Annotated in this window: 59 protein-coding genes and 1 riboswitch (2 of these 60 only partly in view); of the genes, 45 read left to right on the top strand and 14 right to left on the bottom strand. The window is 42.5% G+C overall.

From position 1 onward, the window contains the following. The 4 genes from ACIY14_RS02545 to tig form a co-directional block, all read left to right on the top strand. On the top strand, positions 1–814 hold the 3' portion of the coding sequence (locus tag ACIY14_RS02545) for a sensor histidine kinase (protein WP_409001406.1). Its footprint begins 185 nt before the window's first position; only the last 814 of its 999 coding nucleotides appear in the window; the start codon falls outside the window, past its left edge; the stop codon is at positions 812–814. A 10-nt stretch (positions 815–824) separates the two neighbouring features. Beyond that, complete coding sequence (locus ACIY14_RS02540) at positions 825–1,457, top strand: response regulator transcription factor (RefSeq protein ID WP_000698421.1); 633 nt, start codon at positions 825–827, stop codon at positions 1,455–1,457. Continuing rightward, positions 1,458–2,114 (top strand): DNA alkylation repair protein, encoded by a 657-nt coding sequence (locus tag ACIY14_RS02535; protein ID WP_409001405.1) that lies wholly within the window; start codon positions 1,458–1,460, stop codon positions 2,112–2,114. A 90-nt stretch (positions 2,115–2,204) separates the two neighbouring features. Then, complete coding sequence (gene tig, locus ACIY14_RS02530) at positions 2,205–3,488, top strand: trigger factor (RefSeq protein ID WP_409001404.1); 1,284 nt, start codon at positions 2,205–2,207, stop codon at positions 3,486–3,488. 47 nt (positions 3,489–3,535) lie between these two features. Here tig and ACIY14_RS02525 read toward each other — a convergent pair whose 3' ends face one another. The 3 genes from ACIY14_RS02525 to rnhC all read right to left on the bottom strand — a co-directional run bounded on the left by ACIY14_RS02525 (position 3,536) and on the right by rnhC (position 7,530). Continuing rightward, the gene (locus ACIY14_RS02525; RefSeq protein ID WP_409001403.1) at positions 3,536–5,902 is read right to left on the bottom strand and encodes an ATP-dependent RecD-like DNA helicase; all 2,367 of its coding nucleotides are present in this window, start codon (positions 5,900–5,902) and stop codon (positions 3,536–3,538) included. A gap of 128 nt (positions 5,903–6,030) precedes the next feature. Beyond that, positions 6,031–6,645 carry a signal peptidase I gene (gene lepB / locus ACIY14_RS02520; RefSeq protein WP_409001402.1) on the bottom strand — a complete coding sequence of 205 codons (615 nt, stop codon included), beginning with the start codon at positions 6,643–6,645 and terminating at the stop codon, positions 6,031–6,033. A gap of 3 nt (positions 6,646–6,648) precedes the next feature. Beyond that, positions 6,649–7,530: a ribonuclease HIII gene (rnhC, locus tag ACIY14_RS02515; protein WP_409001401.1), complete on the bottom strand. Its 882-nt coding sequence runs from the start codon at positions 7,528–7,530 to the stop codon at positions 6,649–6,651. 86 nt (positions 7,531–7,616) lie between these two features. Between rnhC and zapA the strand changes: the two genes are divergently transcribed. From zapA to ACIY14_RS02485, 6 genes are all read left to right on the top strand, one after another. Next, entirely contained in the window at positions 7,617–7,919 is a 303-nt protein-coding gene (gene zapA, locus ACIY14_RS02510) for a cell division protein ZapA (protein WP_000002028.1), read from the top strand. Next, positions 7,916–8,464 carry a CvpA family protein gene (locus tag ACIY14_RS02505; RefSeq protein ID WP_409001400.1) on the top strand — a complete coding sequence of 183 codons (549 nt, stop codon included), beginning with the start codon at positions 7,916–7,918 and terminating at the stop codon, positions 8,462–8,464. The genes zapA and ACIY14_RS02505 overlap by 4 nt, the downstream gene beginning before the upstream one ends. Positions 8,465–8,564: 100 nt before the next feature. Next, positions 8,565–10,901 carry an endonuclease MutS2 gene (locus ACIY14_RS02500; RefSeq protein ID WP_409001399.1) on the top strand — a complete coding sequence of 779 codons (2,337 nt, stop codon included), beginning with the start codon at positions 8,565–8,567 and terminating at the stop codon, positions 10,899–10,901. A 166-nt stretch (positions 10,902–11,067) separates the two neighbouring features. After that, a riboswitch (glycine riboswitch) is annotated at positions 11,068–11,156 on the top strand. Positions 11,157–11,245: 89 nt separating this feature from the next. Then, entirely contained in the window at positions 11,246–12,568 is a 1,323-nt protein-coding gene (locus ACIY14_RS02495; protein ID WP_409001398.1) for an alanine/glycine:cation symporter family protein, read from the top strand. A gap of 130 nt (positions 12,569–12,698) precedes the next feature. Continuing rightward, a complete protein-coding gene (locus tag ACIY14_RS02490; protein ID WP_409001397.1) occupies positions 12,699–13,247 on the top strand; it encodes a carboxymuconolactone decarboxylase family protein in 549 nt (182 codons plus the stop codon). A gap of 112 nt (positions 13,248–13,359) precedes the next feature. After that, positions 13,360–14,259 carry a TDT family transporter gene (locus ACIY14_RS02485; RefSeq protein ID WP_409001396.1) on the top strand — a complete coding sequence of 300 codons (900 nt, stop codon included), beginning with the start codon at positions 13,360–13,362 and terminating at the stop codon, positions 14,257–14,259. Between the two features lie 23 nt (positions 14,260–14,282). Here the strand turns inward: ACIY14_RS02485 and serS are convergent, their stop codons facing one another. The 3 genes from serS to ACIY14_RS02470 form a co-directional block, all read right to left on the bottom strand. Then, positions 14,283–15,557: a serine--tRNA ligase gene (serS, locus tag ACIY14_RS02480; protein WP_409001395.1), complete on the bottom strand. Its 1,275-nt coding sequence runs from the start codon at positions 15,555–15,557 to the stop codon at positions 14,283–14,285. A 213-nt stretch (positions 15,558–15,770) separates the two neighbouring features. Beyond that, entirely contained in the window at positions 15,771–16,142 is a 372-nt protein-coding gene (locus ACIY14_RS02475; RefSeq protein ID WP_409001394.1) for a DUF956 family protein, read from the bottom strand. Positions 16,143–16,144: 2 nt separating this feature from the next. Continuing rightward, entirely contained in the window at positions 16,145–17,509 is a 1,365-nt protein-coding gene (locus ACIY14_RS02470) for an aspartate kinase (RefSeq protein ID WP_409001393.1), read from the bottom strand. Between the two features lie 282 nt (positions 17,510–17,791). On the opposite strand from ACIY14_RS02470, the gene ACIY14_RS02465 reads away from it, so the two are divergent. From ACIY14_RS02465 to ACIY14_RS02395, 15 genes are all read left to right on the top strand, one after another. Continuing rightward, positions 17,792–18,577, top strand: coding sequence for an enoyl-CoA hydratase (locus tag ACIY14_RS02465; protein ID WP_409001392.1), 786 nt, complete (start codon positions 17,792–17,794; stop codon positions 18,575–18,577). A gap of 90 nt (positions 18,578–18,667) precedes the next feature. Further along, positions 18,668–19,102, top strand: coding sequence for a MarR family winged helix-turn-helix transcriptional regulator (locus ACIY14_RS02460; protein ID WP_000386337.1), 435 nt, complete (start codon positions 18,668–18,670; stop codon positions 19,100–19,102). Continuing rightward, the gene (locus ACIY14_RS02455; protein ID WP_409001391.1) at positions 19,102–20,076 is read left to right on the top strand and encodes a beta-ketoacyl-ACP synthase III; all 975 of its coding nucleotides are present in this window, start codon (positions 19,102–19,104) and stop codon (positions 20,074–20,076) included. Before ACIY14_RS02460 ends, ACIY14_RS02455 begins: the two co-directional genes overlap by 1 nt. 56 nt (positions 20,077–20,132) lie before the next feature. Next, positions 20,133–20,357, top strand: a complete 225-nt coding sequence (locus ACIY14_RS02450; protein ID WP_000257840.1) for an acyl carrier protein — start codon at positions 20,133–20,135, stop codon at positions 20,355–20,357. A 117-nt stretch (positions 20,358–20,474) separates the two neighbouring features. Continuing rightward, positions 20,475–21,449 (top strand): enoyl-[acyl-carrier-protein] reductase FabK, encoded by a 975-nt coding sequence (gene fabK, locus ACIY14_RS02445; protein ID WP_409001390.1) that lies wholly within the window; start codon positions 20,475–20,477, stop codon positions 21,447–21,449. Next, positions 21,442–22,362, top strand: coding sequence for an ACP S-malonyltransferase (gene fabD / locus ACIY14_RS02440; RefSeq protein WP_409001389.1), 921 nt, complete (start codon positions 21,442–21,444; stop codon positions 22,360–22,362). Before fabK ends, fabD begins: the two co-directional genes overlap by 8 nt. Positions 22,363–22,406: 44 nt before the next feature. After that, complete coding sequence (gene fabG / locus ACIY14_RS02435) at positions 22,407–23,138, top strand: 3-oxoacyl-[acyl-carrier-protein] reductase (RefSeq protein ID WP_409001388.1); 732 nt, start codon at positions 22,407–22,409, stop codon at positions 23,136–23,138. Between the two features lie 30 nt (positions 23,139–23,168). Then, entirely contained in the window at positions 23,169–24,404 is a 1,236-nt protein-coding gene (gene fabF / locus ACIY14_RS02430; RefSeq protein ID WP_409001387.1) for a beta-ketoacyl-ACP synthase II, read from the top strand. A 2-nt stretch (positions 24,405–24,406) separates the two neighbouring features. Next, positions 24,407–24,895, top strand: coding sequence for an acetyl-CoA carboxylase biotin carboxyl carrier protein (accB, locus tag ACIY14_RS02425; protein ID WP_409001386.1), 489 nt, complete (start codon positions 24,407–24,409; stop codon positions 24,893–24,895). Next, entirely contained in the window at positions 24,892–25,314 is a 423-nt protein-coding gene (fabZ, locus tag ACIY14_RS02420; protein WP_000565514.1) for a 3-hydroxyacyl-ACP dehydratase FabZ, read from the top strand. Before accB ends, fabZ begins: the two co-directional genes overlap by 4 nt. An 11-nt stretch (positions 25,315–25,325) precedes the next feature. Then, the gene (accC, locus tag ACIY14_RS02415) at positions 25,326–26,693 is read left to right on the top strand and encodes an acetyl-CoA carboxylase biotin carboxylase subunit (protein ID WP_409001385.1); all 1,368 of its coding nucleotides are present in this window, start codon (positions 25,326–25,328) and stop codon (positions 26,691–26,693) included. A gap of 35 nt (positions 26,694–26,728) precedes the next feature. Then, positions 26,729–27,595 carry an acetyl-CoA carboxylase, carboxyltransferase subunit beta gene (gene accD / locus ACIY14_RS02410; RefSeq protein WP_409001384.1) on the top strand — a complete coding sequence of 289 codons (867 nt, stop codon included), beginning with the start codon at positions 26,729–26,731 and terminating at the stop codon, positions 27,593–27,595. Further along, positions 27,592–28,359, top strand: coding sequence for an acetyl-CoA carboxylase carboxyl transferase subunit alpha (locus ACIY14_RS02405; RefSeq protein WP_268714070.1), 768 nt, complete (start codon positions 27,592–27,594; stop codon positions 28,357–28,359). Before accD ends, ACIY14_RS02405 begins: the two co-directional genes overlap by 4 nt. Before the next feature lie 164 nt (positions 28,360–28,523). After that, the gene (briC, locus tag ACIY14_RS02400) at positions 28,524–28,709 is read left to right on the top strand and encodes a biofilm-regulating peptide BriC (protein WP_409001383.1); all 186 of its coding nucleotides are present in this window, start codon (positions 28,524–28,526) and stop codon (positions 28,707–28,709) included. A gap of 18 nt (positions 28,710–28,727) precedes the next feature. Further along, positions 28,728–29,450 carry a lysostaphin resistance A-like protein gene (locus tag ACIY14_RS02395; protein WP_409001382.1) on the top strand — a complete coding sequence of 241 codons (723 nt, stop codon included), beginning with the start codon at positions 28,728–28,730 and terminating at the stop codon, positions 29,448–29,450. A 49-nt stretch (positions 29,451–29,499) separates the two neighbouring features. On the opposite strand, the gene nusB is transcribed toward ACIY14_RS02395, so the two are convergent. From nusB to gatC, 6 genes are all read right to left on the bottom strand, one after another. Next, positions 29,500–29,922: a transcription antitermination factor NusB gene (gene nusB, locus ACIY14_RS02390; RefSeq protein WP_409001381.1), complete on the bottom strand. Its 423-nt coding sequence runs from the start codon at positions 29,920–29,922 to the stop codon at positions 29,500–29,502. Beyond that, the gene (locus tag ACIY14_RS02385; protein WP_000510584.1) at positions 29,915–30,304 is read right to left on the bottom strand and encodes an Asp23/Gls24 family envelope stress response protein; all 390 of its coding nucleotides are present in this window, start codon (positions 30,302–30,304) and stop codon (positions 29,915–29,917) included. The genes nusB and ACIY14_RS02385 overlap by 8 nt, the downstream gene beginning before the upstream one ends. Positions 30,305–30,325: 21 nt before the next feature. Continuing rightward, positions 30,326–30,886, bottom strand: coding sequence for an elongation factor P (gene efp / locus ACIY14_RS02380; protein WP_000568640.1), 561 nt, complete (start codon positions 30,884–30,886; stop codon positions 30,326–30,328). Between the two features lie 128 nt (positions 30,887–31,014). Beyond that, complete coding sequence (gatB, locus tag ACIY14_RS02375; protein WP_409001380.1) at positions 31,015–32,457, bottom strand: Asp-tRNA(Asn)/Glu-tRNA(Gln) amidotransferase subunit GatB; 1,443 nt, start codon at positions 32,455–32,457, stop codon at positions 31,015–31,017. Beyond that, positions 32,457–33,923 (bottom strand): Asp-tRNA(Asn)/Glu-tRNA(Gln) amidotransferase subunit GatA, encoded by a 1,467-nt coding sequence (gene gatA / locus ACIY14_RS02370; RefSeq protein WP_409001379.1) that lies wholly within the window; start codon positions 33,921–33,923, stop codon positions 32,457–32,459. The genes gatB and gatA overlap by 1 nt, the downstream gene beginning before the upstream one ends. Next, entirely contained in the window at positions 33,923–34,225 is a 303-nt protein-coding gene (gatC, locus tag ACIY14_RS02365) for an Asp-tRNA(Asn)/Glu-tRNA(Gln) amidotransferase subunit GatC (protein WP_409001378.1), read from the bottom strand. Before gatC ends, gatA begins: the two co-directional genes overlap by 1 nt. Positions 34,226–34,390: 165 nt before the next feature. On the opposite strand from gatC, the gene ACIY14_RS02360 reads away from it, so the two are divergent. After that, entirely contained in the window at positions 34,391–35,083 is a 693-nt protein-coding gene (locus ACIY14_RS02360; RefSeq protein WP_409001377.1) for a TIGR02206 family membrane protein, read from the top strand. Between the two features lie 143 nt (positions 35,084–35,226). Next, complete coding sequence (locus ACIY14_RS02355; protein WP_409001376.1) at positions 35,227–36,771, top strand: peptide chain release factor 3; 1,545 nt, start codon at positions 35,227–35,229, stop codon at positions 36,769–36,771. A gap of 330 nt (positions 36,772–37,101) precedes the next feature. Here the strand turns inward: ACIY14_RS02355 and ACIY14_RS02350 are convergent, their stop codons facing one another. Further along, entirely contained in the window at positions 37,102–38,055 is a 954-nt protein-coding gene (locus ACIY14_RS02350) for an aromatic acid exporter family protein (RefSeq protein WP_409001375.1), read from the bottom strand. Between the two features lie 49 nt (positions 38,056–38,104). After that, positions 38,105–39,316 (bottom strand): serine/threonine transporter SstT, encoded by a 1,212-nt coding sequence (sstT, locus tag ACIY14_RS02345; protein WP_409001374.1) that lies wholly within the window; start codon positions 39,314–39,316, stop codon positions 38,105–38,107. Between the two features lie 150 nt (positions 39,317–39,466). Between sstT and ACIY14_RS02340 the strand changes: the two genes are divergently transcribed. The 18 genes from ACIY14_RS02340 to fmt form a co-directional block, all read left to right on the top strand. Continuing rightward, positions 39,467–40,027: a mechanosensitive ion channel family protein gene (locus tag ACIY14_RS02340; RefSeq protein WP_001150568.1), complete on the top strand. Its 561-nt coding sequence runs from the start codon at positions 39,467–39,469 to the stop codon at positions 40,025–40,027. 57 nt (positions 40,028–40,084) lie between these two features. After that, entirely contained in the window at positions 40,085–40,993 is a 909-nt protein-coding gene (locus ACIY14_RS02335) for a magnesium transporter CorA family protein (RefSeq protein WP_000899718.1), read from the top strand. 13 nt (positions 40,994–41,006) lie between these two features. Next, positions 41,007–41,534: a YqeG family HAD IIIA-type phosphatase gene (locus ACIY14_RS02330; protein WP_006153778.1), complete on the top strand. Its 528-nt coding sequence runs from the start codon at positions 41,007–41,009 to the stop codon at positions 41,532–41,534. Between the two features lie 2 nt (positions 41,535–41,536). After that, a complete protein-coding gene (gene yqeH / locus ACIY14_RS02325) occupies positions 41,537–42,643 on the top strand; it encodes a ribosome biogenesis GTPase YqeH (protein ID WP_409001373.1) in 1,107 nt (368 codons plus the stop codon). Between the two features lie 213 nt (positions 42,644–42,856). Next, positions 42,857–43,168, top strand: coding sequence for a ribosome assembly RNA-binding protein YhbY (gene yhbY, locus ACIY14_RS02320; protein ID WP_000060171.1), 312 nt, complete (start codon positions 42,857–42,859; stop codon positions 43,166–43,168). Between the two features lie 50 nt (positions 43,169–43,218). Continuing rightward, entirely contained in the window at positions 43,219–43,848 is a 630-nt protein-coding gene (locus tag ACIY14_RS02315; RefSeq protein WP_409001372.1) for a nicotinate-nucleotide adenylyltransferase, read from the top strand. Beyond that, positions 43,848–44,441: a bis(5'-nucleosyl)-tetraphosphatase (symmetrical) YqeK gene (gene yqeK / locus ACIY14_RS02310; RefSeq protein WP_409001371.1), complete on the top strand. Its 594-nt coding sequence runs from the start codon at positions 43,848–43,850 to the stop codon at positions 44,439–44,441. Before ACIY14_RS02315 ends, yqeK begins: the two co-directional genes overlap by 1 nt. Beyond that, the gene (rsfS, locus tag ACIY14_RS02305) at positions 44,442–44,795 is read left to right on the top strand and encodes a ribosome silencing factor (protein WP_001003007.1); all 354 of its coding nucleotides are present in this window, start codon (positions 44,442–44,444) and stop codon (positions 44,793–44,795) included. 321 nt (positions 44,796–45,116) lie between these two features. Then, complete coding sequence (locus ACIY14_RS02300; RefSeq protein ID WP_409001445.1) at positions 45,117–45,857, top strand: class I SAM-dependent DNA methyltransferase; 741 nt, start codon at positions 45,117–45,119, stop codon at positions 45,855–45,857. A 9-nt stretch (positions 45,858–45,866) separates the two neighbouring features. Further along, on the top strand, positions 45,867–46,964 hold the full coding sequence (locus tag ACIY14_RS02295; protein ID WP_409001370.1) for a nucleotidyltransferase: 1,098 nt from the start codon (positions 45,867–45,869) through the stop codon (positions 46,962–46,964). A 132-nt stretch (positions 46,965–47,096) separates the two neighbouring features. Further along, complete coding sequence (locus tag ACIY14_RS02290) at positions 47,097–47,351, top strand: type II toxin-antitoxin system Phd/YefM family antitoxin (RefSeq protein WP_409001444.1); 255 nt, start codon at positions 47,097–47,099, stop codon at positions 47,349–47,351. A gap of 3 nt (positions 47,352–47,354) precedes the next feature. Beyond that, positions 47,355–47,609, top strand: a complete 255-nt coding sequence (locus ACIY14_RS02285) for a Txe/YoeB family addiction module toxin (protein WP_409001369.1) — start codon at positions 47,355–47,357, stop codon at positions 47,607–47,609. A gap of 342 nt (positions 47,610–47,951) precedes the next feature. Then, positions 47,952–50,699 carry an SIR2 family protein gene (locus ACIY14_RS02280; protein ID WP_409001368.1) on the top strand — a complete coding sequence of 916 codons (2,748 nt, stop codon included), beginning with the start codon at positions 47,952–47,954 and terminating at the stop codon, positions 50,697–50,699. A 332-nt stretch (positions 50,700–51,031) separates the two neighbouring features. Next, positions 51,032–52,645, top strand: coding sequence for a ribonuclease Y (locus ACIY14_RS02275; RefSeq protein WP_409001367.1), 1,614 nt, complete (start codon positions 51,032–51,034; stop codon positions 52,643–52,645). 134 nt (positions 52,646–52,779) lie between these two features. Beyond that, a complete protein-coding gene (gene gmk, locus ACIY14_RS02270) occupies positions 52,780–53,406 on the top strand; it encodes a guanylate kinase (RefSeq protein ID WP_000775041.1) in 627 nt (208 codons plus the stop codon). Between the two features lie 24 nt (positions 53,407–53,430). Next, complete coding sequence (gene rpoZ / locus ACIY14_RS02265) at positions 53,431–53,745, top strand: DNA-directed RNA polymerase subunit omega (RefSeq protein WP_096408152.1); 315 nt, start codon at positions 53,431–53,433, stop codon at positions 53,743–53,745. Positions 53,746–53,810: 65 nt separating this feature from the next. Beyond that, complete coding sequence (locus ACIY14_RS02260; protein WP_409001366.1) at positions 53,811–56,207, top strand: primosomal protein N'; 2,397 nt, start codon at positions 53,811–53,813, stop codon at positions 56,205–56,207. Positions 56,208–56,219: 12 nt separating this feature from the next. After that, positions 56,220–56,680: the 5' end (the start) of a methionyl-tRNA formyltransferase gene (gene fmt / locus ACIY14_RS02255; RefSeq protein WP_409001365.1), read on the top strand. Its footprint extends 475 nt past the window's final position; only the first 461 of its 936 coding nucleotides appear in the window; the start codon lies at positions 56,220–56,222; its stop codon lies off the right edge, out of view.

Below are 56,680 nucleotides of genomic sequence, written 5' to 3'. Positions count from 1 at the left end.
CTTTTGGCGCGTGATAGAAGAAGTCTCTCGCAGAAAAATGCAAGTCAATCTCAAGCGACTGCTAGCAGGAAAAGAGGTGGTTGCCTTTACAGATCCAGACTTGGACGCCAGTTTTAAGTCCTTGTCTGGCAAGCTTAACCTCTTGACAGAGGCTGTTCAAAAGGCTGAAAATCAAAGCCTGGTCAAGGAAGAAGCAATCATCGAGAAAGAACGGAAGCGGATAGCACGTGACTTACATGATACAGTTAGTCAGGAGTTGTTTGCAGCCCATATGATTTTATCAGGTGTCAGTCAGCAGGCTTTGAAGCTGGATAGAGAAAAGATGCAGACCCAGTTGCAAAGTGTCGCAGACATCCTTGAAACAGCCCAGAAAGATCTGCGGGTCTTGCTCTTGCATTTGCGCCCAGTGGAGTTGGAAGAGAAGAGTCTAGTTGAGGGGATTCAAATCCTCTTAAAAGAGCTAGAGGATAAGAGCGATCTCAATGTCAGTCTCAAGCAAAATGTGTCTAAATTGCCTAAGAAAATCGAAGAACATATCTTCCGCATTTTGCAGGAATTGATCAGCAATACCCTCCGCCATGCTCAGGCATCTTGCTTAGATGTCTACCTCTATCAGACAGATGTTGAATTGCAGCTGAAGGTGGTGGACAATGGGATTGGCTTCCAGTTAGGGAGTTTAGACGACTTGAGTTATGGACTGCGAAATATCAAGGAGCGGGTTGAGGATATGGCAGGAACGGTTCAACTCTTGACAGCACCTAAGCAAGGACTGGCGGTTGATATCCGTATTCCCTTGCTAGATAAGGAATTATAAAGGAGTAGAGATGAAAATTTTACTGGTAGATGACCATGAAATGGTCCGATTGGGCTTGAAAAGCTACTTTGACCTCCAAGACGATGTAGAAGTTGTGGGCGAGGCGGCCAATGGGTCTCAAGGTATTGAGTTAGCCTTGGAACTCCGTCCAGATGTCATTGTCATGGATATCGTCATGCCTGAGATGAATGGGATTGATGCAACCTTGGCTATTCTCAAAGAATGGCCTGAAGCCAAGATCTTGATCGTGACTTCATACTTGGATAATGAAAAAATCATGCCTGTCTTAAATGCCGGTGCCAAAGGCTATATGCTAAAGACTTCTAGTGCAGACGAGCTACTCCATGCCGTTCGTAAGGTGGCTGCTGGCGAGTTGGCCATTGAACAAGAGGTCAGTAAGAAGGTCGAATACCACCGCAATCATATCGAGCTTCATGAGGACTTGACCGCGCGTGAGCGAGACGTACTTCAACTCATCGCTAAGGGCTACGAAAATCAACGCATTGCAGATGAACTCTTCATCTCTCTCAAGACGGTCAAGACCCATGTGTCCAACATCCTTGCCAAGCTTGAGGTCAGCGATCGCACCCAGGCGGCGGTCTATGCCTTTCAGCACCACTTGGTTGGGCAGGAGGACTTTTAGATGAGTCTTGCAGATTTACTTGAGGAGCTAGAAGCGGCAAAAGATCCGCATAAAGCAGGCCCCATGGAAGCCTATATGCGCCATCAATTTCCCTTTCTAGGCATTGCAGCTCCTGAAAGAAATGCCCTTTATAAAAAATACTTTCCAAGTGCGAAAAAAACAAAGATCATCGATTGGAATTTTGTAGACACTTGCTGGGAAAAGGAGCCTAGAGAATACCAATATGTGGCTGCCAACTATTTGAAAGCTATGCAATCTTATTTGACGGAGAGCGATTTACCTAAGCTTGAGCGTCTGGTCGTGACTAAGTCCTGGTGGGATACGGTAGATATTCTAGACCGAGTAGTAGGAAGTTTGGTGGCTAACCATCCGGAACTTGAAGAAGTGCTTTTAAAATGGAGCCTATTAGACAATATCTGGCTGAGACGAGTCGCTATTGACCACCAGTTGTTAAGAAAAGAGAAAACGAATGTCCAACTGATGGAAAAGATCCTACTAAATAATCTGGACCAGACAGAATTTTTTATCAACAAAGCCATCGGTTGGGCCCTAAGAGACTACTCTAAAACCAATCCCGAATGGGTAGCACGCTTCATCGAAAAAAACAAGGAAAGAATGGCTGAACTTAGTATCAAGGAAGCGAGTAAGTACCTCTAGCACTATTGAAAAGCGCATTCATTACTTGAAAAAAGTCGCTATTATATGGTATAATGGACTGTATTAAAAATTTTAAGGAGAAATGACAGAATGTCTGTATCATTTGAAAACAAAGAAACAAACCGTGGTGTCTTGACTTTCACTATCTCTCAAGACCAAATCAAACCAGAATTGGACCGTGTATTTAACTCAGTAAAGAAAACTCTTAACGTTCCTGGTTTCCGTAAAGGTCACCTTCCACGCCCTATCTTCGACCAAAAATTTGGTGAAGAAGCTCTTTATCAAGATGCAATGAACGCACTTTTGCCAAACGCTTATGAAGCTGCAGTAAAAGAAGCAGGTCTTGAAGTCGTTGCACAACCAAAAATTGACGTAACTTCAATGGAAAAAGGTCAAGACTGGGTTATCACAGCTGAAGTCGTGACAAAACCTGAAGTTAAATTGGGTGACTACAAAAACCTTGAAGTATCAGTAGATGTAGAAAAAGAAGTAACAGACGCTGACGTTGAAGAACGTATCGAACGCGAACGCAACAACTTGGCTGAATTGGTTATCAAAGAAGGCGCTGCTGAAAATGGCGACACTGTTGTTATTGACTTCGTAGGTTCTATCGACGGTGTTGAATTTGATGGTGGAAAAGGTGAAAACTTCTCACTTGGACTTGGATCAGGTCAATTCATCCCTGGTTTCGAAGACCAATTGGTTGGACACTCAGCTGGTGAAACTGTTGATGTTATCGTAACATTCCCAGAAGACTACCAAGCAGAAGATCTTGCAGGTAAAGAAGCTAAATTTGTGACAACTATTCACGAAGTAAAAGCTAAAGAAGTACCAGCTCTTGATGATGAACTTGCAAAAGACATCGACGAAGAAGTGGAAACACTTGCTGAATTGAAAGAAAAATACCGCAAAGAATTGACTGCTACGAAAGAAGAAGCATACAAAGATGCCGTTGAAGGTGCAGCAATCGATAAAGCGGTAGAAAACGCTGAAATCGTAGAACTTCCAGAAGAAATGATCCACGAAGAAGTTCATCGTTCAGTAAATGAATTCCTTGGAAACTTGCAACGTCAAGGGATCAACCCTGACATGTACTTCCAAATCACTGGAACTACTCAAGAAGACCTTCACAAACAATACGAAGCAGAAGCTGAGTCACGTACGAAGACTAACCTTGTTATCGAAGCAGTTGCCAAAGCTGAAGGATTTGACGCTTCAGAAGATGAAATCCAAAAAGAAATCGAGCAATTGGCTGCAGATTATAACATGGAAGTTGCACAAGTACAAAACTTGCTTTCAGCTGACATGTTGAAACACGATATCACTATCAAAAAAGCTGTTGAATTGATCACAAGCACTGCAACAGTAAAATAATCTTAATAAACAAAAGGCCCACCTGACTAGGTGGGCTTTCTGATGGTCTATTTTTCAAAAAACTCTTTGAGGTCTGCATCTGTAATCCCGATCATGGCTGGGATTCTAGACCAGTTTTCCTCGGTAAGGATGTAGGATTGTTCAGAGGTGCTTGATGTGGTAGTTTCAGAGATAGGTTGTTTATTTTCTTCAACATTCTCCACTAGATCCTCGAAGCGTTCAATCAGATAGGTCTTGCGGGCAGTTCCGATATGTTTAACTGCGTAGTCAAAGGCCTGTAATTCACCAAGAAGGATGAGCTTGCTCTTGGCCCGTGTGATAGCTGTGTAGATGAGATTGCGTTCCAGCATGCGCTTGCTGGAACTAGTGATGGGTAGGATGACAACGGGAAACTCACTTCCCTGCGACTTATGAATACTCATGGCATAAGCCAGACGAATCTTGTACCATTCGTTGCGTGGATAGATAACCTCATTGCCATCAAAATCAATGACAATCTCGTCTTGTTTGGACTCAGTATATTTTCCAGGAATCAAATCTGTGATATAGCCTAGGTCTCCGTTAAAGACATTGACTTCGGCGTCGTTGACTAGGTGAATGACCTTGTCCCCTGTTCGATAGTGACACTGAGTGGCTTCAAAACTCACTTGTCCTTTTTGGTGAGGATTGAGCAGGTCTTGCATGAGTTGGTTGATGGCGTCAATACCAGCAGTTCCTCGATACATAGGCGCCAGCACCTGAATATCGCGAGCCGGGATATCACTTCTGAGGGCAGCGCCAAGAATTTTCTCAATCGTAGCGGGGATATGGCCACTAGCAATTTCAAAATAAGAGCGATCCGCCTTTTTCTGGCTAAAGTCAGCTGGCAAGATGCCTTGTCGAATCTGGCTAGCCAAGGTGACGATAGTTGATTCTTCGCTCTGACGATAAATCCGTTCCAAGCGAGTCTGCGGAATTAGGGGTATCTGGAGCAAATCAGCCAGGACTTGTCCAGGACTAACAGAAGGTAGCTGGTCGCTATCGCCCACAATGAGAATTTTACTGTTAGAAGAAATGTTGGAGAAAAGCTGGTTAGCTAGCCAAGTATCCACCATGGAAAACTCATCTACAATGATAAAATCAGCATCCAGGTAGTCTTCTAGATGGCTGGTATCATCATCACCCGTCATTCCCAAATGGCGGTGGATGGTAGCGCTAGGTAAACCTGTCAGTTCATTCATGCGCCGAGCTGCTCGACCAGTTGGGGCAGCTAGAAGAATAGGTAGGTTACTCTTTTTCTTGAGATCGAGTCCTTCCAACAGGGCATAGACAGCGATAATCCCATTGATAACAGTCGTCTTACCAGTACCAGGCCCACCTGTCAAGATAAAGACCTTGTTCTGAATAGCATCGCAGATAGCCTGTTTTTGGATGCTATCGTATTGGATGCCCAGTTCTTTCTCGACGGTAGCGATATGCTTTTGAATGGTTTCTAAATCTTGACTTTGTTTCTTTCCTTTTTCAAGGATACGAACCAAGTGACTGCGAATGCCTTCCTCAGCGAAAAAGAGGCTATTATCAAAGATTTTGGTGTCAATCTGCTGAACCTTGTCTTCTTCAATCAGATGAGATAATTCTTGAGCAACTTTGCTGGGGTCGAGTTCCACGGGACGGGAAGACTCGAGGAGAGTCAGAGCCTGTTCCAGTAAATCTCGGGCTTCCATATAGGTATCCCCCGTATCCATACAGCCTTGAAAGAGACTATGGACTAGGCCAGCACGGAAACGCTCAGGAGCTTGGCTTTCGATGCCTAGTTCGGCAGCCAATTGGTCAGCAATGGTAAAACCCAAACCCTTGATATCTTCGACCAGTTGGTAGGGATAGTTTTCGACAATATCCAGCGTTTCTTCCTTGTAAAAGTCTTGAATCTGAAAAGCTAATTTATTGGGAATGCCGTAGTTGGCCAGTTTTGCCAAGACCATCTCTGTTCCGTAGTTGAGACGGAGGGTGGAAACAAAAGCTTCACGGTTTTTGGCAGAGAGTCCTGCAATACTTTCCAGCTTTTCAGGATGTTCCAGGATTTCGTCAATGGTATTTTCGCCATAGGTATCAACAATTTTCTGGGCAGTTTTGAGTCCAATACCCTTAAAATGGCTGCTGGAGAAATACTTGACCAAGCCTTTACTAGTGGGTTTTGCTCGCTCATAACGACTGATCTGTAGCTGTTCACCATACTTGGAGTGCTGAACGATTTGTCCCCAAAAAGTGTAGTCTTCACCCTCAATCACGTCTGCCATGGTTCCTGTAACGATGATTTCAAAATCGTCAAAGTCCTTCGCATTGGTATCTTCGATATCTAGGAGGAGGATGCGATAAAAATTACTGACATTCTCAAAAATAATGCGTTCAATGGTGCCTGAAAAATAAACTTCCATAGGTTTCCTTTGTTTGAGTTCGTGAGAACTGGTCTCTTAGCAACTTTGAAAAAGCAAGATGATTAAAAGGTTTTTTCTCACAATAGAAAAAGAGACTGAGACTTAGCATTCTCGGCCTCTTCCTTATCTTAAAAAGTTCCGATACGATTAAGTGGCCAGAAACGGAATTTTGCTTCGCCTTTGATATCGCTGGCCTTGAAGGTGCCGACATGGCGGCTGTCGCTAGAGACTAGACGATCGTCACCAAGGAGAAGGTACTCGCCTTGAGGGACAGTAAAGCTGAAGCTGGTGTTGGAATTGATATCGACCGTAAAGGCTTGTGCTTTTTGAGCAAGTTCTCTAAAGTAGACTCCCTTATTGCCTTCAAATCCTTTTCCAGTATAGGTGTTCTGCAACTTTTCTGTTTTGAACAAGTTGAGGTATTCAGCTAGGTAGGGTTCATCCGTTTCTTTATCGTTGATAAAGAGTTTGTCATTTTCGTAGCGGATGGTATCTCCGGGCATACCGATGACCCTTTTGACAATGTCTTTATTTCCTTCTTCCTCATGCGCAACCACAATGTCGAAGCGGTCAATTGGGAGGTGTTTAACAACGAAGAGAACTTCTCCGTCGGCTAGGGTAGGGTCCATAGAGTGTCCTTCTACACGGACATTGCTCCAAAGAAAGATACGACTAAGACCTACCAGTGCGATAATCAGGAAGAAAACTCCCCATTCTTTTAGAAATGTTTTAAACGAATTCATAATTTACCTTTCTAGAAGTGCTTTGGCTTTTTCAGTGTTTTTAAAGTGAAGTTTGGCACAGAAATGAAGTCCTTTCATGCCATAGGCCTGAAGGATTTTACTAGCAACCTTATCTGATGCAGTTCCAGCGCCACTTGGCAGTTGATAGCCCAGTTCTCGTCCCAGATTTTCTAGATTTTCCAGAAAGAGATCACGCGCGATGATGGAGCTAACCGCAACAGCCAGGTATTTGCTCTCGGCTTTTTCTTCCAAACTAACCTTGTTTGGGAAACGGTTGGCTTCTTGCGCCAAGTACTTGTCATAGTTTTTAGGGCTTGTAAAAGCATCAATCACGATTTTCTCTGGCTGGACCCCTTTTTGAAGCAGGAGAAAGATAGCCTGATTGTGAAGGGCAACCTTTACAGAAACAGCATTGTAGCGTTCTCCGATAACTTCATTATACTTGCTTGGCGAAAGGAGGAGCGCTTGATGTGGAATCTTTTCCTTGAGGATAGGGGCAATCTGACGAATCTTTTGGTCGGTCAGAGTCTTGGAATCTCCCACGCCGAGTTTTCGTAGGAAGTCATGCTGGTCAGGTGTCACGAAGGAAGCCACGACAGCTAGTCCGCCAAAGTAGGAACCATTTCCCACCTCATCAGTCCCAATCATAGGAAAATCTTGTCCACTGTTTTCTTGTTGAACTTGATAACCAAAGAAACTAGCGTATTGCTCCGCCATTTCGCCCTGGAGGAGAACTTTTCCTGAGGTATAGACGGAAACTGTTGCCTGAGGCAGTCGCAAAAAATAGCGGATATAGGGATTTTTACTAGGACTGAGAGCCTTCTGATACTGACTTAAAAAGCTCTGAATTTCCTGTTCACTTGGTGTGAGTGTGATACTTGCCATAGTCTCTATTGTACCACAAAAGCAGGAGAATTGGTCAAAACTGACAAAGTTAGCGAAATTTGGTATAATATCGTGAGGTGAATTTTATGGCAAATCTAAATCGATATAAGTTTACATTCGGGAAAAAGACATTAACCTTGACAACCGAGCATGACAACCTCTTTATGGAGGAAATTGCCAAGGTTGCGACTGAAAAATACCAAGCAATTAAAGAACAAATGCCTGGGGCGGATGATGAAACCATTGCGCTTCTTTTGGCGGTCAACTGTCTGTCTACACAACTCAATCGTGAAATTGAATTTGATGACAAGGAGCAAGAGTTGTTAGAACTCCGCCACAAGTTGATTGCTGTCAAACAAGAACAGAGCAAGATTGAGGATTCCCTATGATTTCAATCCTACTCTTATTGGTTCTGGCTTGGGGTTTTTACATCGGCTACCGTAGAGGTTTGGTGCTGCAAGTTTATTATTTCATCGTTGCAGTAATTTCAGCCTTTGTTGCGGGACAGTTTTATAAATCACTGGGGGAACACTTCCACTTGCTTGTCCCTTATGCCAATCCTCAGGAAGGACAGGGCACCTTTTTCTTCCCTTCAGACCAGCTGTTTCACCTAGACAAGGTCTTTTATGCGGGTCTTGCCTACCTTCTAGTTTTCGGAATTTGTTACACTATCGGACGTTTTATCGGTTTGTTCCTACACTTGATTCCAACTAAAAAGCTTGATGTCAAATGGTTTCGTATGGGAGCTGGCCTATTGTCGCTATTGGTAACCTTATTTGTCTTGCAAATGGCTCTGACCATTCTCGCAACAGTGCCTCTGGCAGTCATTCAAAATTCACTCGAAAAAAGTATAGTAGCCAAAAACATCATCCAAAGTGTCCCTTTTACGACAAACTTTATCAAACAACTCTGGGTGACAAATTTAATCGGATAAAAAGGGCGGGATTTTTCCTAGCCCTTTGTTTACAGATTGGAGGACTAGGTCAAAACCTCTAGTTGCTATAATCTTGTAAACCAGCATACAAGGAAAAAATATGAATACAAAAATACTAGAAACCTTAGAATTTAATAAAATCAAAGCCTTGTTTGAACCCCATCTCCTGACTGAACAAGGCTTAGAGGAGCTAAAAGGCTTGGCTCCAACTGCTAAGGTGGATAAGATCAAACAAGCCTTTACAGAGATGGAGGAAATGCAAGCCCTTTTTGTGGAGCAGCCTCACTTTACCATCCTAGGGACACGTGAGATCTCAGCTGTCTGCAAGCGTCTGGAGATGGGGGCGGACCTCAATATCGAGGAGTTCTTGCTCCTCAAACGAGTCTTGCTAGCTAGCAGAGAGTTGCAAGGTTTTTATGCCAATCTTGAAAATGTACGCTTGGAGCAGTTGGCGAGATGGTTTGAAAAACTGCATGATTTTCCACACTTGCAGGGGAATCTTCAAGCCCTAAATGACGCAGGATTTATCGAGAATTTTGCCAGCGAAGAACTGGCACGCATCCGTCGAAAAATTCATGATAGCGAGAGTCAGGTCCGAGATGTCTTGCAAGACTTGCTTAAGCAAAAAGCGCAGATGTTGACCGAAGGGATAATTGCTAGCAGAAATGGCCGTCAAGTCTTACCAGTCAAGAACACCTATCGCAATAAGATTGCAGGTGTTGTTCATGACATCTCTGCCAGTGGAAACACGGTCTACATCGAGCCGCGTGAGGTCGTGAAGCTGAGCGAAGAAATCGCTAGTCTACGAGCTGACGAACGCTATGAGATGATTCGCATCCTGCAGGAGCTCTCAGAACGGGTTCGTCCTCATGCTGCTGAGATTGCTAATGACGCTTGGATTATCGGCCATCTAGACTTGATTCGTGCCAAGGTGCGTTTTATTCAAGAAATGCAAGCGGTTGTTCCTCAGTTTTCAGAGAATCAAGAGATTCAACTCCTCCATGTTCGCCATCCTTTGGTCAAAAATGCAGTGGCAAACGATGTACACTTCGGTAAGGAATTAACGGCCATTGTCATTACAGGGCCCAATACGGGTGGGAAGACCATCATGCTTAAAACCTTGGGCTTGACGCAACTCATGGCCCAGTCAGGCTTGCCTATTTTAGCTGATAAGGGGAGCCGTGTCGGTATTTTCGAAGAAATTTTCGCAGATATTGGGGATGAGCAGTCTATCGAGCAAAGCTTGTCTACCTTCTCCAGTCACATGACCAATATCGTAGATATTCTTGGCAAGGTCAACCAACACTCACTCTTATTGCTAGATGAGCTTGGTGCAGGTACTGATCCGCAGGAAGGTGCAGCCCTTGCCATGGCTATTTTGGAGGATCTTCGTCTACGTCAGGTCAAGACTATGGCGACGACCCACTATCCAGAACTCAAGGCTTATGGTATTGAGACAGCCTTTGTGCAAAATGCCAGCATGGAGTTTGATACAGCTAGCCTGCGTCCGACCTATCGCTTTATGCAGGGTGTTCCTGGCCGAAGCAATGCCTTTGAAATTGCCAAACGCCTGGGCTTGTCAGATGTCATTGTTGGAGATGCCAGCCAGCAGGTCAACCAAGATAATGATGTCAATCGTATCATCGAACAATTGGAAGAGCAAACGCTTGAAAGCCGTAAGCGCTTGGACAATATCCGTGAGGTGGAGCAAGAAAACCTCAAGATGAACCGAGCACTCAAAAAACTTTACAATGAGCTTAATCGTGAAAAGGAAACTGAGCTCAACAAGGCGCGTGAACAGGCTGCTGAAATTGTGGAACTAGCGCTAAGTGAGAGTGACCAGATTCTCAAGAATCTTCACAGTAAGTCTCAACTCAAACCTCACGAAATCATTGAAGCCAAGGCTGAGCTGAAAAAACTGGCTCCTGAAAAAGTCGACTTGTCTAAAAACAAGGTCCTTCAAAAAGCCAAGAAAAAACGAGCTCCAAAGGCTGGAGATGATATCGTGGTTCTCAGTTATGGGCAACGTGGAACCTTGACCAATCAACTTAAGGACGGCCGTTGGGAAGCCCAAGTTGGTTTGATTAAGATGACCTTGGAAGAGAAAGAATTTGATCTTATTCAGGCTCAGCAAGAAGCCCCAGTCAAGAAAAAACAGGTCAATGTCGTCAAACGTGCTTCTGGTCGTGGTCCGCAAGCGAGACTGGATCTCCGAGGCAAACGGTACGAAGAGGCCATGAATGAGCTAGATGCCTTTATCGACCAAGCCCTGCTCAATAACATGGCGCAAGTCGACATCATCCATGGTATCGGAACGGGAGTCATCCGTGAGGGCGTTACCAAATACCTACAAAGAAATAAGCATGTTAAGACTTTCGGCTATGCTCCACAAAATGCTGGAGGCAGTGGTGCCACCATTGTAACCTTTAAAGGATAGAGAGAAGAATCCAACATTTCTGAAAAAAGAAATGAAAAGTCAAAAATTTTCATAGAATATATTGACAAAGGCTAACTTTTCTTGTAAAATAATAAAAAATTAAATACCAACACCGAATGAAGTTTAATAGAAGTGGAGAAATATTTGATTTCCCATGACTGTAAATGGACGGAACTCTGGAGAGACCGTAAAGGCACCGAAGGGGCAAGGCAGGCAACTGCTCAAACTCTCAGGTAAAAGGACAGAGCTAGGATAGACCGCTTTTAGGCATTTATCTAAGCATTCCAGAGTACATGTATCTTGCATGTGCTCTTTCTTTTGGGGTTGAAAGATAGGAGAAGGATATGTTAGAATTGCTTAAAGCGCTTGATGCTTTCGTTTGGGGGCCTCCCCTCTTGATCTTATTGGTCGGAACGGGTATCTATTTGACCATCCGACTAGGCATTTTGCAGGTAGCTCGTCTCCCAAAGGCCTTTCAGTTGATCTTTACCAAGGATAAGGGGCATGGTGATGTGTCGAGCTTTGCTGCTCTATGTACAGCCCTTGCAGCCACCGTTGGTACGGGAAATATCATCGGGGTCGCGACAGCCATTAAGGTTGGGGGACCAGGCGCTCTCTTTTGGATGTGGATGGCGGCCTTCTTTGGGATGGCGACCAAATATGCCGAAGGCTTGCTGGCCATCAAATACCGTACTAAGGATGCAAATGGAGCTGTGGCTGGAGGACCCATGCATTACATCCTTTTGGGGATGGGAGAAAAGTGGCGTCCACTTGCTATCTTCTTTGCCCTAGCGGGTGTATTGGTAGCCCTTCTAGGAATTGGTACCTTTACCCAAGTCAATTCGATTACAGAATCCATTCAAAATACAGCCCAAGTTGATCCAGCTATCACGGCTCTGATTTTATCCATTTTTGTAGGGATTGCCGTCTTTGGTGGTCTCAAATCCATATCAAAAGTTTCGACAGCAGTAGTTCCTTTTATGGCTATTGTCTATATTCTGGGAACTCTTACAGTCATTCTCTTTAATATCGAGAAAATCCCAGCCACACTTGCACTCATCTTTACTTCAGCCTTTAGTCCAGCTGCTGCGGTAGGTGGTTTTGCAGGTGCCAGTATTCGGATGGCTATCCAAAATGGTGTGGCGCGAGGAGTCTTTTCTAACGAATCTGGTCTTGGTTCAGCTACCATTGCAGCGGCTGCAGCTAAGACTAATGAGCCTGTCGAGCAAGGCTTGATTTCCATGACAGGAACCTTTATTGATACGTTGATTATCTGCACTCTGACAGGTCTGACAATCTTGGTAACTGGAGTTTGGAGCGGTGATTTAAATGGGGTTGCTTTGACTCAGTCAGCCTTTTCAACGGTTTTTTCACATTTTGGCCCCGCACTTTTGACTATTTTCCTTGTTCTCTTTGCCTTTACGACAATTCTCGGCTGGAATTACTATGGAGAGCGCTGTTTCGAGTTTCTCTTTGGTGTTCGTTTTATCTGGCTCTATCGAGTGGTCTTTGTACTCATGGTTTTGTTGGGAGGTTTTATCGAGTTGGATATGGTCTGGATTATTGCAGATATCGTCAATGCATTGATGGCTCTACCAAACTTGATTGCCCTTTTGGTCTTGTCACCAGTCGTTATTGCTGAAACCAAAAAGTATTTTAAACACTAATCCAATCACACTCTTAGTGTGATTTTTTTCTTTCATAAACATTTTCTATCATGGCAATTGAAAATATATATTATCCAAAGAAGAAATTCTATGATAGACTAAATGACAATAAAATGAAAAGAGGTTTCTCATGACAACATTTACCATCCATACAGTAGAATCAGCTCCAGCAGAAGTAAAAGAAGTCCTTGAAACAGTAAAAAAAGACAACAATGGCTATATTCCCAATCTAATCGGTCTCTTGGCGAATGCCCCTACCGCCCTTGAAGCCTACCGAACTGTCGGAGCCATTAACCGCCGCAACAGCCTGACACCAGTAGAGCGTGAAGTTGTGCAAATCACAGCTGCCGTAACCAATGGTTGTGCCTTCTGCGTGGCTGGGCATACTGCTTTTTCAATCAAACAAATCCAGATGAATGATGACCTTCTGCAAGCTCTTCGCAACCGTACCCCAATCGAGTCAGATCCTAAGCTAGATACTCTAGCCAAGTTTACCTTGGCAGTCATCAATACCAAAGGGCGTGTAGGGGATGAAGCGCTTAGTGAATTTTTAGAAGCCGGCTATACCCACCAAAATGCCTTGGATGTGGTTCTCGGTGTCAGCCTAGCCAGCCTTTGCAACTATGCTAATAACCTGGCTGATACACCAATTAACCCAGAATTGCAACCCTATGCCTAGTTCGAATCATAAAGAAAAAAATGAAGTCTGAAATAATCCAACTTCGTTTTTTAAGTCCTCATTTAAGCGCTTTTATGCTATACTAATAATAACATGATTATTGGAGGCTCGGATGAAAAAGCTCCCCTTGGTATTCTCTGGCTGTTTATTAGGTTTAGCAGGTGCAGGAAATTTGATTGCAGATACTTTGCCTGTTCTGTCGCATTTATTGAGTCTGACTGGTTTAATTTTGTGGATTTTCTTTCTGACTCTTCATCTTTTTAATTGGGAAGAAACCAAGCAAGAATTGACCAAGCCCCCTCTTTTGTCTGGGATGGCCACTTTTCCCATGGCTGGGATGATTTTATCTACCTATGTCTTTCGCGTATTCCCTGCTCTTCCTTTGCTAGCACAAGGGATCTGGTGGTTTTCATTTCTCTTGGATTTAGCTTTGATTGCTACTTTTACCATCAAATTTGCCTGTCCGGGTCGGAGGGTCAATGCGACTCCTAGCTGGACGGTGCTCTATGTGGGGATAGCTGTGGCAGCCTTGACCTATCCTCTTGTCGGAATCATTGAAATTGCCTATGCGACCTTGAGTTTTGGTTTTGTCTTGACCTTTTATCTCTATCCGCTTATTTATAGCGATTTAAAGAAAGATCCACTCCCACTGGCCTTGCTTGGACAGGAAGGAATCTACTGTGCTCCCTTTTCTCTACTCCTGGCATCCCTAGTTCGAGTTGGAGGAGCAGGCCTACCGACTTGGCTCTTGATCGTCATGATTTTGGCATCTCAATCCTTCTTTTTCTTTGTTTTAACTCGTCTGCCTAATATTTTAAAACAAGGCTTTCAACCAGCCTTCTCAGCCCTCACCTTCCCAACCATTATCACAGCTACTTCGCTCAAGATGGCTCAGGGAATTTTGAAACTTCCATTTCTGGATTATCTGGTGTTGGCTGAAACTATTCTATGCCTAACTATTTTATTCTTTGTATTGGGTGCTTATCTGATTTGGTTACGAAAAAAGGTCTAGCTAGAAATAGCTAAACCTTATTTTTATGGTTTGATAACTTCAGCTCCACCCATATATGGACGAAGAACTTCTGGGATGGTCACAGAACCATCTGCGTTTTGGTAGTTTTCAAGAATTGCAGCCACTGTACGTCCAACTGCAAGTCCAGAACCGTTCAAAGTGTGAAGGAGTTTTACCTTGCCATCGGCTTCATCTCGGTAACGGATTTGAGCACGACGGGCTTGGAAATCTTCTGTATTTGAACAGCTTGAGATTTCACGGTAGGTATTTTGGGCTGGAATCCAAACTTCCAAGTCGTAAGTTTTAGCAGCTGAGAAGCCCATGTCTCCAGTAGAGAGTGCAACAACGCGGTATGGAAGATTGAGTTTTTGAAGGATGTTTTCAGCGTTGGCTGTCATTTTTTCTAATTCTTCATAAGATTCTTCTGGTTTGGCAAATTTGACCATTTCAACCTTGTGGAATTGGTGCAGACGAATCAAACCACGAGTATCACGACCAGCGGAACCAGCCTCAGAACGGAATGACGGACTCATAGCGGTGAAGTAGATTGGTAGGTCTTTTCCGTCAAGGATTTCATCGCGATAGTAGTTTGTCAAAGGCACTTCGGCGGTAGGAATAAGGACATAATTAGTGTCTTTCAACTCAAAAGTATCTTCCTTGAATTTTGGATATTGACCAGTACCAAACATAGAATCATGGTTAACCATGTATGGTGTGATGACTTCAGTATAGCCCTCTTTCCCATGTTCATCCAACATAAAGTTGTAGATAGCACGTTCCAAACGAGCACCAAGCCCTTTATAGAAGAGGAAGCGAGCACCAGTAACTTTTGCTCCACGTTCCCAGTCAAGGATACCAAGATCTTCACCAAGATCCCAGTGAGCTTTTGGTTCGAAGTCAAACTCACGTGGAGTACCCCAACGGCGAACTTCCACATTGTCATCTTCATCAGCCCCAACAGGAACACTGTCAGCAGGGATGTTTGGAAGAGTAGTGGTAAATTCTGTCAATTTAGCATCAATGTCCGCCAATTCAGCATCCAAGACTTTGACTTCAGCAGATAGGGTTTGCATTGCAGCAATCTTGTCATCGGCATTTTCCTTGTTGCGTTTGGCTTGGGCAATCTCAGCTGAAACTGTGTTGCGTTCTGCCTTGAGGTTTTCAACCTTGATCAAGATGTCACGACGTTTAGCATCGATTTCTTTCATCTCGTTTAAGACAGCAGCATCTACACCACGTGTAGCCAATTTTTCTGCGACAGCATCAAAGTCTGTACGAATACGTTTAATATCTAACATAAGAACTCCTTTATGAAAAAAACACACCTGACAAAGCGTTGGAGTGGCAGGGCCACGGTTCCATCCAACTTCACAGGTGTGCACTTGATTGTGTATGTAATTGTTACTAACGGTAGAATTTCACTTACCCCTCCTATCTGCTCGCAGCACCCGCAGACTTTCTGAAAGAAGGAGATAACTTACTTATCCGTTGCTATGATTATACTAAAGTTTCTACTTTTTTGCAAATAGATTTTTAAATTTTTGACCAATGGTCTGGAGCAGAGTCGGAAGTTTCACGACCTTGTCGTTGCCAAGTTTTTGCCGAGCGATTTTGAGAATAGCTCCAGAGTCTTTTGAGGCAAAGAGGAATTTTCCTTGATCAGTGAAGACTTCAAAGTGGCGACTGATCTTGCGGCCACTTACGTTAGCGCCAATTTGCTGAATACTGGACCAGGGAATTTGAATATATTGTTCGACATTGACATCGGGATAAAACTCTAAGGCTTGATCCCCGACTAGAAATTTTCCGACTTTTCCAGAAATGGAGGGATAGGATGTTCCAGTGGTTTGTAGGTCAATGACTTTATTGAGTGATTGGGCCATGATTAATCTTCCTTACTTTCATCGAAAAAGGCATGATAGAGAGCCTTGATAGCTGCCTTTTCTTGCTCTTTATTGACAACGAACATGATAGAAACTTCACTTGAGCCTTGGGACATCATCTGGATGTTGATTTTGTTTTCAGATAGAGCGCGTGTTGCAGTAGCAGTTACCCCGATATGGCTCTTCATCTTTTCTCCGACAATCATAATGATTGAAAGGTCGTGTTCGATTTCAGCATGGTCCACTTCGGCTTTTTGAACTAACTGACGCAGAATTTCTTCCTCCTTGATAGGAGTCAATTCACGGGAACGAAGGATGATTGAAAGATCGTCGATACCTGTTGGCATGTGTTCCCAACCAATGTTAAGATCTTCAAGGATTTGAAGAATCTTACGACCGAATCCAACCTCGCGGTTCATGAGGTATTTAGACATGTTGATGCTGACGAATCCAGAATCACCAGCGATCCCAACGACTGGGAATTTATCGCTACTGTGTTTTAGAACGATACGAGTTCCTGGATGGTCAGGATTGTTGGTATTTTTGATGACAAGAGGGATTTTTCCACGATAGGCAGGAAGAAGGGCTTCATCATGAAGGACAGAAAATCCAGCGTAAGCCAATTCACGCATTTCACGGTAGGTTAACTCAGGAATGGAGTGTGGTTGGTGGATAATACCAGGATGGGCGGCAAAAATCCCATCCACGTCCGTAAAGTTTTCATAGAGGTCAGCCTTGACTCCAGCTGCGATAATGGAACCAGTAATATCTGAACCTCCACGTGAGAAGGTACAGATTTGATTTTCCTTAGTTACGCCAAAGAAACCAGGGATAACAAGGACTTCATTGCTATCAGCCAAGCCTTCAATCTTGTCATAACTAGATGGGATGATACGTGCGTTTCCTGGTTCACTTGTGACAATGATTCCAGCTTCTCTTGGATGAACATAGCGTGCGTCAATGCCGTTTTGGTTAAAGTAGGCTGCAATGAGTTTGGCATTGTTATTTTCTCCAGCTGCCAGGAAGGTGTCGTAGAGAAAGTCATTTTCTTCAATGGGAAGAGTCGCTAAGGCACGGATACTTTTAGAAATTTTTTCTAAAACAGTTGGTTTTAGGCCTAGTTCGCTCACCATAGCCGCATAGCGATCGATAATCCAATTTTGGCTAGTGCTGATATCATTTCCAGCCACATAGTTACGATAGTATTTAATCAAGGCATCAGTTACCTTGGTATCCTCAGCATTGCGTTTACCCGGTGCGGAAACGACTACAAAACGGCGTTCCTTATCACTTTTAACGATGTTTAAAACTTTTTCTAACTGACCAGCAGAGGCAAGCGAGCTTCCGCCAAATTTTACAACCTTCATAAGGACTCCTCAAGTAAGTATTTTATACGATTATAGCAGAAAGAGGGGCTTTTTTCAATGAAGAAAATATCTTACTATTTTAAATAGAAGTAAATGCTAATTTATTCTAAAAAGCGACAACAGTTTAAAAATAAGTGGTCAACTTTCACTTACATTCATAAACGATGGGGAAATAATCAGCTGAGACACTTTCCTTTAGTTTTTCCTTGCCTCTTTATCCAAAAAAAGGTATACTTTGAAAATAAAATAATTTCATTGTCTCACAAAAGAAAAGGAGAAGCTATGAATCATATCTTATATCAGATCGTAGATGATCTTGCTATTATTACTTTGAATCGTCCCGAAGTGGCAAATGGTTTCCATATCCCAATGTGTGAGGAGATTTTAGAAGCTTTGACCCTAGCAGAGCAGGATCAAGCTGTTCGGTTTATCTTGATAAACGCGAATGGCAAGGTCTTTTCAGTTGGGGGAGACTTGGTTGAGATGAAACGAGCAGTGGACGAAGATGATATCCCTTCTTTGAATAAGATTGCAGAATTAGTCAATACAATTTCTTTTAAAATCAAGCAAATTCCTAAACCTGTTTTGATGGAGGTTGATGGAGCGGTTGCTGGAGCCGCGGCAAATATGGCAGTAGCAGTTGATTTTTGCTTGGCGACTGATAAGGCAAAATTCATCCAAGCTTTTGTTGGAGTTGGATTGGCACCGGACGCTGGTGGGATTCACCTCTTGAGTCGTAGTATCGGGGTAACACGAGCTGCACAACTTGCCATGACAGGAGAAGCCTTAACTGCGGAAAAAGCGCTAGAATGGGGCGTGGTTTACCGTGTTTGTGAAGCTGATAAATTAGAAAAAACAAGAGAACAAGTTCTGAAAAAATTAAGACGAGGTTCAGCAAACTCATACGCAGCGATTAAAAAGTTAGTTTGGGAAAGTCAATTTAAAGATTGGCAAGATTATGCCGAATTGGAATTGAAACTACAAGAATCGTTATCTTTAACTGAAGATTTTAAAGAAGGGGTTCGAGCACATTCTGAAAGAAGAAGACCAAAATTTTCAGGAAAATAAAAAAATACTTGCACAAATCTTTGAAGTTTGTTATACTTTTTCTATCAAATGTTTTGATTGTGAAAGTTTTTTGAAGAGGAGGGAAAAAGTTTGGACTACCAACAAGTAAATGATTATTTAACATCTATTTTCAATAACGTCCTTGTGATTGAGGAGGTTAGCTTACGAGGTAGTCGATTCAAAGACATCTCCATCAAAGAAATGCACACGATCGATGTGATTGGAAAGTTCCCTGAGGCGACGCCTAGTAAGGTTTCCAAAGAACTGATGGTGACCTTGGGAACAGTTACGACGAGCTTGAATAATCTAGAAAGAAAGGGTTACATTGAGCGTATTCGTTCTGATCAAGACCGTCGTGTGGTCTATCTGCATTTGACAAAGAAAGGTCGTTTGGTTCACCGCCTTCACAAACGATTCCACAAGGCCATGGTTGAAAGAATTATTGACGGCATGAGTCCTGAGGAAAAGAAAGTCATGGGTAGAGGCTTGACGAACCTTTATCAATTTTTGGAGGATTTGAAATAATGGCCTTTGCTAAAATAAGCCAAGTTGCTCATTATGTTCCAGAGCAAGTGGTCACTAATCATGACTTGGCTCAAATCATGGATACAAGCGATGAGTGGATTTCAAGTCGGACAGGAATTAAACAGAGACATATCTCAAAAACTGAGTCTACAAGTGACTTGGCGACAGAAGTAGCTAAGAGCTTGTTGGCTAAAGGGAGCTTAACAGCGGATAAGATTGATTTTATCATTGTAGCGACGATTACTCCAGATTCGATGATGCCTTCTACGGCAGCTCGAGTTCAGGCGAATATCGGAGCGCATAGAGCTTTCGCCTTTGATCTGACAGCAGCTTGTAGTGGCTTTATATTCGCTCTCTCAACTGCAGAAAAGTTTTTAAGTTCTGGACAGTTCAAAAAAGGGATTGTTATCGGGGCTGAAACCTTATCCAAGGCAGTTGATTGGTCAGATCGTTCGACAGCTGTTCTCTTTGGGGATGGTGCTGGTGGGGTTCTCTTGGAAGCGAGCGAAACACGTCACTTCCTTGTGGAAAGTCTCTATACGGATGGTTCTCGGAGCGAGTGTTTGACCTATGGTCAAACGGTTTTGGCTTCGCCTTTCTCAGATCAAGAAGCAGTTCCTGCTTTTCTGAAGATGGATGGACGAGCAGTTTTTGATTTTGCAAATCGTGATGTTGCTAGATCGATCAAAGAAACCATTGAAAATGGTCCAATAGCAGCATCGGAATTGGATTATCTCTTACTTCATCAGGCAAATATCCGCATTTTGGATAAGATGGCTAAGAAAATCGGTGTAGACCGAGACAAGCTTCCTGCCAATATGATGGAGTATGGGAATACCAGTGCAGCAAGTATCCCGATTTTGCTCTCAGAGTGTGTGGAGAATGGCATGATTCGTTTAGATGGTAGCCAGACGATTCTCCTATCAGGCTTCGGTGGAGGTTTGACATGGGGCACACTCATTCTTACAATCTAGGTAATCATGTGGTAAACACATAGTTATAAAATTTTATATTTTAAAGGAGTCCTATCATGGCAGTATTTGAAAAAGTACAAGAAATTATCGTTGAAGAACTTGGAAAAGACGCATCAGAAGTAACACTTGAATCTACTTTTGATGATTTGGATGCAGATTCATTGGACTTGTTCCAAGTAATCTCTGAAATTGAAGATGCTTTTGATATCCAAATCGAAGCAGAAGATAACTTGAAAACAGTTGGTGACTTGGTTGCTTACGTTGAAGAGCAAACAAAATAATTAGCATATTACTAGAAGGAGTAGGGGAGACCCGCTCCCTCTTGTTTAGGTAATAGTTTGAAATTCAAATGATAAACTTATCGAACTATTACGTAAGCAAGGAATGATGGAGGCACTATGAAAACACGTATTACAGAATTATTGAATATTGATTATCCTATTTTTCAAGGAGGAATGGCCTGGGTTGCTGATGGCGACTTGGCTGGTGCGGTATCAAAAGCTGGTGGTTTGGGGATCATCGGTGGTGGAAATGCACCTAAAGAGGTCGTAAAGGCTAATATCGATAAAATCAAATCACTTACAGATAAACCTTTTGGTGTCAACATCATGCTCTTGTCACCTTTTGTAGAAGACATCGTTGATCTCGTGATTGAAGAAGGGGTTAAGGTGGTTACAACTGGTGCAGGAAATCCAAGTAAATACATGACTCGTTTCCATGATGCAGGAATTACAGTTATTCCTGTTGTTCCAAGTGTTGCTTTGGCAAAACGCATGGAAAAAATTGGTGCGGATGCCGTCATTGCAGAAGGTATGGAAGCTGGTGGACACATTGGTAAATTAACAACGATGACCTTGGTTCGCCAAGTTGCTGCAGCTGTTTCAATTCCAGTTATTGCTGCTGGTGGTATTGCAGATGGTGAGGGGGCAGCGGCTGGGTTTATGCTTGGCGCAGAAGCCGTTCAAGTAGGAACTCGTTTTGTAGTTGCCAAAGAGTCTAATGCTCATCCAAATTATAAAGCTAAAATTTTAAAAGCTCGTGATATTGATACAACGATTTCAGCACAACATTTTGGACACGCAGTTCGTGCCATTAAAAACCAGTTGACTCGTGATTTTGAGCAAGCTGAAAAGGATGCCTTTAAACAAGAAAATCCAGATTTAGAAATCTTTGAGCAAATGGGTGCAGGAGCTTTAGCCAAAGCTGTTGTCCATGGTGATGTGGATGGCGGTTCAGTGATGGCCGGCCAGATTGCAGGTTTGATTTCTAAAGAAGAAACTGTTGAAGAAATCTTAAAAGATATCTACTACGGTGCAGCTGAAAAAATTCAAGAAGAAGCTGTTCGTTGGGCAGGAGTTACAAGAAATGACTAAAACAGCCTTTCTATTTGCGGGCCAAGGTGCTCAGTATCTAGGAATGGGACGTGATCTCTATGACCACTATCCTATCGTCAAGGAAACAATTGACCAAGCCAGTCAGGTTTTGGGTTATGACCTTCGTGACTTGATTGACAATGATGAAGCAAAGTTAAATCAGACTCGTTACACGCAACCAGCTATTCTAGCTACATCCGTTGCTATTTACCGATTATTGAAAGAAAAAGGCTATCAGCCAGACATGGTGGCAGGACTGTCCCTCGGAGAATATTCAGCTCTTGTAGCAAGTGGTTCCTTGGACTTTGAGGATGCAGTTGCCTTGGTTGCTAAGCGTGGTGCTTATATGGAAGAGGCTGCACCAGCAGGCTCTGGAAAGATGGTTGCCGTTCTTAATACTCCAGTTGAAGTGATTGAGGAAGCTTGTGAAACAGCCTCTAAAGTTGGAGTAGTGACTCCAGCCAACTACAACACCCCAAGCCAAGTCGTTATCGGTGGTGAGGTGGCTGCGGTTGACCGCGCAGTTGAACTCTTGCAGGAAGCAGGAGCAAAACGATTGATTCCTTTAAACGTATCTGGTCCTTTCCATACAGCCCTTCTTGAGCCAGCCAGTCAGCAACTAGCTGATGCTCTTGAGGGAGTGAGTTTCGCTGATTTCACTTGTCCTCTAGTCGGCAATACGGAAGCTGCTGTTATGGAAAAAGGTCGAATCCAAGAGCTTTTGACGCGTCAGGTAAAAGAACCTGTACGTTTTTATGAAAGTATTGCTGTGATGCAGGATGCTGGGGTGACCAACTTTATTGAAATCGGCCCTGGAAAAGTCCTATCAGGATTTGTCAAAAAAATCGATAAAACAGCTCAGCTAGCTAACGTTGAAGATCAAACAAGCTTGGATGCTTTGCTAGGAAACTAGTGACCCCTTCTCCCAGAAAATACAACAGGAAACAGGAGAATAGAATGCAACTAAAAAATAAAAATATCTTTGTTACAGGTTCAAGTCGTGGTATCGGACTTGCCATTGCTCATAAATTTGCCCAACTAGGCGCTAATGTAGTCTTGAATAGTCGCGGAGCAATCTCAGAAGAATTGCTGGCTGAGTTTTCAAACTACGGTGTCAAGGTGGTGCCAATCTCGGGTGATGTTTCAGACTTTGCAGATGCCAAACGTATGGTGGATCAAGCGATTGCAGAACTCGGTTCTGTCGATGTCTTGGTCAACAATGCTGGGATCACTCAAGATACGCTCATGCTCAAGATGACCGAAGAAGACTTTGAAAAAGTGATTAAGATCAATCTGACAGGTGCTTTCAACATGACGCAAGCAGTCTTGAAACAGATGATCAAGGCACGTGAAGGTGCTATCATCAATATGTCCAGTGTGGTTGGTTTGATGGGAAATATCGGTCAAGCAAACTATGCAGCTTCTAAAGCAGGTTTGATTGGTTTTACCAAGTCAGTTGCACGTGAAGTTGCCAATCGCAACGTACGCGTAAATGCTCTTGCACCAGGGATGATCGAATCGGATATGACTGCTGTTTTATCTGATAAGGTCAAGGAAGCGACATTGACTCAAATCCCAATGAAACATTTTGGTCAAGCAGAACATATCGCAGATGCTACAGTGTTCCTGGCTGGACAGGATTATTTGACTGGACAAGTTCTCGCTGTTGATGGCGGACTTAGCATGTAAAAAAAATAAGGAAAGATATAGGTAAGACAGATGAAACTAAATCGAGTTGTAGTAACAGGTTATGGATTGACCTCTCCTATCGGAAATACTCCAGAAGAATTTTGGAACAGTTTGCAAACTGGGAAGATTGGAATTGGAGAAATCACTAAGTTTGACCACAGCGAATTTGCTGTGCACAATGCGGCAGAAGTTCAAGATTTCCCATTTGATAAATACTTTGTCAAAAAAGATACCAACCGTTTTGACAACTATTCTTTGTATGCCTTGTATGCTGCTCAAGAAGCGGTGACAAATGCAAATCTTGATGTAGAAGCAATCGATAAAGATCGCTTTGGTGTCATCGTGGCTTCTGGTATTGGGGGAATTAAAGAAATCGAAGATCAGGTTATCCGTCTTCATGAAAAAGGTCCAAAACGCGTTAAACCAATGACACTTCCAAAAGCCTTGCCAAATATGGCTTCGGGAAATGTTGCCATACGCTTTGGAGCAAACGGTGTCTGTAAATCAATCAATACAGCCTGTGCCTCATCAAACGATGCCATTGGGGATGCCTTCCGTTCTATCAAGTTTGGTTTCCAAGATGTCATGTTAGTAGGTGGATCAGAATCATCTATCACTCCTTTTGCTATCGCTGGTTTCCAAGCTTTGACTGCCCTATCAACTACAGAGGATCCAACTCGTGCTTCTATTCCGTTTGACAAAGATCGTAATGGTTTTGTGATGGGAGAAGGTTCAGGAATGTTGGTTCTTGAAAGCCTTGAACATGCTGAAAAACGTGGGGCAACTGTCTTGGCTGAAGTAGTTGGTTATGGAAATACCTGCGATGCTTACCATATGACTTCACCTCATCCAGAAGGTCAAGGTGCAATTAAGGCAATTAAATTAGCTTTGGAAGAAGCAGAAATTTCTCCAGAACAAGTGGCCTATGTCAATGCCCACGGAACTTCAACTCCTGCTAATGAAAAAGGAGAAAGTAGTGCCATTGTAGCTGTTCTTGGTAAAGAAGTACCAGTATCTTCAACCAAGTCCTTTACAGGACACTTACTTGGTGCTGCAGGAGCGGTAGAAGCCATCGCTACAATCGAAGCCATGCGTCATAACTTTGTACCAATGACTGCTGGAACAAGCGAGTTATCAGACTATATCGAGGCGAATGTCGTTTATGGACAAGGCTTGGAGCAGGAAATCCCTTATGCTATTTCAAACACTTTTGGTTTTGGTGGACACAACGCGGTTCTTGCTTTCAAACGTTGGGAGAATAAATAATTATGAATTTAAATGAGATCAAGGACTTGATGGCTCAATTTGACCAATCAAGTTTGAGAGAATTTTCTTATAAAAACGGACAGGACGAATTGCAGTTCAGTAAGAATGAAACAAGAATGGTTTCTGAAGCACCAGCTCAAGTTGCTCCAGCGCCAACTGCAGTAGCTGCAAGTCCAGTAGTTTCTGCCCCTTCGACTCCAGCAGAGAGTGCTGTGGACGAAGCTCCGGCACCTGCTGAAACGACGGTTGCTCCAGAGGGTGATGTCGTTGAAAGCCCACTTGTAGGGGTGGCTTACTTGGCCGCTGGACCAGATAAACCTGCCTTTGTGACGGTTGGAGACAGTGTTAAAAAAGGTCAGACTTTGGTGATCATCGAAGCCATGAAGGTCATGAATGAAATTCCTGCACCTAAGGATGGCGTGGTAACAGAAATTCTCATTTCAAATGAAGAAATGGTTGAGTTTGGTAAAGGATTGGTACGTATCAAATGATCGATATTCAAGGAATCAAAGAAGCTCTACCCCATCGCTACCCTATGCTCCTAGTGGACCGTGTCTTGGAAGTGAGCGAAGATACTATTGTTGCCATTAAAAATGTGACCATCAACGAACCTTTCTTTAATGGTCATTTTCCACAATACCCAGTCATGCCAGGTGTTCTTATCATGGAAGCCTTGGCCCAGACTGCTGGTGTCTTGGAATTGTCCAAGCCTGAAAACAAAGGCAAACTCGTCTTCTACGCTGGCATGGACAAGGTCAAGTTTAAGAAGCAAGTTGTGCCAGGTGATCAATTAGTCATGACGGCTACCTTTGTGAAACGTCGTGGTACGATTGCTGTGGTTGAAGCAAAGGCTGAAGTGGATGGCAAGCTTGCAGCGAGTGGTATTCTTACCTTTGCAATTGGAAACTAAGGAGGTTCTCCATGTTTCGTAAAATTTTGATTGCCAACCGTGGTGAGATTGCGGTTCGCATTATTCGAGCTGCGCGTGAATTGGGCATTGCGACTGTAGCAGTCTATTCAACTGCTGATAAGGAAGCTCTTCACACACTCCTAGCGGATGAAGCTATCTGTATCGGACCTGGTAAGGCAACAGAGTCTTATCTCAATATCAATGCGATTTTATCTGCTGCAGTCTTGACAGAAGCAGAAGCCATTCACCCAGGTTTTGGTTTTCTTAGCGAAAACTCCAAGTTTGCCACGATGTGTGATGAAGTGGGGATTAAGTTTATCGGCCCTTCTGGCGCTGTAATGGATACCATGGGAGATAAGATCAATGCGCGTGAGCAAATGATCAAGGCTGAGGTTCCAGTTATCCCAGGATCTGATGGTGAAGTTCACACGGCTGAAGAGGCCCTTGCAGTTGCAGAAAAAATTGGCTATCCAGTCATGCTTAAGGCATCGGCAGGTGGTGGTGGAAAAGGGATTCGTAAGGTTGAAAAGGCGGAAGACTTGGTCGCTGCCTTTGAGACAGCATCCAGTGAAGCCAAGGCCAATTTTGGAAATGGCGCTATGTATCTTGAGCGTGTGATTTATCCAGCTCGCCATATCGAGGTTCAGATCCTTGCAGACCAAGAAGGACATGTTGTCCATCTTGGTGAACGGGATTGTTCACTCCAACGAAATAACCAAAAGGTTTTAGAAGAAAGCCCATCTATTGCGATTGGAAAAACTCTTCGTCATGAAATTGGTGCTGCAGCCGTTCGTGCAGCAGAGTCTGTTGGCTATGAAAATGCAGGGACGATTGAATTTCTTCTCGATGAAGCGAGTGGCAATTTCTACTTCATGGAAATGAATACTCGTGTGCAAGTTGAACACCCAGTCACAGAGTTTGTTTCAGGTGTTGATATCGTGAAGGAACAGATTCGCATTGCGGCCGGGCAACCCTTACCTTTCAAACAAGAAGATATCGTCCTACGAGGTCATGCTATCGAGTGCCGGATTAATGCAGAAAATCCAGCATTTAACTTTGCTCCAAGCCCAGGTAAAATTACCAATCTCTATCTACCAAGTGGTGGAGTTGGCTTGCGCGTGGACTCAGCAGTTTATCCAGGTTATACCATTACCCCTTACTATGATAGTATGATTGCCAAAATCATTGTTCATGGGGAGAATCGTTTTGATGCCTTAATGAAGATGCAACGGGCACTTTATGAACTTGATATTGAAGGAGTACAAACCAATGCAGACTTCCAGTTGGATCTGATTTCAGACCGCCGAGTTATCGCTGGTGACTACGATACTTCCTTCTTGATGGAAACTTTCTTGCCAAAATACCAAGAAAAGGAATAGACTTTCAAATAGTATGAGAACTAAAAGGGGGAGTTATGGCTCTATTTAGTAAAAAGGATAAGTATATTCGGATCAATCCTAACCGTTCCGTAAGGCAGAAACCACAAGCCAAGCCTGAGGTTCCGGATGAACTCTTCTCCCAGTGTCCTGGTTGTAAACACACCATTTACCAAAAGGATCTTGGGAGCGAACGAATTTGTCCCCATTGTAGCTATACTTTCCGTATTTCAGCTCAGGAACGCTTGGATTTGACGATTGATTCTGACAGCTTTGTGGAGATGTTTACGGGTATTGAAACTCAAGATCCATTAAACTTTCCTGGCTACCAGAAAAAACTAGTTACTATGCGTGAAAAGACAGGTTTGGATGAAGCAGTACTGACTGGTACAGCTAGCATCAAGGGACAAAAAGTTGCCCTTGGGATCATGGATTCTAACTTTATCATGGCTTCTATGGGAACCGTTGTGGGTGAAAAAATTACGCGCCTGTTTGAGTATGCAACGGTAGAAAACTTGCCAGTCGTTCTCTTCACAGCTTCTGGTGGAGCCCGTATGCAAGAAGGAATCATGAGTTTGATGCAGATGGCTAAAATTTCTGCGGCAGTTCAACGTCATTCCAAGGCCGGACTTTTTTACCTAACTATTTTAACCGATCCGACAACAGGTGGGGTGACCGCTTCTTTTGCTATGGAAGGTGATATTATCCTAGCGGAGCCACAGAGTTTGGTTGGTTTTGCTGGGCGACGTGTTATCGAAAATACAGTTCGTGAGACTTTGCCGGAGGACTTCCAAAAGGCAGAATTTTTGCTGGAACATGGATTTGTTGATGCAATTGTCAAACGGAGAGAATTGCCTGAAACAATTGCTAAATTAGTAAGATTGCATGGAGGAAGTCGCGGATGAATATTGCAAAAATAGTCAGAGAGGCACGCGAGCAGAGTCGCTTGACCGCACTTGATTTTGCCAATGGAATCTTTGATGAATTTATCGAATTGCATGGAGACCGCTCTTTTCGTGATGATGGTGCGGTCATTGGTGGAATTGGCTGGTTAGGTGATCAAGCAGTAACTGTCGTTGGTATCCAAAAGGGGAAGAGTCTTCATGACAACCTCAAACGAAATTTTGGGCAACCTCATCCAGAAGGCTATCGTAAGGCCCTTCGCTTGATGAAACAAGCAGAAAAATTTGGTCGTCCAGTTGTAACCTTCATCAACACTGCTGGAGCTTACCCAGGTGTTGGAGCTGAGGAACGTGGACAAGGGGAAGCAATTGCCCGAAACCTGATGGAAATGAGCGACCTCAAGGTTCCAATCATCGCGATTATTATCGGTGAAGGAGGGTCTGGTGGTGCTCTAGCACTAGCCGTTGCTGACCGTGTCTGGATGCTGGAAAATTCAATCTATGCCGTGCTCAGTCCAGAAGGCTTTGCCTCTATCCTTTGGAAGGATGGAAGCCGTGCCATGGAAGCGGCAGAGTTAATGAAAATCACTTCACACGAACTCCTAGAAATGGGAATCGTGGACAAGGTAATCTCAGAAGCAGGGCTCTCAAGTAAAGAAATACTAGAATGCGTTAAAAATGAATTGCGAGCAGAGCTTGACCGCTTGCAAGGCTTAGCCTTGGAACAGCTTCTAGAAGAACGTTACCAACGGTTTAGAAAATATTAAAAAGAAGGCTAGAACTGAGTAAAGGTTCTAGCCTTCTTTTTCTAGAGAACATACATTTCAGAACTAAAAATTGACAGTTGAGGAGATAGACTATAAAATAGATAAAAAAAGAAATATACTATAAATGTGAGCCTACAACAATCTATTTTAAGAAGGTACTTGCAATGACAGGTACAAATACATTTACAGTTCTTTCAACTGAGGACTTGGAGCAAACTTTAGGTGGTCTTGCTGTTTGGGAAGATGAATATGGTAGATGGTTATATTATAGAGAATTTGCTACCTATATGAGGCAAGGGGTACTTAATTCTTATATAGATGCTTGGAAGTACGGCTTCCGAGCAGGATAATCTTTCAAAAAAAGTACGATGAGAAACACAAAGAAACTAAGACAATTTGGAATATTTTTGCTTATTATTTTACTATCTACCTATTTACCACAAACAATTGGATTGTATGTGGCAATCATTTTAGGGTTAGGAGCTGATGTCTATTCTCTTATTTTAACAATGGGATTAGTGGGAAGTTTCCTTCTATTAATTTGGTGGTTAAAAAAGAAAAAGATGCTCTTTATCTTTGAGAAAAAGAGCTGGAACTGGTCAACTATCTTTTACTTTTTTGCATGTTATGTGGTTCATCAGATTCTCGGTAATTTTTGGGCACGCTATGCTCATTTGATTAATCATAGGAATATTCATGATGAGTATTTTACCGTGGTTCTTTCAAATAGACAACCAACCTTTTTATCGACTATCTTATCTTTTGTCCTGCCTGTAATCATCGGCCCCGTTTTTGAGGAGACTCTTGATAGAGGGTATTTTATGAACACCTTCTTTCCCCAGTCAAAGTATTATTTAGATGTCATCTTATCAGGCTTTATCTTTGGACTCAGTCATTTGATACTATCTCACCGAGATCCAATTAGTTTATTATATTATAGTCTGATTGGCCTCTTTTTCGCTCTTGTCTATCGTTATACATCTAATCTACGATTGACCATTCTCTGTCATAGTTTTTTCAACTTTCTCAATCATGCAAAACCTATCTGGATTTTTGTTTACATTTATATCTATTACCACTTTTTTAGATAGTGGGAGGCAAAGGAAAAAGTGTTTGATGTTCGTCAAACACTTTTTCTATTTACTGTTCTTCTGTTACAAACTGGCTGAGCAGTCCATTGATAAAACGGGCAGATTTTTGATCTGAGAAGTTCTTTGCAAGCTCAATAGCTTCATTGACAGCAACCAACTGTGGAGTGTCGAATGAAGTGATTTCAAAGACTCCCAAGCGAAGGAGGTTTCTCTCCACGAGTGTTAAACGCTCGATGGTCCAACCTGCTTTTAAATGCTGTGTGATTTGCTTGTCTAGTTCATCCTTTTTAGCTTGAACACCAGAAACTAGCTCTGTCAAAAAGGCTGGTAGTTGCACATCAGTATCTTCACGATCATGAGTATAGGCGAAACGACAAGCAGTTTCGACATCCGTACCGAACTCAAGGCTCATAAGAGCTTGAAAAGCGCATTTACGGAGTTGGCGTCTAGATTCTAATAGTGGACTAGTCATTGAGGAAGTCCTCGTCAAATAGATCTTTCAATTCTGGTTTTGGTGTTTTATCTGGAACGATACCTGCAACGTGGATATTGATAGCAGCGAGTTCTACATCAGCCATGTTGCGGACTGCATCTTTGACAGCTTTCTGGATAGCAACAGCTACCTTAGGAACTTTTACTCCGTACTCAAGGTAGAGATAGATATCTGCTGTGAGTTCTTCGTCCACGTTTTTTAGATAAACGCCACGGCCGAGAGAAAGTTTTGAAAGGGTGTCAGATACTGATTTGTTTGAAAAAGAGTGTACACCCTCTACTTTTGCAGTAGCAATAGCAATGATTTTTTCAAGTACACGTGGGGCGATAACGATTTCGCCAAGTTGTTCTTCAATTCCCATAGAATGACCTCTTTCTAGAGATTAGGCACGAGAAACGTAAGTTCCTTCTGCAGTGTTGATAACCAGTTTTTGTCCTGCTTCGATGAAGTCTGGAACGTTTACGACAAGTCCAGTTTCCATCGTTGCTGGTTTACCAGAACCTGTAACAGTAGCCCCTTTGATAGATGGTTGAGTTTCTGCAACTGTCAATTCAACAGTAGTAGGAACTGTGACACCAATCACTTCAGTTCCGTAGAATTGGATCTTCACATCAGAGTTTTCAAGGATGTAAAGCAATTCGTTTTCAACATTGACTACAGGGATTTCGTACTGGTCGTAAGTTTCTGTATTCATGAAGTATGCTGTGTCATCCATTTTGTACAAGTATTGGGCTGGAACAGTCTCGATGATAGCTTGTTCAAATTTTTCCTCTGGACGGTAGCTTGTGTCAAATGTAGAACCAGTACGAACATCGCGCAATTTCATACGCATGATGGTGTTTCCTTTACCTGGTTTGTGGTGGCTAGCTTCCAAAACGCGGATCAATTTTCCGTCAGCTGTTTCAAAGGTCATACCAGCCTTTAATTTACTTGCTTCAATCATGTTTTTACCTCTTTAATAAATATTATTACTCTTCATTTTACCATAAAATATTCTGGAAATAAAGCCAAAATAGTTATTGGGAGCTGGTAGAGAAGAAAAAACCAACCTTAGGGCTGGTTTTGTTCTGTCTAGTTTTCTTTCAACTTGGCCAATTCCTGAGCAAGCAGTTTAAGGGCGACTTGTGGGTTGGCTTGTCCTTTGGTTGCTTTCATAAGGAATCCTGTGAAGGCCTTGTCTGCGTTGCGTTTGCCTGACTTGAAGTCGGCAACGGCAGCTTCGTTATCCGCAAAGACTTGGTGAATGATTGGGATCAAGACATCTGGATCAGAGATTTGCACCAAGCCTGCTTTTTCCACGTATTCACGCGCGCCACCGCCATTTTTAGCCAGGTGGATAAAGACTTTTTTGGCAATCTTAGAAGAAATAGTGCCGTCTTCGATGATGGCAATCATTTCTACCAAGTTTTCTGGTGTCAATTCGATTTGTTCCAGTGTCTTGCCTTCAGCATTCAAGAATTGAGCGACTTCGCCTTGGAGCCAGTTAGAGACTTGTTTGGCATCGCCACCGAGGGCAACAGCTTTTTCAAAGAAGTCAGAAGTAACTTTGTTTGCAGTCAACTGACTAGCATCGTAGTCTGACAAGCCAAGATCAGCAACGTAGCGAGCACGGCGTTCTTTTGGAAACTCTGGCAACTCTGTACGCATTTCTTCGATCCACTCATCAGAGATTTCAAAGAGGGGTAGGTCTGGTTCTGGGAAGTAGCGGTAGTCTGCAGCCCCTTCCTTGACACGCATGAGGATGGTTGCTTTGTTAGCTTCGTCGTAACGGCGTGTTTCTTGGCGAATTTGACCACCTGAGCGAAGGATTTCAGCTTGACGTTGGACTTCGTATTCAAGACCCTTGCGAACATTTGAGAAGGAATTCAAGTTCTTCAACTCAGTCTTGGTACCGAATTTCTCTTGACCATAAGGACGAAGGGAGATGTTGGCATCCACGCGCATGGAACCTTCTTCCATCTTAACGTCAGAAATGCCAGCGTACTGGATAACTTCCTTGAGGGCAGTCAGGTAAGCATAGGCTTCTTCTGGCGAACGCATGTCGGCTTCAGATACAATTTCAATCAATGGCACCCCTTGGCGGTTGAGGTCTACATAGGAGTAGCCATCTGTACCGTGGGTGTTTTTACCAGCGTCTTCTTCTAGGTGAGCACGTTCGATCCCGATTTTCTTAGTTGTACCGTCTTCTAGTTCCACTTCAATCCAACCGTTGTAGCCGATTGGCTCATCAAACTGAGAAATTTGGTAGGCTTTTGGATTATCAGGATAGAAGTAGTTCTTGCGGTCAAAGTGCATGTGCTTGTGGATGTCCATGTTGAGGGCAAGAGCTGCCTTGATACCAGCATCGACAACCCCTTTATTGAGAACTGGCAGAACTCCTGGGAAGGACCAGTCAATCACGTTGGTGTTGGCATTTTGGTCATTCCCAAAGTGGGCAGATGTAGGTGAGAAGATTTTTGAATTGGTGTTGAGCTCAACGTGGACTTCAAGTCCAATGACTGTTTCAAAGTTCATTAGTTATCACCTCCAAAAATCACGGGTTGTTGTTTGTGGTAGTCTGTTGTCGCCTCAAAAGCAGCAGCAGCTTGGTAAATGGTCTCTTCTGAGTATTTAGGACCGATCAATTGGAGTCCGACAGGGAGACCTTGAGCAAATCCAGCAGGAATCGAAATTCCTGGGAGACCTGCCAAGTTGACAGGGATGGTCAAAAGGTCAGCCAAGTACATGGCAACTGGGTCGTGGTTGAGTGAGTCCAAGTCATAGGCAACGCTTGGAGCAGTTGGTCCTAGGATTAAATCGTAATCCGCAAAGACTTTTTCGAAATCTTGGATGATGAGGGTACGGACCTGACCAGCTTTCTTATAGTAGGCATCGTAGTAACCTGATGAAAGGCTGAAAGTACCTAGCATGATACGGCGTTTTACCTCTTCACCGAAACCTTGGCTACGGCTGTTTACATAGATTTCATCAAGGTTGCTTGCATCTTCTGCGCGGTAGCCGTAACGGATACCGTCAAAACGTTGCAGGTTTGATGAGGCTTCTGATGAAGCGATGATGTAGTAAACAGCTACACCGTATTTAGAATGAGGAAGGCTGACTTCTTCAACGATAGCACCAAGTTTTTCAAAGTGTTTGGCTGCGTTAAGAATTGTTTCCTTAACTTCTGGGTCAATTCCTTCACCAAAGTATTCCTTAGGCAAAGCAATTTTCATGCCCTTGATGTCTAGGCCAATTTTTGAAGTAAAGTCGGCAATACGGACAGGAGCAGAAGTAGAGTCTTTGGCGTCTTCACTAGCAATAGCGTTGAGTAAGAAGGCATTTTCCTTAACAGTTGGTGCAAAAGGTCCAATCTGGTCTAATGAGCTACCGAAGGCAATGAGACCGAAACGTGAAACTGTTCCGTAGGTTGGTTTGAGACCAACAATCCCGTTGAAGGCAGCAGGTTGGCGGATAGAACCACCAGTATCAGAACCAAGTGACAAACGAACTTGTCCTGAAGCTACAGAAGCCGCAGAACCGCTTGATGATCCACCAGGAACCTTGCTATGGTCCCAAGCATTTTTAGTGGCACCATAGTGTGAAGTCTCACCAGAACCACCCATGGCAAATTCGTCCATGTTGGTTTTTCCGACGACAATCATGCCCCTGGCTTTGGCATTGGCAACGGCTGTCGCATCAAAGATAGGCTCGTAGTTGTAAAGCATTTTTGAGGCTGCAGTTGTGAGGATACTGTCTGTAGAGATATTATCCTTAACAGCCAGTGGAATTCCTGAAAGAACATTGTCCACGTCAATTCCAGCTTCATCAATAGCCTTAGCTTGAGCAAGGGCTTGTTCTTCAGCGATAGTGACAAAAGCATTGATAGCTGTTTCTCGAGATTTAATATCTTCAAGCGTTGCTTGTGTCAATTCAGTTGCAGAAATTTCCTTAGAGACAAGGAGGTTGTGCAAGTCTTCAATAGTTTTGTTATTAAAAGTCATTAGGCATCTCCTCCATCGTCTAGGATAGCTGGTACCTTGATATAGTAGTTATCTTTTTCAGGTACGTTTTTAAACAAGCGGTCACGGTCTGTTCCTTCTTCAGCCACATCAGCGCGGAGTACGGTCTTGCGGTCAGCCATGGTCGTAGTAGGTGCGACACCAGTTGTGTCGACTTCGCCCAGCAATTCAACCATGTCAACAATTTTAGACAAGGTTGTCGCAAAGGCAGCAGTTTCTTCTTCAGAGAATCTTAATTTTGAAAGATTGGCAACGTGTGTTACCTCTTCTTGCGTAATTTTCATCTTGCATCCTTTCGTGAAATGATGATTTTTAGTCTGTTCTATTTTATCATATTTTCCTATAAATAAGGGATCCAAACTGAAAAGAAATAGAAATTGAAAAATCACTTTTAATTCGCTATAATGGTTAAACTAGAGAATAGAGAAAATAAGGGTTAGGATAAAAATATGTTCCATCAATTTATCACCAGATCTCAGACGGTTCCTCCTCCCATTCCACTCTTTTGGTATGGGATTATGATGCTTCTCTTAGTGCTTTGCATTTATGGAGCACTTGCTTATCACAAAAATCCGAAATTTGTCCGCTTGTTTAAGGCAATTCAGATCCTTCAGTTGCTAGCCCTATATAGTTGGTATGTTGGCTTTGGGATTCCATTTTCTAATAGCCTTCCATTTTATCATTGCCGTTTGGCTATGTTTGCGGTGGTTCTCTTGCCCGATAAATGGCGGAGCAAGCAGTATTTTGCTCTCTTAGGAGCAAGTGGAGCGGTATTTGCTTTGGTTTACCCTGTTTTTGACCCCTATGATTTTCCTCATATTACCAGTTTTTCATTTTTGATTGGGCATTATGCTCTTTTGGTGAATTCCTTGGTTTACTTGATGAATCACTATGACAAGAGTCTGCTCAAGAAATATATGATTGTAGCCTATACTTTTATCCTCAACCTCTTTCTAGTTTGGGTTAATCAGGTGACGGGTGGAAATTATGGTCTCTTAAGAGATACACCGTTTATCTCGAATGCTCCTCTATGGCTAAAGTACCTCCTTGTGTCAGCCATCCTTTCACTGGCTCTTGTTCTCTTTGATATCTTGTTCAAGAAACGGTGGAAAAAGAGAAATCAGGCGCAATCTGTGCTCTAGCTTGCCTTTTCATCGGATGAGCAATTGAAAAACTCCCCAAAATCCGCTATAATGGAGAGTTGAAAGGAATGGTAAAATCCAATGTAAACATCATTCTTAGCTACTGAAACAACTAAAAATAGAAAATCAAAGAAAGAGAAGATATGACTATTAAAGAAGAAATTAAGAAACGCCGTACCTTTGCCATCATCTCTCACCCAGACGCGGGTAAAACAACTATCACTGAGCAGTTGCTCTATTTTGGGGGAGAGATTCGTGAGGCTGGTACTGTAAAAGGGAAGAAAACAGGGACTTTTGCCAAGTCTGACTGGATGGATATCGAAAAACAACGTGGGATTTCGGTCACTTCATCTGTGATGCAGTTTGACTACGATGGCAAGCGCGTGAACATCCTCGACACACCAGGACACGAGGACTTCTCAGAAGACACTTATCGGACCTTGATGGCGGTGGATGCTGCGGTCATGGTCGTCGACTCTGCCAAGGGTATCGAGGCCCAAACCAAGAAATTGTTTGAGGTTGTGAAGCACCGTGGCATTCCAGTCTTTACCTTTATGAACAAGCTGGACCGTGATGGCCGTGAACCACTAGATCTCTTGCAAGAACTAGAAGAAGTCTTGGGTATTGCAAGTTATCCAATGAACTGGCCAATCGGGATGGGGAAAGCCTTTGAAGGCTTGTACGACCTCTATAACCAACGTTTAGAACTTTATAAAGGTGATGAGCGTTTTGCTAGTCTAGAAGATGGAGACAAGCTCTTTGGAAGTAATCCTTTCTATGCTCAAGTTAAGGACGATATCGAACTGTTGCAAGAAGCAGGAAATGAATTTTCAGAAGAAGCTATCCTTGCAGGAGAACTGACGCCAGTCTTCTTTGGTTCAGCCCTGACTAACTTTGGGGTGCAGACCTTCCTTGAGACCTTCCTCAAGTTTGCCCCTGAACCACATGGACACAAGAAAACAGATGGCGAAATTGTCGATCCTTACGATAAGGACTTCTCAGGATTTGTCTTTAAAATCCAAGCCAACATGGACCCTCGTCACCGTGACCGCATCGCCTTTGTACGTATTGTCTCGGGCGAATTTGAGCGTGGAATGAGTGTTAACCTTCCTCGTACTGGTAAGGGAGCTAAGCTGTCGAATGTTACTCAGTTTATGGCGGAAAGTCGTGAGAATGTGACCAACGCTGTAGCAGGAGATATCATCGGGGTTTACGATACAGGTACTTATCAAGTTGGGGATACCTTGACAGTTGGAAAAAATAAGTTTGAATTTGAACCACTGCCAACCTTTACCCCTGAGATTTTCATGAAAGTTTCTGCTAAGAACGTTATGAAACAAAAATCTTTCCACAAAGGGATTGAGCAATTGGTGCAAGAAGGAGCCATTCAGCTTTATAAGAATTACCAAACTGGCGAGTACATGCTAGGGGCTGTGGGACAACTCCAGTTTGAAGTCTTTAAGCACCGCATGGAAGGCGAGTACAATGCAGAAGTGGTCATGAGCCCAATGGGTAAAAAGACTGTTCGTTGGATCAAGCCTGAGGACTTGGATGAACGGATGTCATCAAGCCGCAATATCTTGGCTAAGGACCGCTTTGACCAACCAGTCTTCCTCTTTGAAAATGAATTTGCCCTCCGCTGGTTTGCGGATAAATATCCAGACGTAGAGTTGGAGGAAAAAATGTGATTCAGTAAGTCTACTTGATTGCATAGCAATCTAAGTAGACTACGGCAAGTCCTATTAGACTTACCTAACTGCCTCACTAACTGAGTTTTACAAATGAAATCGATTTGTAAAACTCAGTGTCGTAATCTAACAATCGGTAACCGCTATGGCGGTCTATCTAAACTTTTTCCCTAATAGATAGGTAAAAGATTTTTCTAATTAATCTCTAAATTCTGCATAGAATAAGGTAGGCTGGACTAATCTCTGTACAGTAAAGATAATTGGAATTAAAGAAAAACAAAAACCTCAGAAGTGTTCACCTTTTGTGAATTCTCTGAGGTTCTTTGCGTTCTAGTTTCCATATTTCTGGTAAAAATCGACCTTGACCTGGATAAAGGTTTCGGCTTCGCGTAGTAGCTGCAGGAGGGTGGCACGGGTTTCAAACTCCTCACGTGTTTTAGGGAGACTCCGATTGCGGAAGACTTGCAGATAGCGTTCGATGTCATCAAGTAGGTCATGAGCAGGATTGGTCTGACTTAGCTGGGCAGCAATCTTTGAAAAGAGCTGGGCCAAGATCAAACTCTCACTTGCGGCCAGATGACAGGTATTGATCTGCTGGGCCATATTTCGCAGGATACGACTTTGTCGCTGTCTCATCTCAAAGTAATGGATGTGGTAGTCCGTCTGGTGAAAGAGATGGTCCGAGTGATCCAAATAAACCAGTTTGAGAGCTTCATCGAGGAGCTTGTCTAATTGGTCAACGAGTTGGGCTTGATTGCGTCCGTCTCCCCTCGACAGATAGTATTTAAAACGAAGCAGGATGTCTTTTAACTTTTCCTCGACCTGAAGGTGGTAGCTTTGGATGGCTTTCTCACGAGAGGGCATATAAAGGTTGACCAATAGAGCAAAGCTTGTCCCGATGAGAAAGAGGAGTACTTCATTGAGCAAGAGCTCTGGAGAAGTAGACTCCTGTACCAAGAGATGACTGACCAAGACACTGCTAGGGGTGATGCCGATTTCCCAGCCCATTTTGTAAGCAAGAGGGACATAGAGAGCCAGATAGAGGCCCAGGCTCCAGATGTGAAAGCCTGTAAGCTGAAAGGCTAGAACACCGATAGCGAGCGCTAGTAGCATGGAAAAGAGGCGGTTACGAGCCAACTTCAGCGTGTTTCTGCGCGTGTCGGAGAGGCTTAATAGGGCGATAATTCCAGCTGAAACTGCTGATGATAAATCTAAAAAATAAGCGAGAAAACAAGCGAGACAGGTCGCTAAGATCAGTTTTGTCGTGCGTTGAGTGAGGGACATGAAAATTTCCTAAACTAATAGAGTCAAGTGTTTAACGAGGAGTCAGAGACTAGGGGCGAAGTTTTCGGTTTGTAGCATACTCGGCAACCGCTGTAAAGAGGACATCTGTAGAAGAGTTCAGGGCTGTTTCACAGGAGTCTTGAACGACACCGATCACAAAACCGACTCCGACAACCTGCATAGCCAAGTCGTTGGAAATCCCAAAGAGGCTACAAGCGACAGGAATGAGGAGAAGGGATCCCCCAGCGATCCCAGAGGCCCCGCAGGCAGAAATGGCAGCCATTACACTGAGCACAAATGCTGTCCCAAAGTCTACCGAGATTCCGAGTGTATTGACGGCAGCCAGGGTCAGGACATTTATGGTAACGGCAGCGCCAGCCATGTTGATGGTCGAACCAAGCGGGATGGAGACAGAGTAGGTGTCAGGATTCAGTCCCAGGTCTTGGCAGAGTTTCATATTGACAGGGATATTGGCGGCAGAGCTACGAGTGAAAAAGGCTGTAATACCACTGACACGTAGGCATTTCAAAACAAGGGGATAGGGATTTTTCCTCATAAAGAGAAAGGCGATGAGCGGGTTGACGATGAGAGCGACAAAGGCCATGGTGGCAATCAAAAGTCCTAGGAGGACACCGTAGTTAGCCAGACTGGCAATACCTTTGTCGGAGATCGTCTTGAACACCAAGCCTAAAATCCCAAAGGGAGCTAGATTGATAATCCATTCGACAATTTTAGAAGTGACATCTGCCATGGTTTTCAGTAATTCTTTGCTGTGTTTACTTGCCTCTCTCATAGCCAAGCCAAAGATGACTGCCCAAGAGAGAATCCCGATATAGTTGGCTTCAACAATGGCATTTAAGGGATTGTCCACCAGTTTGAGTAGGAGATTGCTGAGGACTTGACCGATACCGTCAGGAGCAGCAACTTCTGTATTTGCACTGGTCAGGGTGATTTGCACAGGCAGTAAGAAACTAGCTAGAACGGCTACCAATGCAGCAGCAAAGGTTCCAAGCAAGTATAGGAAAATAACAGTCTTCATATTAGTATTTTGCCCCTTTTGGTGTTGGGAAAGGGCATTGGCAACAAGGGCAAAAACCAAAATAGGAGCGATGGCTTTCAGTCCGCCTACAAAGAGATCTCCAAGTAGACCAATTCCTGTAAGGTTTGGGAAGAGCATCCCTAATGTAGCTCCCAAAATCATTCCAATAAGGATTCGTTTGATGAGGCTTGCCTTGGTCCAGGCTCTAATGATTCGTTTCATAGCAGTCTCCTTCAAAATGTATTGTCTACAATTATAGTATAAATATGCTATAGAGGCAAGTGATATTTTGAAAATAGAGACGATAATTGAATAATTATGAAAGAAAAGAGAACGACGATTTTATGGTATAATAGGAAAAAGGAGTTTTATATGCAAGATTTTTTTCAACGCTATTTTGATAAACTTGATTTAACAACCATATTAGAGAATCTCTTAACCAAGGTGATTTCTCTTTTGATTTTGTTTTTGCTATTTTATATAGCTAAAAAGATGCTTCATGCGACTGTACGAAAGATTGTCAAGCCCTCACTTAAATTCTCAAATAGAGATGCAGGAAGACAAAAGACCATTTCGCGTTTGCTGGAGAATGTCTTTAACTACATTCTTTATTTCTTTTTAATCTACTGCATCCTGTCTATTTTGGGCTTGCCGGTTTCCAGCCTCCTTGCTGGGGCAGGGATTGCTGGGGTAGCCATTGGTATGGGGGCGCAAGGCTTTCTATCCGATGTCATTAATGGCTTCTTCATCCTTTTTGAACGCCAGCTTGATGTGGGTGATGAAGTGGTCCTCACAAATGGACCGATTACCGTCTCTGGAAAGGTCGTTAGCGTAGGAATCCGTACAACACAACTGCGAGGTGATGATCAAGCTCTTCACTTTGTTCCTAACCGCAATATTACCGTTGTTAGTAATTTATCCCGTACTGAATAGTCCGACTATTTTAGCAGATTTGTGGTACAATAGAAGGAGTTTGGTAAAGGAGAGAGTATGCTATTTGTAGAGAAAAAACTAGGTCACGATCGTACTTGGATAGACCTTGATGTGGATAAGATTAAAAATATGGAAGATCTTTCTGACATCTATGGATTGGACAAGGAAACCATCGAGTATGCTCTGGATAGAAATGAACGAGCCCACATGGATTATAACCGTGAAACGGAGACGGTAACCTTTATTTATAATGTTCTTGATTTAGAAAAAGACAAAGAATATTATGAAGCGATTCCGATGACCTTTATCGTTGAAAAACAACGGCTGATCACCATCAGTAATCACAAGAATACTTATGTGATTAAACGCATGGCAACCTACCTTGAAAGCCATGAAATTATTTCAATCTACAAATTTCTTTTTGCCAGTTTAGAGATTATTAGCAATGCTTACTATCCAGTTATTGAAGAGATGGATAAAAGTAAGGATGAAATCAGTGCACTTCTTCGTCAAAAAACAACTAAAAAAAATCTTTTTGCTCTCTCTGACTTGGAAACTGGTATGGTTTACCTGACAGCTGCCGCTAAACAAAATCGTCTCCTCTTGGAACACATCCAAGGGCATGCTCTTTATCGCAATCTTAATGAGGTAGAAAGAGAGCAGTTTGACGATGCTATGATTGAAGCCCATCAGTTGGTTTCAATGACAGATTTGATATCTCAAGTCTTGCAACAACTCTCAGCCTCTTACAACAACATCCTAAATAATAATCTAAATGATAATTTGACAACTTTGACAATTATCTCAGTCTTGCTAGCTATCCTTGCGGTTATTACAGGATTTTTTGGAATGAATGTTCCCTTACCGTTTACAGATGAACCAAATGCTTGGATTTATATTTTGATAGCTAGTCTCATTTTATGGGCAGTCTTAGCTCAATGTTTAAAAAAAATTGCTAGGAACTAAAAAAGGAGCCAGAATGGCGATTGAAAATTATATGCCAGATTTTGCTGTGGAAGCAGTCTATGATCTGACAGTCCCAAGCCTGCAGGCGCAGGGAATCAAGGCTGTTTTGGTCGATCTGGACAATACCCTCATTGCTTGGAACAACCCTGATGGGACACCAGAGATGAAGCAATGGCTACATGATCTCCGTGACGCGGGCATTCGCATCATCGTAGTCTCAAATAATACCAAAAAACGGGTTCAACGCGCAGTTGAGAAATTTGGGATTGATTACGTTTATTGGGCATTGAAACCCTTCACATTTGGGATTGACCGTGCCATGAAGGAATTCCACTATGAGAAAAATGAAGTGGTCATGGTCGGCGACCAGCTCATGACCGATATTCGGGCAGCGCATCGTGCGGGTATTCGCTCGATTTTAGTCAAACCCTTGGTCCAACATGACTCGATCAAAACGCAGATTAACCGAGCTCGTGAGCGCCGTGTCATGAAGCAAATTACTGAAAAGTACGGACCGATTACATATAAAAAAGGAATCTAACTATGGAAGAAATTCTCTGTATTGGTTGTGGAGCAACCATTCAGACGACAGATAAGGCTGGTCTTGGATTTACTCCCCAGTCGGCACTTGAAAAAGGCTTGGAGACTGGCGAAGTCTATTGCCAACGCTGTTTCCGTCTCCGTCATTACAATGAAATTACAGATGTCCAGTTGACGGACGATGATTTTCTCAAGCTTTTGCACGAGGTGGGAGACAGTGATGCCTTAGTGGTCAATGTCATTGATATCTTTGACTTTAATGGCTCAGTTATCCCAGGCCTACCACGTTTTGTATCAGGCAATGATGTCCTCTTGGTCGGAAATAAAAAAGATATCCTGCCCAAGTCAGTTAAGCCGGGCAAGATTAGCCAGTGGCTTATGGAACGTGCCCATGAAGAAGGACTTCGTCCAGTAGATGTCGTTCTGACTTCAGCCCAAAACAAACATGCCATTAAGGAAGTCATTGACAAGATTGAACACTACCGTAAGGGCCGCGATGTCTACGTAGTCGGTGTGACCAACGTTGGAAAGTCAACTCTTATCAATGCCATCATCCAAGAAATCACGGGCGACCAAAATGTCATCACGACGTCGCGCTTCCCAGGGACAACCTTGGACAAGATTGAGATTCCGCTTGACGACGGATCTTATATTTACGATACACCGGGAATTATCCATCGTCACCAGATGGCCCACTACTTGACGGCTAAAAACCTCAAGTATGTCAGCCCTAAAAAGGAAATCAAGCCCAAAACCTATCAGCTCAATCCTGAACAAACCCTGTTTTTAGGTGGTTTGGGACGCTTTGACTTCATTACAGGTGAGAAGCAAGGTTTCACAGCTTTCTTTGACAATGAACTCAAACTCCACCGTACCAAGCTAGAAGGCGCTACTGCCTTTTATGACAAGCATCTCGGAACTCTTCTAACACCACCAAATAGCAAGGAAAAAGAAGATTTTCCAAAACTAGTCCAACATGTCTTTACCATCAAGGACAAAACCGACCTAGTCATCTCAGGCCTAGGCTGGATCCGCGTAACAGGCACCGCCAAAGTCGCCGTCTGGGCACCAGAAGGCGTCGCCGTCGTCACACGAAAAGCAATTATCTAAACACAGAAAGGAAAGGGTCATCTAGACTTGGGTGAGCATTGCGAGCCCATAGAGAATACTTTTCGCCGTGGTGTTAGTTGGTACAAGTGATTGTACCAACTGCGGAAAATTTGAGACCTTAGGCTCAAATTTTAGTCATGAAAGTCCGAAGGACTTTGCTGACGTCCGTCACCACTTCAGAAAAGTATAAAAAGAAACTCTTTTAAAGAAATTATGTCATTAACATCGAAACAACGTGCCTTCCTCAACAGCCAGGCACACACCCTCAAACCCATCATTCAAATCGGGAAAAATGGTCTCAACGACCAAATCAAAACCAGCGTCCGTCAAGCTCTTGACGCTCGTGAATTGATCAAGGTTACTCTCTTGCAAAACACAGATGAAAATATCCACGAAGTAGCTGAAATCTTGGAAGAAGAAATTGGTGTGGATACTGTCCAAAAAATCGGACGCATCTTGATTTTGTATAAACAATCCAGCAAGAAAGAAAATCGCAAGATTTCTAAAAAAGTCAAAGAAATCTAAAACCTACTCCAAACAACTGTTTTTACAGAGAATTAAAGGAAGACGAGCCTATGGCAATTGAATTATTGACTCCCTTTACCAAGGTAGAGTTGGAGCCAGAAATCAAGGAGAAAAAACGCAAACAAGTCGGGATTCTAGGAGGGAATTTTAATCCCGTTCACAATGCCCATCTAATCGTTGCTGACCAAGTACGGCAGCAGTTGGGACTGGATCAAGTCTTGCTCATGCCCGAATACCAACCACCTCATGTAGATAAAAAGGAAACTATCCCCGAGCACCATCGGCTCAAGATGCTTGAGTTGGCGATTGAGGGGATTGAAGGTCTGGCCATTGAAACCATTGAGTTAGAGCGCAAGGGCATTTCCTACACCTACGACACCATGAAGATTTTGACCGAGCAACATCCTGACACTGATTATTACTTCATTATCGGGGCTGATATGGTGGACTATCTGCCTAAGTGGTATCGAATTGATGAGCTGGTCGAAATGGTTCAGTTTGTAGGGGTTCAGCGACCACGCTACAAGGCAGGGACTTCCTATCCTGTTATCTGGGTGGATGTGCCTCTCATGGACATCTCCTCCAGCATGGTGCGTGACTTCATTGCCCAAGGTCGGAAGCCTAACTTTCTCCTACCTCAGCCAGTGCTAGACTACATCGAGAAGGAGGGGCTTTACTGATGGCATACCAAGACTATATCAACTGTTCCCGAGAGGCTTTGTTGGAAAAAATGGCAGAGCTTCTACCTGAAAAACGTTTAACCCATTGTTTGGGTGTAGAGCGTGCAGCCATGGAGCTTGCCCAGCGATTTGGAGTCGATGTTGAGAAAGCTGGTCTAGCAGGCCTCCTTCATGATTATGCTAAAAAGCTGTCAGATCAGGAATTTCTAGACTTGATTGACCGTTACCAATTAGACCCTGACCTCAAAAACTGGGGCAATAATGTCTGGCATGGAATGGTTGGCATCTACAAGATTCAGGAGGACTTGGATTTGCATGATCCAGAAATCCTGCGAGCTATTGAAATCCATACAGTCGGAGCTGGTCAGATGACCGATCTAGATAAAGTCATCTACGTCGCAGATTATATCGAGCACAATCGTGCCTTTCCAGGAGTGGATGAGGCACGTGAGATTGCTGTGCTATCGCTCAATAAGGCAGTGGCCTACGAAACGGAACGAACTGTGGAGCATTTAGCTCATCAGGGATTCCCCATCTATCCCCAGACCCTTGAAACCTATAACGCCTTTGTGCACTATTTGAAAGAGGACTAAATGAACGAAAAAGAATTACTAGAACTAGTCGTGAAAGCGGCTGATGAGAAACGTGCGGAGGATATCCTCGCACTTGACGTACAAGATTTGACCAGCGTGACGGACTACTTTGTCATCACGAGCTCGATGAATAGCCGTCAGTTGGACGCTATTGCTGATAACATTCGTGAAAAAGTAGCGGAAGCAGGCTTTAAAGGCAGTCATGTCGAAGGTGATGCAGCTGGAGGCTGGGTTTTACTAGACCTCGGTGGTGTTGTTGTGCATATCTTCTCAGAAGAAATGCGTGCCCATTATAACCTAGAAAAACTATGGCATGAGGCAGAGTCAGTAGATATTTCAGAAGCCTTGGCCTAGTAGATGAACTCAGTTGCAGTCAACTGGGTTTATTTGCTTATTTTAGAAAAAATTGATAGAAAGGTAAGAGCGTTGTGTTTTGTTCATCTCGAAACTGAACACGAACTAAAAGCTGCGAGAAAAAGAGTAACTTCCTTTGTATCTGACGATACAGCAGAAAGTTTCCTATTTTTTCCTTGCTTTTAACGCTCTTTGTATCTTAGAAAGGATTTGAACCCGTCCTGTAATCGTCGGAAAATAGATAGCTTAGTCTTGGATCAGGATCCTAAGTCCAAGCTCCTAATTTTCATTCCGGTTACGGGCGGACTTGGTATCTTAATTATGGCGACTTATGAAACCTTTGCAGCTGTTTACGATGCTGTGATGGATGATAGTTTATACGATAAATGGACGGATTTTTCTCTGCGTCATTTGCCTAAGACCAGGGAGAGAAAGAAGCTTTTGGAATTGGCTTGTGGGACAGGTATCCAGTCTGTCCGCTTTTCTCAAGCTGGCTTTGATGTGACAGGGCTTGACTTGAGCGCGGATATGCTGAAGATTGCGGAGAAGAGAGCGGCTTCAGCCAAGCAAAAGATTGATTTTATTGAAGGCACTATGCTGGATTTGTCCAAGGCAGGTAAATATGATTTTGTGACTTGTTACTCTGACTCTATCTGCTACATGCAGGATGAGGTTGAGGTAGGAGATGTCTTTAAGGAAGTGTATAATGCCCTCAATGAAGACGGCGTTTTTATCTTTGATGTGCATTCGACCTATCAGACAGATGAAGTTTTTCCAGGCTATTCCTACCATGAAAATGCGGAAGATTTTGCCATGCTTTGGGACACCTATGAGGACGAAGCTCCTCACTCCATCGTGCATGAGTTGACTTTCTTTATCAAGGAGGCTGACGGTTCATTTAGCCGCCACGATGAAGTGCATGAGGAGCGGACCTATGAGGTCTTGACCTATGATATTTTGCTGGAACAGGCTGGTTTCAAGTCCTTCAAACTCTATGCGGACTTTGAGGACAAGGAGCCGACAGAAACCAGCACCCGTTGGTTTTTTGTCGCGCAGAAGTAGGAGAACATCATGACCATCACAGGTATTATCGCAGAGTTTAATCCTTTTCATAATGGGCATAAATACCTGCTGGATCAAGCACAGGGACTGAAAATCGTTGCCATGTCAGGGAATTTCATGCAGCGTGGAGAGCCTGCTATCGTAGACAAGTGGACACGGGCTCAGATGGCGCTGGAAAATGGAGCGGATCTGGTAGTGGAATTACCTTTTTTAGTCAGTGTTCAGGCGGCTGATTTCTTCGGTCAAGGAGCTGTGGATATCTTGGCCCGCTTGGGTATTGATAGGCTAGCTTTTGGGACAGAGGAAGTTCTGGATTACCAGAAAATTGCTGATTTATACACAGAACAAGGTGCTGAGATGGAGAAATTTGTGGAAAATCTACCTGATTCACTTTCTTATCCCCAGAAAACCCAAGCCATGTGGAAGGAATTTGCAGGTCTTGATTTCTCAGGGAATACGCCCAATCATGTTCTAGCTCTAGCTTATGCCAAGGCGGTTGCAGGACGAAACATCAAGTTGCATCCGATTCAGCGTCAGGGGGCAGGTTATCATTCTGTGGATAAGGATGTGGACTTTGCCTCGGCAACAGCTCTCCGTCAGCATCAATCAGACCAAGATTTCTTAGAACGCTTTATGCCTTCGGTTGCCCTCTTTGAGCAGGCCAGTAAGGTAAGTTGGGATGACTATTTTCCCTTGCTCCGCTATCAAATCTTGTCAAACTCAGACCTAACGACCATCTATCAGGTCAATCAAGAAATGGCTGTGCGCATCAAGGAAGCTATCAAAACAGCCCAGTCTGTTGACGAATTGGTCGAGGCAGTTGCCACCAAGCGTTATACCAAGGCGCGTGTCAGACGCCTCTTGACTTATATTTTGGTGCAGGCCAGAGAAAGCGACTTGCCAGAAGCTATCCATGTTCTTGGCTTTACTGAAAAAGGCAGACAACACCTCAAATCTCTGAAAGAGCAGGTCCATCTAGTCAGCCGAATTGGCAAAGAGCCTTGGGATACCATGACGCAAAAGGCAGACCAGGTTTACCAACTAGGACAGCCAAGTATAGCAGAACAGAATTTTGGCAGGGTTCCGATTAGAATAGAATCAAACTAAGTCTACTGAAAGGTAGGCTTTTTTAGAAGATTTTCGAATAAATAGATGGAAAAGAAAAATCTTGTACAAGTTCCTGACAATTTCTTTCTTTTTGTGTATAATAGTGGAAAAGAGGTAAAATGAGGTATGGTTATGGAAGTGGTCCTTTACTCAACATTCAGAAATCATTTAAAAGACTACATGAAGAAGGTAAATGATGAATTTGAGCCTTTAACGGTGGTCAATAAAAATCCAGATGAGGATATTGTAGTCCTTTCAAAGAGCGAGTGGGACAGTATTCAGGAAACCCTGAGAATCGCTCAAAATAAGGAACTTTCTGACAAGGTCTTGCGAGGAATGGCTCAAGTTCGTGCTGGAAGCACTCAGGTACATATGATTGAGGAGTAATGGATGTTGCTCAAGTTTACAGAAGATGCCTGGGCGGATTATTGCTATTGGCAAAACCAAGATAAGAAGACATTAAAGAGAATCAATAAATTAATCAAGGATATTCAACGCGATCCTTTTGTAGGAATGGGGAAACCAGAACCACTCAAGTATGACTACCAAGGAGCTTGGTCGCGGCGCATTAATGCAGAAAATCGCTTGATTTATATGATAGATGGGGATAGCGTGGCTTTCTTGTCCTTCAAAGATCATTACTAAGTCTACTGAAAGGTAGGCTTTTTATTTCAGAAATTTTAGCTAGTAAATTAAAGATAAAGTTGTTTGGAAAATGACAGATTTCATAAGTTAAAAAACCAGTGAAAATTTTAATATAATAACTAGATTCTTGTTCCTTGAATCCGCTTTATAGCTCTTATTTTGTGGTATAATGAAGAGAATTGTTAATATTAAAAATCATAAATTGAATATAAAAGACAAACAAATTTTTATATTTATAAACAATGATAAACTCTTATTTATGATTATATAACAGAAAAGAAGAAAATTTCGAAGGATAATTTGTATTTAGATAATACAAGCTAATGATAGGGTGGTTCAAATATGGAAGAAAATTATAACTTATCTATAACTCAAATAAAGAATTCTATTAAAGAAAATTCTTTAATTTTGTTTGTCGGTGCAGGGATTTCAGCAAATTCTAATCTACCAACTTGGGGCGAATTGATTCAATCATTAAAAAAAGAGTTGAACTTACCAGAAGAAAGAACAGATAGTCCTCTGAGAATTGCTCAGTATTATTATGATACTTTTGGGAAAAATCAGTACACAAAAAAGATAGAAGAAATTTTCTTTAAGAGGGGATTAAGTAAACCAAATGAGTTACATAAATTAATAGAAAAAATAGCACCAAAACATATTATTACGACAAACTATGATTCACTTCTGGAAAGTCAGTTTGAAAGTGGTTTGTTAAGGTACAATGTAGTAGCTGAAGATAAAGACATCCCTTATACGAGTTCGGAAAGATACTTGATTAAAATGCATGGAGACTTCAGTAAGAAAAATATCGTTTTAAAAGAAGAAGATTATTTAGACTATCCTTTGAACTTCCCAATGGTTTCTACTTTAATTCAGTCATTAATAATGAACCATACCTTATTGTTCGTAGGTTATTCTTTAGGTGATTCGACTTTTAATTCTATATTTCGATTGATTCAGAACACATTTAAATTGGATGCTAAATTTGCCTATTTTTATACACCTGAAGAAACTCCCATGATTATTAGAGAGTATTATAAGAAACAAGGCATTATCATTGTTTCTAACGAAACTTCTTCAGTTGAAGAAACGGACAATCAGCACCAAAAGTATTTTAGTACAAAGAGATTTTTAGAAATTCTTGCTGAAAATAGGAATATCACGGTAAAGAATGCTGAAGATTTATGGAATCAACTTGCTTTTTTAGATAGACTTAGTTTTATTGATGCGAAAGATTTTTCTAGATATTCTGCTTTAAAGAAAAGGGCTTTAAACTGGGATGATGAATATCGCTGGTTTGGAAATAATCAATTAAGGTTTGAAATTGATGGTCATGAAGAATTACGAAATATGGTATATAAAAAATCTTTATTAAACCGGTTTCTAGATATGGATATTGATGAACCTAGAGATTTAGAGGGGAATCGCTTCTTAAGTGAGGCTTTTAAGTTGTATAAAGAAAAACAATATTCTTTAGCAAAAGCAAAGTTTAGAGAGTTAGCGAATATAGCATTTCGTCAAAAAGACTATTTTAATTTCCTTGTGTGTGAGTTTAATTTCAAGCATATTCCAATGCATCGATTTGATGATGGAAAAGAATTTAGATATGCTAAACCTTTATATGATGGAGAGTTAAGTGAACTAACGGAACAAATTATTAACTCGGTTACAGGTGATGAGAAAAAAATTATAGAATATTTTAGAGATTCTATCCTCAACCTTAATTTTCTATATAGAAAATTAGAAACGATTAATGAATTATTCGATAAAATTCGTGAAGAACATGAAAACTATCTGAAGGGTGGACAGTCTTTTAATAATCATCTCTATAATGCTGAATTTGAAGTAAAAAATCTTTATAACTTTATAAAACTAAACTGTTTATGTGTTGATCGTTATAAGATTTTTAAATCAATCATTAATAGATACTTAGAAATGTTATTACTCTGTTACGATAATTTATATGTAAACCATGAAAAATCTATTTCTGATGGGACAGCTTCAATGATTAGGGAACTTGATTTGGATGACGTTCAATTGATTCTTCCTAGTATAGATTTTAAAGTAGTAAATTTATATTTTAGAAATTACTCATTTAGTAAAATTAAAGTTACTGCAGAAGCAGAAGAGTTTTTATTTAACAGAATAACTTATCTGCAGGAAAAGGTTAAATCTCATGTAGATACTCATCTCTATGAACTTAGAAATCTGCTAAATTTTCTGCCTTTTATTGATGATGTAGACGTATCAAGAATAATAAATGTTTTAGACTCTCAAACACTATACTTTGATTTAGATAAAGAAATTAAGGGTCTCATTAGAGTTGTCCTTGATAATAAAGGCGCTATTAATGATGATTTGTTGAAATCTAAGATAGTTGATATTGTTAATAAACATTTAAATATAATTTTGAAAAATAATTTTTCTTTATATCATTCATCGTATCCTTTATATTCTCAGTTATTAGAATACTGCTCAACTGAAGAAGAAACTGCAAGAGTAGTGCTTGAAAAGCTCAATATAGATATTTTAAAAATTAAATATCAAAATGATGATGTTAAAAATATTATGGAGTATTCTGATTTATTATGTTATTTATTTAACAATCTTGGGGAAGATACTAAGAATGATGTTCTAGGAATTCTAAGTGCTTATGAGGACTCAGAAAGTATCTTTTATTACAAAGTAATTGAGCTGATGTTTTCAAAAGTGTATGATTTTCCTAAGCTACAAAATAAAATCTACCAATACTTGATTAAAAGAATTAATGAGGGTCACGAGGACGGCATAATAACTGTCCCAGACCCAAGAGCACAATCAGTAGGTGATTTATACAATCCAAGTATAAAAGGATATTTTTCAGAGTTTGACATTTTAAAAGATATCAAAGAAAATGTTCGAGGGCTTTATCCTGAAGTAGACTGGACTTGGTACGATGATAGGAGTGATGAAGTTATTCGTCGTTTATTAGAGCATAGAACTCCAAGTAATATTAAAACTCTTTTTTCAAAAAATGAAGAAGATAATAAATTGATTGATGAGTATATTTTAAAAGCTGTTGAAGAGGATAAACTAATATTTAAGAAATAAATTGATACAACTAAGTAAAAACTGTTAAGTTATGATAAATATAATCTTGAAGATACGATGTGATTTCCCAAAGTGAGTTTTCAAAGACTTGAAAGTAAAAATGTTTAAATCTAGCGGAACACTATTCAACACGGTACCAGATAATCCATAGCTGTAGAGATTCTGTGGAACTTTTTGATAGTGATAATGAATTATCTCCTCAAAAATTCAAGGAATTGTAGTCCTAAAAATCACACAAAACTCTTCAATTTGGGTTTGTGGAAATCGGTTTTTTATGATAGAATATTAAGGAATGTATATCATTCGATAAACAAATTTAATGAGGTAAAAACATGGAAATCATGACACTTGCGATTGCTGTTTTTGCCGTCATCATTGGTTTAGTCATTGGATATGTCAGCATCTCAGCTAAGATGAAATCGTCTCAAGAGGCTGCAGAGTTGATGCTTCTAAATGCTGAACAAGAAGCAACTAATTTACGAGGACAAGCTGAGCGCGAAGCGGATTTATTGCTAAATGAAGCCAAGAGCGAAAGCAAGTCTCTTAAAAAAGAAGCACTATTGGAGGCCAAAGAGGAAGCCAGAAAATACCGTGAAGAAGTGGACGCTGAATTTAAGTCAGAACGTCAGGAGCTCAAGCAAATTGAAAGTCGTTTGACGGAGAGAGCTACGAGCCTTGACCGTAAGGACGACAATTTGACGAACAAAGAAAAAACACTTGAACAAAAAGAACAAAGTATTTCTGATAGAGCAAAAAACCTTGATGCACGTGAAGAGCAGTTAGAGGAAGTCGAAAGACAAAAAGAAGCTGAACTTGAACGTATCGGTTCCCTTTCCCAAACTGAGGCTCGAGATATTATCTTGGCTCAGACAGAGGAAAACTTGACCAAGGAAATTGCTAGCCGCATTCGTGAGGCTGAGCAAGAAGTGAAGGAGCGTTCAGACAAGATTGCGAAAGATATCTTGGTTCAGGCTATGCAGCGTATCGCTGGTGACTATGTAGCAGAGTCAACAAACTCAACAGTTCACCTTCCAGACGATACCATGAAGGGACGCATTATCGGACGTGAAGGTCGAAACATTCGTACCTTTGAAAGTTTGACAGGGGTCGATGTGATTATCGACGATACACCGGAAGTGGTAACCTTGTCAGGATTTGATCCGATTCGTCGTGAAATTGCTCGTATGACCATGGAAATGTTGCTCAAGGATGGCCGCATCCACCCAGCTCGTATCGAGGAGTTGGTGGAGAAAAACCGTCAAGAGATTGACAATAAAATCCGCGAATATGGTGAGGCTGCTGCCTATGAGATTGGTGCGCCAAACCTTCATCCAGACTTGATGAAGATTATGGGACGCTTGCAGTTCCGTACTTCTTATGGACAAAATGTCTTGCGTCATTCGATTGAGGTTGCTAAGTTATCTGGTATCATCGCCAGTGAACTTGGTGAAAATGCAGCTCTTGCCCGTCGTGCTGGATTCCTTCACGACATTGGGAAAGCTATTGACCGCGAGGTTGAAGGTAGCCACGTTGAGATTGGTACAGAGTTGGCACGTAAGTACAAGGAACACCCAGTTGTGGTGAATACCATTGCTAGCCACCACGGGGATGTCGAAGCCGAAAGTGTCATTGCGGTGATCGTTGCTGCAGCAGATGCCTTGAGTGCAGCGCGTCCAGGTGCTCGTAGTGAATCTCTTGAAAGCTACATCAAGCGTCTCCATGATTTGGAAGAAATCGCCAATGGCTTTGAAGGAGTGCAAAATAGCTTCGCCCTTCAAGCAGGACGTGAAATCCGCATCATGGTTAATCCAGGACAAATCAAAGACGACAAAGTCACAATCTTGGCTCACAAAGTTCGTGAGCAAATTGAAAACAATCTCGATTACCCAGGAAATATCAAGGTAACCGTGATCCGCGAACTTCGTGCAGTAGATTATGCTAAATAAATAAGAAAGAGCAGTTGAAATATTACTGCTTTTTTGTTACACTAGATAGAAAGACTGTAGAAGGATAACTGACGTTATCATCAGTATCCGAGAGAAATTTCACTTTATTTCACAGACTAACTAAAGGAGACATAATGGCAGACCGAGGCTTGCTAATCGTTTTTTCTGGTCCTTCAGGAGTTGGGAAAGGAACGGTTAGAAGAGAGATTTTTGAGAGTTCTGAGAATCAATTTCAATACTCTGTATCGATGACGACGCGCGCGCAACGTCCTGGTGAAGTGGACGGAGTGGACTATTTCTTCCGTACTCGTGAAGAGTTTGAAGAGCTAATTCGTCAAGGTCAGATGTTGGAATATGCAGAATATGTCGGTAACTACTATGGAACTCCTCTGACCTATGTCAATGAAACTCTTGACAAGGGAATCGATGTCTTTCTTGAGATTGAAGTCCAAGGAGCTCTTCAGGTTAAGAAAAAGGTTCCTGATGCTGTCTTTATCTTTCTAACGCCACCAGATTTGGATGAATTACAAGATCGTTTGGTAGGTCGTGGAACAGACAGTGCAGAAGTGATTGCCCAACGAATCGAAAAAGCCAAGGAAGAAATTGCTCTCATGCGTGAGTATGATTATGCCATTGTCAACGATCAGGTGCCCCTCGCTGCTGAACGTGTCAAGCGTGTGATCGAAGCAGAACACTTCCGTGTGGACCGTGTCATTGGTCACTATCAGGAGATGTTGCCAAAATCTCCAACTACTCGATAAAATTTAGAAAACAGGTACAAACAAATGATGTTAAAACCCTCTATCGATACCTTGCTGGACAAGGTACCATCAAAATATTCACTCGTAATCTTGTTAGCAAAACGTGCCCACGAATTAGAAGCTGGAGCACCTGCAACTCAAGAATTCAAATCTGAAAAATCAACTCTTCGCGCTTTGGAAGAAATCGAGTCTGGAAACGTTACGATTCACCCAGATCCAGAAGGAAAACGTGAAGCAGTTCGTCTCCGTATCGAAGAAGAAAAACGCCGCAAGGAAGAAGAAGAAAAGAAAATCAAAGAGCAAATCGCTAAAGAAAAAGAAGATGGTGAAAAAATTTAAGGTTGGGGGGACTCAATCTTATTTTTTCTATTGCAAGAATTTGCTGACAAGAAGGAGGTGAGAAGATGGCTATTGCAAAGATTATCGTGGATGTTCCCCTGATGCAGACGGACCAGCCATACAGTTACAAGATCCCAGAGGAATTTGTAGAGATGCTGGAAGTCGGTATGCGGGTCCATGTGCCTTTTGGCAAAGGCAATCGTTTGATACAAGGGATTGTTCTTGGCTTGGAGTCCCAGTCGGATGAAGAGATGGAAGGTCAGGACTTGAAAGAGATTGCAGAGGTGCTAGACTTTTCTCCCGTCTTGACTCAGGAGCAACTCTGGCTGGCAGAGGAGTTACGCAAATCTGTCTTTTCTTACAAAATCTCCATCCTAAAAGCTATGTTGCCGGGATTTTTAAACTCCAGTTATGATAAGATTCTCTATCCTCTGGAAGGTCTGAGTCAGGAGGACCGAGAGCGCTTGTTTGGTTCAGAAGATTCGCTAGCCTTTTCTTCTCTAGATTTGACCAAGCAGGCAGAAATGATGCGATTGACCAGGAAAGGTCTGCTCCGCTTAGAATACCAGGCAGTCGATCAAAAGAAGGTCAAGACCCAGTCTTGGTATGAGGTTGATGCTACTCAGCTAGAGAAGATTGAGATTTCTGCGCGTGCTAAGAAAAAGTCAGAGTTGAGAGACTACTTGCTTGCTCATGTGGAAAGTGCTCCTCTGGCTAGCTTGTTAGAGTCTTATTCGAGGGAACAAGTCAACTTTTTTGTGGATCAAGGAGCTCTAACCTTAGTTCAAAAGGAAGTGCAACGTTCAGCTGCTTATTTCGAAGGCATTGAAGCAAGTAGATCTTTGGAGCTGAATCCAGAGCAAAGACAGGCGCGTGATGCGGTTATCAGTGCTATTGGCAGTTATCAGCCTCCCTTCCTCCTTCAAGGGATTACAGGAAGTGGGAAGACCGAAGTTTACTTGCAGATTATCCAAGGAGCCTTGGACAAGGGCAAGACAGCCATTTTGCTGGTACCTGAGATTTCTCTGACACCTCAGATGACAGAGCGTTTTATTGCTCGTTTCGGTGAGAAAGTAGCCATCCTTCATTCAGGCTTGTCTAATGGTGAAAAGTACGATGAATGGCGCAAGGTCGAGCGTGGAGATGCTCAAGTTGTGGTTGGCGCCAGATCGGCAATCTTTGCTCCTCTGAAAAATCTAGGTGTCATGATTATTGATGAAGAGCATGAAGCTAGCTATAAACAAGACAGCAATCCCCGTTATCATGCTAGAGAAGTCGCCATTTTACGGGCCCAGTACAATCAAGCAGCACTAGTCCTTGGTTCGGCAACACCGAGCTTAGAGAGTCGTGCTCGTGCTGGAAAAGGCGTCTATCACCACTTACGTCTGACCCAACGAGCCAATCCTATGGCTACGATACCCGAGGTTCAAGTAATTGACTTTCGTGACTATATCGGGCAGAATGAGACATCAAACTTTACGCCTCCTTTGCTAGAGGCCATCCAAGACCGTTTGGATAAAAAAGAACAGGTAGTCCTCATGCTCAACCGTCGGGGCTATTCTAGCTTTGTTATGTGTCGGGAGTGTGGGACGGTGGATACTTGTCCCAACTGTGACATTTCTCTCACTCTGCACATGGATACCAAGACTATGAATTGTCATTACTGTGGCTTTTCTAAGGGAATTCCTCATGTCTGTCCCAACTGTCAGAGCCGCAGTATTCGTTACTATGGAACGGGGACTCAGAAAGCCTACGATGAGCTAGCAGAGCTCTTTCCTCAGGCTCGCATTCTGCGGATGGATGTGGATACGACCCGTAAGAAAGGCAGCCACCAAGCTCTTCTTGACCAGTTTGGTCAAGGGCAAGCAGATATTTTACTGGGAACTCAGATGATTGCTAAGGGCTTGGATTTTCCAAATGTGACCCTAGTCGGAGTTCTTAATGCAGATACGGCCTTGAACTTGCCTGATTTCCGTTCTTCTGAGAGAACCTTCCAACTCTTAACCCAGGTGGCAGGCCGTGCAGGTCGTGCGGAAAAAGCAGGGCAGGTCTTGATCCAGTCATACAATCCTGAGCACTATGCCATTCGTTTTGCCAAAGATCAGGACTACGAAGGCTTTTACGCTTATGAAATGAGTATCAGACGCCAACTTGGCTACCCACCTTATTATTTTACGATTGGGATTACCCTCTCTCACAAGAAAGAAGAAGAGGTTGTCAAACGAGCCTATGAAGTCATGGGAATTTTGCGATCAGGTTTATCGGAAACTAGTAAAATCCTTGGACCGACGCCTAAACCCATCGCCCGTACCCACAACCTTTATCATTACCAGATTTTGATTAAATACCGTTTAGAAGATGAGCTTGGTCCGACCCTCAACCAGGTCTTGGCACTGACTCAAGAACGGGAAAATAGTGAGCTCCGTCTCAGCATTGACCATGAGCCACAGCAATTTTTATAAGAAGGAGAAGAAATGACAAAACTAATCTTTATGGGGACTCCCGATTTTTCAGCGACAGTTTTGAAGGGTTTGTTATCAGATGATCGTTACGAGATTCTAGCTGTTGTGACCCAGCCAGACCGCGCTGTCGGCCGTAAAAAAGTGATTCAAGAAACCCCGGTCAAGCAGGCTGCCAAAGAAGCAGGTCTTCCGATATACCAGCCTGAAAAATTATCTGGAAGTCCAGAGATGGAAGCTATTATGAAGCTAGGAGCAGATGGGATTATCACTGCTGCTTTTGGGCAATTTCTCCCAAGTAAACTCCTTGATAGCATGGATTTTGCGGTCAACGTTCACGCTTCCCTTCTTCCCAAACACCGTGGTGGCGCACCCATTCATTATGCTTTGATTCAAGGGGATGAGGAAACTGGTGTGACCATTATGGAGATGGTCAAGGAGATGGATGCAGGAGATATGATTTCTCGTCGCAGTAT

Source organism: Streptococcus sp. ST16 (assembly GCF_046098135.1).
Taxonomy (GTDB): domain Bacteria; phylum Bacillota; class Bacilli; order Lactobacillales; family Streptococcaceae; genus Streptococcus.
This window is presented reverse-complemented; position numbering and strand designations above follow the sequence as displayed.

Excerpts from the sequence above, each read along its gene's own strand:
- ACIY14_RS02495 (WP_409001398.1), top strand. The coding sequence starts at position 11,246 with ATGTTAGAATTGCTTAAAGCGCTTGATGCTTTCGTTTGGGGGCCTCCC.
- gatC (WP_409001378.1), bottom strand. The coding sequence starts at position 34,225 with ATGAAAATTACGCAAGAAGAGGTAACACACGTTGCCAATCTTTCAAAA.
- ACIY14_RS02505 (WP_409001400.1), top strand. The coding sequence starts at position 7,916 with ATGATTTCAATCCTACTCTTATTGGTTCTGGCTTGGGGTTTTTACATC.
- ACIY14_RS02295 (WP_409001370.1), top strand. The coding sequence starts at position 45,867 with ATGACCATCACAGGTATTATCGCAGAGTTTAATCCTTTTCATAATGGG.
- ACIY14_RS02500 (WP_409001399.1), top strand. The coding sequence starts at position 8,565 with ATGAATACAAAAATACTAGAAACCTTAGAATTTAATAAAATCAAAGCC.
- ACIY14_RS02355 (WP_409001376.1), top strand. The coding sequence starts at position 35,227 with ATGACTATTAAAGAAGAAATTAAGAAACGCCGTACCTTTGCCATCATC.
- efp (WP_000568640.1), bottom strand. The coding sequence starts at position 30,886 with ATGATTGAAGCAAGTAAATTAAAGGCTGGTATGACCTTTGAAACAGCT.
- rpoZ (WP_096408152.1), top strand. The coding sequence starts at position 53,431 with ATGATGTTAAAACCCTCTATCGATACCTTGCTGGACAAGGTACCATCA.
- yhbY (WP_000060171.1), top strand. The coding sequence starts at position 42,857 with ATGTCATTAACATCGAAACAACGTGCCTTCCTCAACAGCCAGGCACAC.
- gatB (WP_409001380.1), bottom strand. The coding sequence starts at position 32,457 with ATGAACTTTGAAACAGTCATTGGACTTGAAGTCCACGTTGAGCTCAAC.
- rnhC (WP_409001401.1), bottom strand. The coding sequence starts at position 7,530 with ATGGCAAGTATCACACTCACACCAAGTGAACAGGAAATTCAGAGCTTT.
- ACIY14_RS02485 (WP_409001396.1), top strand. The coding sequence starts at position 13,360 with ATGAAAAAGCTCCCCTTGGTATTCTCTGGCTGTTTATTAGGTTTAGCA.
- ACIY14_RS02315 (WP_409001372.1), top strand. The coding sequence starts at position 43,219 with ATGGCAATTGAATTATTGACTCCCTTTACCAAGGTAGAGTTGGAGCCA.
- accC (WP_409001385.1), top strand. The coding sequence starts at position 25,326 with ATGTTTCGTAAAATTTTGATTGCCAACCGTGGTGAGATTGCGGTTCGC.
- accB (WP_409001386.1), top strand. The coding sequence starts at position 24,407 with ATGAATTTAAATGAGATCAAGGACTTGATGGCTCAATTTGACCAATCA.
- yqeK (WP_409001371.1), top strand. The coding sequence starts at position 43,848 with ATGGCATACCAAGACTATATCAACTGTTCCCGAGAGGCTTTGTTGGAA.
- ACIY14_RS02405 (WP_268714070.1), top strand. The coding sequence starts at position 27,592 with ATGAATATTGCAAAAATAGTCAGAGAGGCACGCGAGCAGAGTCGCTTG.
- lepB (WP_409001402.1), bottom strand. The coding sequence starts at position 6,645 with ATGAATTCGTTTAAAACATTTCTAAAAGAATGGGGAGTTTTCTTCCTG.
- yqeH (WP_409001373.1), top strand. The coding sequence starts at position 41,537 with ATGGAAGAAATTCTCTGTATTGGTTGTGGAGCAACCATTCAGACGACA.
- fabG (WP_409001388.1), top strand. The coding sequence starts at position 22,407 with ATGCAACTAAAAAATAAAAATATCTTTGTTACAGGTTCAAGTCGTGGT.
- ACIY14_RS02290 (WP_409001444.1), top strand. The coding sequence starts at position 47,097 with ATGGAAGTGGTCCTTTACTCAACATTCAGAAATCATTTAAAAGACTAC.
- ACIY14_RS02465 (WP_409001392.1), top strand. The coding sequence starts at position 17,792 with ATGAATCATATCTTATATCAGATCGTAGATGATCTTGCTATTATTACT.
- ACIY14_RS02330 (WP_006153778.1), top strand. The coding sequence starts at position 41,007 with ATGGCGATTGAAAATTATATGCCAGATTTTGCTGTGGAAGCAGTCTAT.
- rsfS (WP_001003007.1), top strand. The coding sequence starts at position 44,442 with ATGAACGAAAAAGAATTACTAGAACTAGTCGTGAAAGCGGCTGATGAG.
- ACIY14_RS02490 (WP_409001397.1), top strand. The coding sequence starts at position 12,699 with ATGACAACATTTACCATCCATACAGTAGAATCAGCTCCAGCAGAAGTA.
- ACIY14_RS02280 (WP_409001368.1), top strand. The coding sequence starts at position 47,952 with ATGGAAGAAAATTATAACTTATCTATAACTCAAATAAAGAATTCTATT.
- ACIY14_RS02335 (WP_000899718.1), top strand. The coding sequence starts at position 40,085 with ATGCTATTTGTAGAGAAAAAACTAGGTCACGATCGTACTTGGATAGAC.
- gatA (WP_409001379.1), bottom strand. The coding sequence starts at position 33,923 with ATGACTTTTAATAACAAAACTATTGAAGACTTGCACAACCTCCTTGTC.
- ACIY14_RS02385 (WP_000510584.1), bottom strand. The coding sequence starts at position 30,304 with ATGGGAATTGAAGAACAACTTGGCGAAATCGTTATCGCCCCACGTGTA.
- ACIY14_RS02450 (WP_000257840.1), top strand. The coding sequence starts at position 20,133 with ATGGCAGTATTTGAAAAAGTACAAGAAATTATCGTTGAAGAACTTGGA.
- fabD (WP_409001389.1), top strand. The coding sequence starts at position 21,442 with ATGACTAAAACAGCCTTTCTATTTGCGGGCCAAGGTGCTCAGTATCTA.
- ACIY14_RS02340 (WP_001150568.1), top strand. The coding sequence starts at position 39,467 with ATGCAAGATTTTTTTCAACGCTATTTTGATAAACTTGATTTAACAACC.
- ACIY14_RS02470 (WP_409001393.1), bottom strand. The coding sequence starts at position 17,509 with ATGAAGGTTGTAAAATTTGGCGGAAGCTCGCTTGCCTCTGCTGGTCAG.
- fabZ (WP_000565514.1), top strand. The coding sequence starts at position 24,892 with ATGATCGATATTCAAGGAATCAAAGAAGCTCTACCCCATCGCTACCCT.
- fabF (WP_409001387.1), top strand. The coding sequence starts at position 23,169 with ATGAAACTAAATCGAGTTGTAGTAACAGGTTATGGATTGACCTCTCCT.
- accD (WP_409001384.1), top strand. The coding sequence starts at position 26,729 with ATGGCTCTATTTAGTAAAAAGGATAAGTATATTCGGATCAATCCTAAC.
- ACIY14_RS02260 (WP_409001366.1), top strand. The coding sequence starts at position 53,811 with ATGGCTATTGCAAAGATTATCGTGGATGTTCCCCTGATGCAGACGGAC.
- ACIY14_RS02275 (WP_409001367.1), top strand. The coding sequence starts at position 51,032 with ATGGAAATCATGACACTTGCGATTGCTGTTTTTGCCGTCATCATTGGT.
- ACIY14_RS02350 (WP_409001375.1), bottom strand. The coding sequence starts at position 38,055 with ATGTCCCTCACTCAACGCACGACAAAACTGATCTTAGCGACCTGTCTC.
- ACIY14_RS02455 (WP_409001391.1), top strand. The coding sequence starts at position 19,102 with ATGGCCTTTGCTAAAATAAGCCAAGTTGCTCATTATGTTCCAGAGCAA.
- ACIY14_RS02395 (WP_409001382.1), top strand. The coding sequence starts at position 28,728 with ATGAGAAACACAAAGAAACTAAGACAATTTGGAATATTTTTGCTTATT.
- sstT (WP_409001374.1), bottom strand. The coding sequence starts at position 39,316 with ATGAAACGAATCATTAGAGCCTGGACCAAGGCAAGCCTCATCAAACGA.
- ACIY14_RS02540 (WP_000698421.1), top strand. The coding sequence starts at position 825 with ATGAAAATTTTACTGGTAGATGACCATGAAATGGTCCGATTGGGCTTG.
- ACIY14_RS02475 (WP_409001394.1), bottom strand. The coding sequence starts at position 16,142 with ATGGCCCAATCACTCAATAAAGTCATTGACCTACAAACCACTGGAACA.
- ACIY14_RS02525 (WP_409001403.1), bottom strand. The coding sequence starts at position 5,902 with ATGGAAGTTTATTTTTCAGGCACCATTGAACGCATTATTTTTGAGAAT.
- tig (WP_409001404.1), top strand. The coding sequence starts at position 2,205 with ATGTCTGTATCATTTGAAAACAAAGAAACAAACCGTGGTGTCTTGACT.
- fabK (WP_409001390.1), top strand. The coding sequence starts at position 20,475 with ATGAAAACACGTATTACAGAATTATTGAATATTGATTATCCTATTTTT.
- gmk (WP_000775041.1), top strand. The coding sequence starts at position 52,780 with ATGGCAGACCGAGGCTTGCTAATCGTTTTTTCTGGTCCTTCAGGAGTT.
- serS (WP_409001395.1), bottom strand. The coding sequence starts at position 15,557 with ATGTTAGATATTAAACGTATTCGTACAGACTTTGATGCTGTCGCAGAA.
- ACIY14_RS02285 (WP_409001369.1), top strand. The coding sequence starts at position 47,355 with ATGTTGCTCAAGTTTACAGAAGATGCCTGGGCGGATTATTGCTATTGG.
- ACIY14_RS02360 (WP_409001377.1), top strand. The coding sequence starts at position 34,391 with ATGTTCCATCAATTTATCACCAGATCTCAGACGGTTCCTCCTCCCATT.
- ACIY14_RS02300 (WP_409001445.1), top strand. The coding sequence starts at position 45,117 with ATGGCGACTTATGAAACCTTTGCAGCTGTTTACGATGCTGTGATGGAT.
- nusB (WP_409001381.1), bottom strand. The coding sequence starts at position 29,922 with ATGACTAGTCCACTATTAGAATCTAGACGCCAACTCCGTAAATGCGCT.
- ACIY14_RS02535 (WP_409001405.1), top strand. The coding sequence starts at position 1,458 with ATGAGTCTTGCAGATTTACTTGAGGAGCTAGAAGCGGCAAAAGATCCG.
- briC (WP_409001383.1), top strand. The coding sequence starts at position 28,524 with ATGACAGGTACAAATACATTTACAGTTCTTTCAACTGAGGACTTGGAG.
- zapA (WP_000002028.1), top strand. The coding sequence starts at position 7,617 with ATGGCAAATCTAAATCGATATAAGTTTACATTCGGGAAAAAGACATTA.